The 57671-nt window shown below is 36.6% G+C and carries 46 protein-coding genes and 1 tRNA gene (2 of these 47 cut by a window edge); 26 read left to right on the top strand and 21 right to left on the bottom strand.

The features are described from left to right. From FW778_RS14020 to FW778_RS14005, 4 genes are all read left to right on the top strand, one after another. Positions 1 to 991, top strand: the 3' end of a protein-coding gene (locus tag FW778_RS14020) for an alpha/beta hydrolase family protein (protein WP_150415379.1). 1199 nt of this gene lie to the left of the window's left edge; only the last 991 of its 2190 coding nucleotides appear in the window; the start codon falls outside the window, past its left edge; its stop codon occupies positions 989 to 991. Then, positions 991 to 2487, top strand: coding sequence for a glycoside hydrolase family 28 protein (locus FW778_RS14015; RefSeq protein ID WP_235906259.1), 1497 nt, complete (start codon positions 991 to 993; stop codon positions 2485 to 2487). Before FW778_RS14020 ends, FW778_RS14015 begins: the two co-directional genes overlap by 1 nt. Positions 2488 to 2783: 296 nt before the next feature. Beyond that, the gene (locus FW778_RS14010; RefSeq protein WP_202552247.1) at positions 2784 to 4421 is read left to right on the top strand and encodes a sulfatase family protein; all 1638 of its coding nucleotides are present in this window, start codon (positions 2784 to 2786) and stop codon (positions 4419 to 4421) included. Between the two features lie 1165 nt (positions 4422 to 5586). Further along, positions 5587 to 5910 (top strand): helix-turn-helix domain-containing protein, encoded by a 324-nt coding sequence (locus tag FW778_RS14005; RefSeq protein WP_150415378.1) that lies wholly within the window; start codon positions 5587 to 5589, stop codon positions 5908 to 5910. Positions 5911 to 6075: 165 nt separating this feature from the next. Here FW778_RS14005 and FW778_RS14000 read toward each other — a convergent pair whose 3' ends face one another. Both FW778_RS14000 and FW778_RS13995 read right to left on the bottom strand, forming a co-directional pair. Continuing rightward, positions 6076 to 7431 carry a phage integrase SAM-like domain-containing protein gene (locus FW778_RS14000; protein WP_235906258.1) on the bottom strand — a complete coding sequence of 452 codons (1356 nt, stop codon included), beginning with the start codon at positions 7429 to 7431 and terminating at the stop codon, positions 6076 to 6078. A 168-nt stretch (positions 7432 to 7599) separates the two neighbouring features. Then, positions 7600 to 7670, bottom strand: a tRNA-Cys gene (locus FW778_RS13995). A gap of 109 nt (positions 7671 to 7779) precedes the next feature. Between FW778_RS13995 and FW778_RS13990 the strand changes: the two genes are divergently transcribed. From FW778_RS13990 to FW778_RS13980, 3 genes are read left to right on the top strand one after another with little or no spacing between them, the layout of a single operon-like run. Next, positions 7780 to 8658, top strand: coding sequence for a nucleoside phosphorylase (locus FW778_RS13990; RefSeq protein WP_150415377.1), 879 nt, complete (start codon positions 7780 to 7782; stop codon positions 8656 to 8658). 1 nt (position 8659) lies between these two features. After that, positions 8660 to 9448, top strand: coding sequence for a diaminopimelate epimerase (gene dapF / locus FW778_RS13985; RefSeq protein ID WP_150415376.1), 789 nt, complete (start codon positions 8660 to 8662; stop codon positions 9446 to 9448). Between the two features lies 1 nt (position 9449). Then, positions 9450 to 9929 carry an NUDIX hydrolase gene (locus FW778_RS13980; protein ID WP_150415375.1) on the top strand — a complete coding sequence of 160 codons (480 nt, stop codon included), beginning with the start codon at positions 9450 to 9452 and terminating at the stop codon, positions 9927 to 9929. 4 nt (positions 9930 to 9933) lie between these two features. Here FW778_RS13980 and FW778_RS13975 read toward each other — a convergent pair whose 3' ends face one another. Then, a complete protein-coding gene (locus FW778_RS13975) occupies positions 9934 to 10740 on the bottom strand; it encodes a queuosine precursor transporter (RefSeq protein WP_150415374.1) in 807 nt (268 codons plus the stop codon). A 9-nt stretch (positions 10741 to 10749) separates the two neighbouring features. Continuing rightward, complete coding sequence (locus tag FW778_RS13970; RefSeq protein ID WP_150415373.1) at positions 10750 to 11058, bottom strand: hypothetical protein; 309 nt, start codon at positions 11056 to 11058, stop codon at positions 10750 to 10752. A gap of 68 nt (positions 11059 to 11126) precedes the next feature. Between FW778_RS13970 and FW778_RS13965 the strand changes: the two genes are divergently transcribed. Continuing rightward, positions 11127 to 12245, top strand: coding sequence for a glycosyltransferase (locus tag FW778_RS13965; protein WP_150415372.1), 1119 nt, complete (start codon positions 11127 to 11129; stop codon positions 12243 to 12245). A gap of 78 nt (positions 12246 to 12323) precedes the next feature. Here the strand turns inward: FW778_RS13965 and FW778_RS13960 are convergent, their stop codons facing one another. Continuing rightward, complete coding sequence (locus tag FW778_RS13960) at positions 12324 to 12977, bottom strand: protein-L-isoaspartate(D-aspartate) O-methyltransferase (RefSeq protein WP_150415371.1); 654 nt, start codon at positions 12975 to 12977, stop codon at positions 12324 to 12326. A gap of 86 nt (positions 12978 to 13063) precedes the next feature. On the opposite strand from FW778_RS13960, the gene FW778_RS13955 reads away from it, so the two are divergent. Then, positions 13064 to 14689: a L,D-transpeptidase family protein gene (locus FW778_RS13955; protein WP_150415370.1), complete on the top strand. Its 1626-nt coding sequence runs from the start codon at positions 13064 to 13066 to the stop codon at positions 14687 to 14689. A gap of 40 nt (positions 14690 to 14729) precedes the next feature. Here the strand turns inward: FW778_RS13955 and FW778_RS13950 are convergent, their stop codons facing one another. From FW778_RS13950 to FW778_RS13940, 3 genes are read right to left on the bottom strand one after another with little or no spacing between them, the layout of a single operon-like run. Further along, entirely contained in the window at positions 14730 to 15398 is a 669-nt protein-coding gene (locus tag FW778_RS13950; protein ID WP_150415369.1) for a LysE family translocator, read from the bottom strand. Positions 15399 to 15405: 7 nt separating this feature from the next. Continuing rightward, positions 15406 to 15951, bottom strand: a complete 546-nt coding sequence (locus FW778_RS13945; protein ID WP_202552246.1) for a YceI family protein — start codon at positions 15949 to 15951, stop codon at positions 15406 to 15408. Positions 15952 to 16011: 60 nt separating this feature from the next. Continuing rightward, positions 16012 to 17058, bottom strand: a complete 1047-nt coding sequence (locus FW778_RS13940) for a hypothetical protein (protein WP_150415367.1) — start codon at positions 17056 to 17058, stop codon at positions 16012 to 16014. 99 nt (positions 17059 to 17157) lie between these two features. Here FW778_RS13940 and FW778_RS13935 point away from each other — a divergent pair, with 99 nt between their 5' ends. From FW778_RS13935 to FW778_RS13925, 3 genes are read left to right on the top strand one after another with little or no spacing between them, the layout of a single operon-like run. Next, positions 17158 to 17937, top strand: a complete 780-nt coding sequence (locus FW778_RS13935; protein ID WP_150415366.1) for a (Fe-S)-binding protein — start codon at positions 17158 to 17160, stop codon at positions 17935 to 17937. 30 nt (positions 17938 to 17967) lie between these two features. Next, positions 17968 to 19614 carry a glutamine--tRNA ligase/YqeY domain fusion protein gene (locus FW778_RS13930; RefSeq protein ID WP_150415365.1) on the top strand — a complete coding sequence of 549 codons (1647 nt, stop codon included), beginning with the start codon at positions 17968 to 17970 and terminating at the stop codon, positions 19612 to 19614. A 31-nt stretch (positions 19615 to 19645) separates the two neighbouring features. After that, a complete protein-coding gene (locus tag FW778_RS13925; RefSeq protein ID WP_150415364.1) occupies positions 19646 to 20464 on the top strand; it encodes a phytanoyl-CoA dioxygenase family protein in 819 nt (272 codons plus the stop codon). Between the two features lie 42 nt (positions 20465 to 20506). Here FW778_RS13925 and FW778_RS13920 read toward each other — a convergent pair whose 3' ends face one another. From FW778_RS13920 to FW778_RS13890, 8 genes are all read right to left on the bottom strand, one after another. Continuing rightward, entirely contained in the window at positions 20507 to 22042 is a 1536-nt protein-coding gene (locus FW778_RS13920; protein WP_150415363.1) for a glycosyltransferase family 39 protein, read from the bottom strand. Positions 22043 to 22406: 364 nt separating this feature from the next. Further along, on the bottom strand, positions 22407 to 22868 hold the full coding sequence (gene tnpA / locus FW778_RS13915) for an IS200/IS605 family transposase (RefSeq protein ID WP_150415362.1): 462 nt from the start codon (positions 22866 to 22868) through the stop codon (positions 22407 to 22409). Between the two features lie 267 nt (positions 22869 to 23135). Further along, a complete protein-coding gene (locus FW778_RS23160) occupies positions 23136 to 23291 on the bottom strand; it encodes a hypothetical protein (RefSeq protein WP_202552245.1) in 156 nt (51 codons plus the stop codon). 2438 nt (positions 23292 to 25729) lie between these two features. Continuing rightward, positions 25730 to 28774 (bottom strand): efflux RND transporter permease subunit, encoded by a 3045-nt coding sequence (locus FW778_RS13910; protein ID WP_150415361.1) that lies wholly within the window; start codon positions 28772 to 28774, stop codon positions 25730 to 25732. 138 nt (positions 28775 to 28912) lie between these two features. Next, entirely contained in the window at positions 28913 to 29845 is a 933-nt protein-coding gene (locus tag FW778_RS13905; protein ID WP_150415360.1) for an efflux RND transporter periplasmic adaptor subunit, read from the bottom strand. 27 nt (positions 29846 to 29872) lie between these two features. After that, positions 29873 to 31126: a TolC family protein gene (locus FW778_RS13900; RefSeq protein ID WP_150415359.1), complete on the bottom strand. Its 1254-nt coding sequence runs from the start codon at positions 31124 to 31126 to the stop codon at positions 29873 to 29875. A gap of 75 nt (positions 31127 to 31201) precedes the next feature. Beyond that, positions 31202 to 31639, bottom strand: coding sequence for a PepSY-like domain-containing protein (locus FW778_RS13895; RefSeq protein ID WP_150415358.1), 438 nt, complete (start codon positions 31637 to 31639; stop codon positions 31202 to 31204). A 118-nt stretch (positions 31640 to 31757) separates the two neighbouring features. After that, positions 31758 to 32405, bottom strand: a complete 648-nt coding sequence (locus FW778_RS13890) for a DUF6266 family protein (protein ID WP_150415357.1) — start codon at positions 32403 to 32405, stop codon at positions 31758 to 31760. Between the two features lie 1092 nt (positions 32406 to 33497). On the opposite strand from FW778_RS13890, the gene FW778_RS13885 reads away from it, so the two are divergent. The 10 genes from FW778_RS13885 (at position 33498) to FW778_RS13840 (ending at position 46563) form a co-directional block, all read left to right on the top strand. Continuing rightward, complete coding sequence (locus FW778_RS13885; RefSeq protein ID WP_150415356.1) at positions 33498 to 36257, top strand: type I restriction endonuclease subunit R; 2760 nt, start codon at positions 33498 to 33500, stop codon at positions 36255 to 36257. 17 nt (positions 36258 to 36274) lie between these two features. Further along, entirely contained in the window at positions 36275 to 37153 is an 879-nt protein-coding gene (tcmP, locus tag FW778_RS13880; RefSeq protein WP_202552244.1) for a three-Cys-motif partner protein TcmP, read from the top strand. A 2-nt stretch (positions 37154 to 37155) separates the two neighbouring features. Continuing rightward, on the top strand, positions 37156 to 37878 hold the full coding sequence (locus FW778_RS13875) for a DUF5131 family protein (protein WP_150415354.1): 723 nt from the start codon (positions 37156 to 37158) through the stop codon (positions 37876 to 37878). After that, entirely contained in the window at positions 37875 to 39158 is a 1284-nt protein-coding gene (locus FW778_RS13870) for a restriction endonuclease subunit S (RefSeq protein ID WP_150415353.1), read from the top strand. Before FW778_RS13875 ends, FW778_RS13870 begins: the two co-directional genes overlap by 4 nt. Before the next feature lie 2 nt (positions 39159 to 39160). After that, positions 39161 to 41101, top strand: a complete 1941-nt coding sequence (locus tag FW778_RS13865; protein WP_150415352.1) for an AAA family ATPase — start codon at positions 39161 to 39163, stop codon at positions 41099 to 41101. 1 nt (position 41102) lies between these two features. After that, entirely contained in the window at positions 41103 to 42080 is a 978-nt protein-coding gene (locus FW778_RS13860) for an HNH endonuclease family protein (RefSeq protein WP_150415351.1), read from the top strand. A gap of 16 nt (positions 42081 to 42096) precedes the next feature. Continuing rightward, positions 42097 to 42246: a hypothetical protein gene (locus tag FW778_RS23155; protein WP_202552243.1), complete on the top strand. Its 150-nt coding sequence runs from the start codon at positions 42097 to 42099 to the stop codon at positions 42244 to 42246. A gap of 478 nt (positions 42247 to 42724) precedes the next feature. Beyond that, a complete protein-coding gene (locus FW778_RS13855; protein WP_150415350.1) occupies positions 42725 to 44293 on the top strand; it encodes a reverse transcriptase domain-containing protein in 1569 nt (522 codons plus the stop codon). Positions 44294 to 44418: 125 nt separating this feature from the next. After that, positions 44419 to 44814, top strand: a complete 396-nt coding sequence (locus tag FW778_RS13845; protein WP_150415349.1) for a GxxExxY protein — start codon at positions 44419 to 44421, stop codon at positions 44812 to 44814. Positions 44815 to 45039: 225 nt separating this feature from the next. Next, positions 45040 to 46563: a type I restriction-modification system subunit M gene (locus FW778_RS13840; protein WP_150415348.1), complete on the top strand. Its 1524-nt coding sequence runs from the start codon at positions 45040 to 45042 to the stop codon at positions 46561 to 46563. Positions 46564 to 46929: 366 nt separating this feature from the next. On the opposite strand, the gene FW778_RS13835 is transcribed toward FW778_RS13840, so the two are convergent. The 3 genes from FW778_RS13835 to FW778_RS13825 form a co-directional block, all read right to left on the bottom strand. Further along, positions 46930 to 47892, bottom strand: a complete 963-nt coding sequence (locus FW778_RS13835) for a phosphatase PAP2 family protein (RefSeq protein ID WP_202552242.1) — start codon at positions 47890 to 47892, stop codon at positions 46930 to 46932. A 159-nt stretch (positions 47893 to 48051) separates the two neighbouring features. After that, entirely contained in the window at positions 48052 to 49308 is a 1257-nt protein-coding gene (locus FW778_RS13830) for a sensor histidine kinase (protein WP_150415346.1), read from the bottom strand. After that, on the bottom strand, positions 49309 to 49977 hold the full coding sequence (locus FW778_RS13825) for a response regulator transcription factor (RefSeq protein WP_150415345.1): 669 nt from the start codon (positions 49975 to 49977) through the stop codon (positions 49309 to 49311). A gap of 244 nt (positions 49978 to 50221) precedes the next feature. Here FW778_RS13825 and FW778_RS13820 point away from each other — a divergent pair, with 244 nt between their 5' ends. Together FW778_RS13820 and FW778_RS13815 are read left to right on the top strand one after the other, a co-directional pair. Further along, complete coding sequence (locus tag FW778_RS13820; protein ID WP_150415344.1) at positions 50222 to 51115, top strand: LysR family transcriptional regulator; 894 nt, start codon at positions 50222 to 50224, stop codon at positions 51113 to 51115. Between the two features lie 76 nt (positions 51116 to 51191). Beyond that, positions 51192 to 52178, top strand: a complete 987-nt coding sequence (locus FW778_RS13815) for a YeiH family protein (RefSeq protein ID WP_150415343.1) — start codon at positions 51192 to 51194, stop codon at positions 52176 to 52178. A gap of 53 nt (positions 52179 to 52231) precedes the next feature. On the opposite strand, the gene FW778_RS13810 is transcribed toward FW778_RS13815, so the two are convergent. Together FW778_RS13810 and FW778_RS13805 are read right to left on the bottom strand one after the other, a co-directional pair. Next, positions 52232 to 52639 (bottom strand): acyl-CoA thioesterase, encoded by a 408-nt coding sequence (locus FW778_RS13810; RefSeq protein WP_150415342.1) that lies wholly within the window; start codon positions 52637 to 52639, stop codon positions 52232 to 52234. A 65-nt stretch (positions 52640 to 52704) separates the two neighbouring features. After that, positions 52705 to 53112, bottom strand: coding sequence for a DoxX family protein (locus FW778_RS13805; RefSeq protein WP_150415341.1), 408 nt, complete (start codon positions 53110 to 53112; stop codon positions 52705 to 52707). A gap of 179 nt (positions 53113 to 53291) precedes the next feature. Between FW778_RS13805 and FW778_RS13800 the strand changes: the two genes are divergently transcribed. Beyond that, a complete protein-coding gene (locus FW778_RS13800) occupies positions 53292 to 56339 on the top strand; it encodes a tetratricopeptide repeat protein (RefSeq protein WP_150415340.1) in 3048 nt (1015 codons plus the stop codon). 32 nt (positions 56340 to 56371) lie between these two features. Beyond that, on the top strand, positions 56372 to 57671 hold the 5' portion of the coding sequence (locus tag FW778_RS13795; RefSeq protein ID WP_150415339.1) for a TonB-dependent receptor. The gene runs 344 nt beyond the window's last position; the window shows 1300 of its 1644 coding nt (coding positions 1-1300); it begins with the start codon at positions 56372 to 56374; its stop codon lies beyond the right edge, outside the window.

Here is a 57671-nt window from a genome sequence, read left to right as displayed (position 1 = left end):
TACAAAAACCGGCCAGGTTTGTACTGCTTTAAACAGCGAGACCGCTTTTAGTTTAAATTATAAAGACGCGGAAAGGGAAATGCACCAGTTAGACATTAACCGAAAAAGTATGCCCCAATATTTGAATGTGATTGTGCAATCTGCTAAAAAGCTTTCAGGGTTTACAGAACCGGCACCAATCGAGAATACAATCTTTGCCGGAAGAATTCAACGTGAGGGATATGTTATAGAAAAATATCTTGTAAAAGGCGAGGGGAATTATATGATCCCTTACTTGTTATTAAAGCCAAATGAAAGGGGAAATAAGGCGGTGATCTATCTTAATCCTGATGGTAAAGCAGCAGACATTGCAGTTGGCGGAGAAATGGAGTGGTTTGCCCAAAACGGAGTTACTGTACTGGCACCGGATATAATTGGCACAGGAGAGTTGGGCCCGGGAGTATTTCGGGGAGATTCATATATTGACAGCGTTTCTTATAATTTATGGTTTGCCGCCATGGACATTGGCAGAAGTATAGTAGGAATTCAAGCCGGAGACGTGATAAAGCTAACTAACATTGTAAAGAATGACCTGCATTTTAAAGAAATTTACGGAGTGGCCAAAAATCAAATGTCACCTCTTCTATTACATGCTGCTGCATTTGATAAAGACATCCAAAAGGTCGCCCTTATAAGTCCTTATTCCTCTTACCGGTCAATCGTTTTGAATGAACATTATGACCCTCACTTTATTCAAAGTACCGTTGCCGGTTCTATTGGAGTGTATGACCTTCCTGATTTAGCGGGAAGCCTTGCACCTAAAAAATTATTATTAACAGGTGTTACTGATGGCGATGGCAATACAGGTAACTCAAAGGATATAAACAGAGATTTATCTGTGATAAAAGCTGCGTATAAATTTAAAAGCGAAGAGAATAAGTTACAAATTCTGCCTGCTATCGCGGGTAAAGAACTTAATGACGCATTCAAAAACTGGTTAAAAAACAATTAATGAAGCTGAAATCGAATAGTGTGACAAAGGATATGGTGCAAAAAATATTCTTCTGTGTATTGATATGTCTCTCTGCAAAAGAAGGTGTTGCAAAAGACTTTCTTATCACGGATTTTGGGGCAAAACCGGGAGTTGATGAATTAAATACCATTCCCATTAACGATGCGATTGACGCATGCTACAAAAACGGTGGTGGCAGAGTAATTGTTCCAGCAGGTATTTTTAAAACGGGCACCTTGGTATTGAAAGACAATGTAGAACTTCATTTGGAGATTGGATCTGTCCTTTTTGCGAGCATAAATAGACAAGATTTTCCTTTGCAACCACAACCAATTTATCATTCTCTTAAAGATGCTGGTGGCTGGCGTGCCCTTATTTATGCACTTGGGGCTTCGCATATTGCAATAACGGGTTATGGAACTATTGATGGAAATGGCGCCAACCTATTGCCGGGTCCCGGGGCAAGGCCGAATGATTTAGACGGGCGGCCGCGTAATATCCTTTTTATTTCTTGTAAAAATATTGCGGTGGAAGGAGTTCATATGCGAAATTCCGGGATCTGGAACCAGCATTATCTTGATTGTGAGGATGTAGTGGTTGATAAGATCAATGTGTATAATCATGCGAATAGAAATAATGACGGGATTGACATTGATGGATGCAGAAGATTTATTTTATCCAATTCAGTTTTTGATACTGATGATGATGCGGTTTGTTTAAAAAGTACCGGACCTGCGCCTTGTGAAGATGTAGTAATTACTAATTGCATAGTTTCCAGTTTTTGTAATGCGATAAAAACCGGCACAGAATCTACCGGCGGTTTCAAAAATATTTCGATCTCGAATTGTGTAATTAAACCAAGCAGGGCTGCAAAGCGCCTCTTTGGAGATTCACTTGGCATTACCGGGATTTCACTGGAAATTGTCGACGGTGGAATAATGGATGGCATTAATGTAAGTAATATCGTTATTGAAGGAACGCAATGTCCAATCTATGTGAGACTTGGCAACAGGGCACGGAAATATAATAAAGAAGCTCCCACTCCGCCTCCTGGTCAAATGAGAAATATTCAAATTAATAATGTTACAGCCTATACTACCGGAAATTACTCATCTTCCATAACGGGTGTTAAGGGGGCAATCATTGAAAATATTTCTTTAGATAATATCCGCATTACGAATGCCGGAAATATAAAGCCAGGAGAATATCGTCCGGATTACAGCAAAGTGAAAGAAGATGAAAAAGGATATCCGCAGCCCACAGTTTGGGGTAATTTGCCAAGTTATGGATTCTTTATCAGACATGTAAAGGGCATTTCTTTGTCCAATGTTACGCTAAGCTCTGTAGCACCCGACCTGAGATTCCCAATTATTGCTGTTGATGTAGAGAACCTTTTAATAAACCATATTAGCTTAAATAAAAAAAACAGTAAAATTGATATTTTGCTGAACGATGTAAAGAACTATAAAATTGATAATAGAGCGATTAATTTATAAATATTGTGAAATTGAAAGTATAAAGGCAACCCCAATTGTAGTAAGGCGTGAATACGAAATCGACGAGCAATTATAAAAGATATTCATTAGCAAAACAAAGTAAGGAAGAATGAATTGCTTTTGAGCCAGGCCTCGGCTGTACCTCATTATTTCCTTAAAATGACAAACCTGGTGATAAGTGCTAAAGGTGTTACAAGGGATAATACTTCTCTCATAATGAAATAGTTGCTTAAGATAAAACGAGGTTTAAAAATGATCCATAGTACTGATAGTCCATAGTCATTAAAATTTACAATATGAATACTAAACAACGAATTCTTTCGGATAAAAAGCCAGCAAACAGGGTAATTGCTCTATTTATAACTATTATAGTTGCCTTTCTTTTTATACCAAAGGGTTGGACTCAAAAGCTTATTGTGTCGAACAGCAATATTGCCTTGGCGGGGAATCATATCAGTAATAAAAGAATGGGTAATAAAAAAAATGAGAGGCCAAATATCATCTGGATCACTACGGAAGGTCTTCCTATAAAGGTACTAAGTTGCTACGGGGGAACGCTCATGAAAACTCCGAATATAGACCGTATTGCCAATGAAGGAATGCTTTTTAATAATTCGTTTTGCACTAACGCTTTATGCGCACCAAGCAGGGCTACACTACTTACTGGAAAATATAGTCACCTTAATGGAATGCGATCTAACCCTGGAGAAACTACTGAAGGAATTACCAGAAGTACTTTTGATCCTACCCAGGAGACTTTTGCACAAATCCTTACGAATAACGGTTATAAAACCGGAATTGTTGGTAAATGGCATTTGGTAGATAAAGATGGAAAAATGGCCAATCCCGGATTAGCGGGTTTCGACTATTTTGTTTTCAAAAATGGTGCCGGGGGTCCCTATTATAATGAGAAAGGGTATTTTGAAAATCCCATCCTGGGAAGTAAAACAATAGAGGAAAAAGATTACCCGGGCTACGTTACCGATAATATAACCAGCCTGGCCATTAAAGGTATAAAAGAAATGAAAGATGGTCCTTTTATGATGGCGATTCAATTTTTTAGTGATCACCGTCCATTTGACCCACCTCATAAATATGAACATATTTTCGATAGTGCACATTTCCCTGAACCTGCAACGTTTTGGGATGATTATAAAACCCGTTCTGCTGCGGCGCTCGAAGCCCATCAGCGCATACAGGATATGATGGATTTTAATCCACCAAAGAATCTTACGCCAAGGCAACGTCGTGAGTGGAGTTACCAACAATTAATGAGGCACTTCCTTGCAACCCTAAAAGCTCAGGATGACAATATTGGAAGATTATTGGATTTCCTGGATCAATCCGGACTAGCAGAAAATACCATAGTAGTTTTCACGGGAGATCATGGTTTCTTTCTTGGGGAACACGGCTGGTTTGATAAACGGTTTATGTATGAGGAAGCTTTGAAAGTTCCTTGGATGATACGCTATCCTGGTGTAGTTAAGCCGCACAGCAAAAGTGACGCATGGGTGGTAAATATTGATAACGCTCCAACCATTTTGGATATGGCACGTATAAAGATACCGGTTGATATGCAGGGTAGAAGTCTGGTACCTCTCTTTAAAGGAAACATTCCTAAAGATTGGCGGACATCAATGTATTACCATTATTATGAGTTTGCTCCTCCCCATTGGGCAATGCCTGCTTATGGTATCCGGACAGAAAGATATAAATTGATTTATTATTATACAATAAACGAGTGGGAACTATTTGACCTGCAAAAGGATCCCGACGAAATGGATAATCTCTTTATAAAGCAGGGCATGGAGGTAAAGCCCGGGTACGAACGAGTGCTTCAAGACCTTTTGAGCGAGTTAGCAAAATTGAGGGGACAATATAAGGATACAACAGGGAACCCGGTTAAGTTCTGGCCAAAAAGTAGTTATAATTAACACCAGAAAATAATTATATGCATCGATTTATTCCGACCGCCTTCACTTTTATGTTTGTTATTTGCATAACAACAAATAAAACTACGGGCCAGCAAATATCGAGGGGATGGCATGATATATCGGTGCAGGTAAAAATAAACAAGATAGTAAGCCGCAAATAGAATGTATTATTTATCTTGTGTAACATCACAATTCAAAATTACTTTTTTCTTTCTCGTTCCAATGCCATCTTCATAAACGAAGATCAAATTACCGGCAAGAAACGCATACGTCTATTCATTCTGGCTTTTTGGGTTCGATAAACTTGCCCACCTTGCCGGCCCGTTTTGCGTACACTTCCAGCCCAATAATATTCCTTTATATCCAATAAGCGACCAATAAAATAGTTTAAAGAAGATAGCACATATATTAGTTTCCTTACCAGGTGGACAAAAAAAGAAATCCCTCAACGAAAGAAACGGAATTTGAGGATTTAAAAATATTAGCATGAGGAGAAGTGTATATGCTATCAATAAAGGCAGTTCACTTTCGATTCACTGTGTTTCACCCAAACGGCTTTTATGGCAAGGTAATTTGCTTCGCGATTTGAATTATGAAACGGGTTTGTAGATGAAAATATTTTTTGCAGAATACGGATCATAGTGTGAAATCAGGCTTTTAAAGGATATGAACTTTGTCTCTTGTTCTTTTTAAAAATGGGTGAGAAATTAAAATGTTAGTAATGAGCACGAACCAACGGGCAGGCGTAATCGAAAAGTATTGTTTCCTCTCCGAAGGAGATCGTATCATCATAAATGGTATTTCATTCAAAGAGGGAATCAGGATCGGACCCACATATATTAGCTTGTACATGGCACTTTTCCATTTGTGTAAACCAGTTTTGTAATCCCATAAGCACTTCAAGGACTTATGTAATGGATACGGCTAAAATAAGCGGACTGGCAGCGTGCCATAAATGTATTGAAGACCTGCATGAATTTGGATACATTCAGTATATACCGTCTTACAAACCCTCTGTACGAAGTTTGGTTTTCCTGGTTTTTAAAGAACCTTCGTTTTCTAAACATAAATTAATTTAAAATAATTCAATTGACTATCCTTGTTACAAAAATTTAAGCTTATTAAAAATAGAATTATAAACTTTTACTATAAAAGCAAATAAGTGATGAGTGAACTTAATCAAAATCACGAGATTCCCAATGCAGCGTTATTGCCTTATGAACAGGAAACCTTCTTGGAAAAAATCCGTTTAATTATTAGGGAAGAGTTGGCGAAAGAGAGGAATAATAAGGTAGGAGAGGGTAGTTATGAAACAAACGGTCTTACATACAAACCACTATATAAAATTGCGGAGGTGTGCTCCATCTTTAAGGTAAGCAAGCCAACCATTTATGAGTGGATAAAACATGGCAAATTGAAGCCTTATAAAGTACGTTCCAGGGTATATTTTCTTTGGAAAGACTTGCAAAATCTATTTGCAGCGGAATAATTCGACCAGTTGTCACTATGTGTACGGGAACTGGTCATATTCTCCAGCCAAACCAAATAACTTTTTGAATCTCTTTATTTATAATCGGCTTCATAACTGTTATGTGAATACCTGAAGCGTTACAGAATTTAATACCAGGCAGGGTGGTTTATTTCTTTGTTTATTTTAAATCAAAACATCCATCTGACCTCTTTGTAACCATAGTTCCTTAATCTTTTGCCCAGCCTCTTCAGGCGTAATCCTGATGTATTTATAAAAATCCTTTACACTTTTATGGCCACTAATTTTCATGACCAATTCTACAGGTGTTCCTGCTAAGAATTCATTGGTACAAAAAGAACGTCGACACGTGTGTGAAGTAATCCATTCATGTTTTGGCTTTACTTCAACTACATCTCTATTGCCCTTTTTATAAGAGTGTTTGACCGGTTTAGTAAGGCGTGCAAGTTTTGCAATCGTTTTAATATGTCTGTTAAATTCTGCGTTAGTGTGCGAAGGACTGTTTTTTTTAAACCGATTCATTAGAATATCTGCAGCAACAGACCTTAAAGGAATAACTACCCAATGATCTGATTTTTCCTGCTTTTTATATAACATATCTCCCCTCAAATCATACTCATCCAGTCTTGAAAAATCAGAAAAACGCAAGCCTGTAAGGCATCCTAAAACAAAATCATTCCTGTAGTCTTCTAAGTGAGAATATCGAGTCAGGTCCACATGTTGAATTAATCTTATTTCTTCCCAGGTCAGATAAACGGCATCAACTTCCTCTTCCAAAATCGACCATCCATCCATGTCGATAGGTGGAATAATTCTTTTGCGAATACGGTTGCGTAAAAAGGTCCTGAACTGTTTTATAGTTTTGCCAATAGTGTTAATCTTAAGCCCAACAATCTTTTGGTTTCTGCGTTTTTGTACGTATTCATAAGAAAGAAAATCAACGAGTTCCTCGTAGAAAGAAAGGTCCAAACAATCAAATGTGATAGCTTCTCCTCTGTACGACTGAAACTCCAGCAGGTGGTCTTTCATGTTCCGGTAAATCCGGGGCATGTCTTTGCATACCTTTTTTGTTTTTGATTGAATATAATCATCAATCTGGAAGAAAATATCGAGATTAGTTTTTGAATTCCCTTTTTCTTTTTGTTCTTTTAAATAGTATTCATTTTTTTGGACTATTTCACTTAGCGCATAAATATCTAAATCCGGTGAATAATATTTTTTTACGAATTTCCCCCGATCTGGAATATTTCTTTTTATTGCAAAGGAGATAACGTCTTCGGCTAAACGAAGTTGTATACTTAAAGTTTCGTTCAGTTCTTTAGAAGTACCGAATGAGGTTGGAAGGTTTTGCTTTATGCATAGATTTTCTTTATCCCAGCATTCAACAGGAATGGTAATTTTTGTATCTAGCATTGTCTTCTGCTCGTTACTATAGCAATACTGTAAATGGATGATACTTGTGCCGTCTTTTCGTGGACGAATACACACCGGTTTGATTGGTAAAAACATAGTCCTTGCCATTTTAGTCGAGTTTTAGTCGAGGAAATAGTCGAGGAAAACCATGTAATCCTTAGTAAAGGTAGAAATTGTATTTTGAATGCAAATGCTATAAAAAACTGAAAATCAACGAGCTAAAGTAAAGTCTTGTAAAAATAGAAAAGGACCGTATTGCTACGATCCTTGTATCGGAGGTCCCGAGCGGATTCGAACCGCTGTGGAAGCTTTTGCAGAGCTCTGCCTAGCCACTCGGCCACAGGACCTTTTTTGAAGGGCACAAAAGTAATTAAAATTTTTTTAGAAAAGTTCAATCTTAATATGCGAAATTCGGATTTATAAAAGTGCAGATTTTACATAAATAAGTAAATAGTAATGCAGCAAATTGAAGCATCGGAATTGATTATTAATAATCGTGGAGCCATTTACCACCTTGATGCAACACCGGATGAAATTGCCGAAAATATTATTACTGTTGGCGACCCCGCAAGAGTAGCTGAAGTAAGCAAATACTTCGACAGCATAGATATTGAAAGAAGCCACAGGGAGTTTGTAACCCACACCGGCTGGTTAGGGAAAAAAAGAATATCTGTTGTAAGCACCGGCATTGGTACCGATAATATTGATATTGTTTTGAACGAACTTGACGCATTGGTAAATATTGATTTTACCACGAGAACAATAAAAAATGAACTGAAACATTTGAATATAATACGTATTGGAACTTCGGGATCGTTGCAGGCAGATGTCCCCGTTGATAGCTTTGTCGCAAGCACTCACGGCCTCGGTATTGATAACCTGATGAACTTTTATATTCACGATAATAATGAAGAAGAAAAACAATTGCTTCATTCTTTTGTTACACAAACACAATTGCACAGCCAGTTTAGTTATCCATATATTGCAGGGGCAGCCATGTCGTTAATGAAACATTTTGTAGATGGTTATTACCAGGGAATTACTGTCACGTGTCCTGGCTTTTATGGGCCGCAAGGCCGTGTACTTCGTTTGGGAATTACCAATCCTCAATTAATTGACCGGTTAACTGATTTTAAATTTGGACATCATCGCATTACAAATTTTGAAATGGAAACTGCCGCTATATACGGATTGGGTAAAGCTTTGAAACATAACTGTGTCTCACTAAGCGCAATAGTTGCAAACCGCATTCACAAAAATTTTAGCGATGACGGTTCAGTAACAGTTGAAAAATTAATTGTAAAAACATTGGAAATAATTTCTGAAAAATTGTAATATGAAAATTGAATTTTATAAATACCAGGGCACCGGGAATGATTTCATCCTGCTGGATAATCGCGAAAATATGTATAGCAATATTACCCCGAGGCAGGTAAATTTTTTATGCCACCGGCGATTTGGCGTAGGCGCCGATGGCCTGATGATGTTGAGTGAAAAACCCGGTTTTGATTTCGAGATGACGTATTTTAACTCAGATGGTAACACCAGTTCTATGTGTGGAAACGGCGGTAGGTGTATTGTAAAATTTGCATCGATGCTTGGTATAAAAAAAACGAATTATAATTTTTACGCGGTAGATGGGGCCCATGAAGCTGAGATTGATCTGAATGGCGAAGTAAGATTAAAGATGAAGGATGTTGACGATGTTGAATTTTCTTATACATATTATGTTCTTAATACCGGCTCACCTCATTATGTAAAAAGTGTTCCTGATGTAAACCAACTCGATGTTGTTGCCGAGGGCCGTGAAATCCGCAACAGTAAAGAGTTTGCAAGGGAAGGTATTAATGTAAATTTTATTGAAACGATTGATGATGATACCATCTACGTGCGTACTTACGAACGTGGCGTTGAAGATGAAACTTACAGTTGCGGAACCGGCGTTACTGCTTCTGCACTTATTTCTGCCCATAACGATAATGGATTTAACCGGGTAGAAGTAAAAACAAGAGGCGGGAGATTAAGCGTCGAATTTGAAAAAATAAGCGATAAGAAATTTAAAAATATCTGGTTGTGCGGGCCTGCAGAAATGGTTTTTAAAGGTGAAACAAAAGTAAGTATTTAAGATGTTTAACATTAGAGTGTACGGAATTTTAATGAATGAAGCAAAGGAGGTGTTGGTAAGCGATGAATTCATAAGAGGGAATTATTATACAAAATTTCCCGGTGGCGGGCTTGAATTTGGAGAGGGAACGAGAGACTGTCTTAAAAGAGAGTTTAAAGAAGAAATGGATCTCGAAGTTCAGATTGAAGATCATATTTATACTACCGATTATTTTCAGATGAGTGCTTTTAACCCCGAGCACCAGATTATTTCAATTTACTATTTTGCTAAGGCGTTGGAATCTATTAAAGCTCCGCTTAGAGATAAAGAATTTGATTTTGATGAAGAGCAAATGAAAATTTATAAGGAAAAAAACGAAATAGAAACATTTCGTTTTATTGATTGGAATAATTTTTCAGCTGAGAGCGTTACGTTACCTATTGATAAAATAGTTGCCAATATTATTAAAGAAAAATATCAGGCAAATCAATTAAAATTGTAGTGATTTAACCGGCAGCAGGGATATTCTCAAATTCTTTACCAGCGCCCATTGCAGCCTTTTTCATTTTCATTGCTGTTTCATGCCCTACATATTTTTCTATTCTGCCTTCAACAAAATAAATGACGGGAGTTAAAATAATTGCCATACTTGCTTTGTAAATATAATTTACTACGCATATGGCAAAAACTAATTGCCAACTCCATCCCTGTCCTAATTTAAAAGCGATAAATAAGACGATGAAGCTATCTACCAGTTGTGATACCAATGTAGAACCCGTTGCCCTTAGCCATACTTTTTTTTCACCGGTTACTTTTTTTATTTTATGAAACACAGTAACGTCTACAATCTGGCTTACTAAAAATGCAGTAAGACTCCCAAGAATAATCCACATGCCCTGCCCGAAAATTCCATTAAAAGCCTTCGACATATCGGGTATTCCATTCTTTACACCAGTGCTATACCAGAAATCTGCAGGGGGCACACTCATTGCCAGGTAGAACATAAGAAATGCATAAGCGATTAATGCCACTGCAGTGTATGAAATACGGCGAACGGCTTTCGGGCCATAATATTCATTCACAATATCCGTCATTACAAATTCAAGCGGCCATAGTAATACTCCACAGGTAAGGCTTATAGATAAACCTTTTTCGCCAAACAGGCTAAAGTTTGATGGATGAAACCCAAATAATTTTTCAAGTGAAAATATTTTAGAGCCAATACATTCTGCAATTAATGCATTGGCCACAAAAAAAGCTGAAAAAATTACAAACAGTTTTGTTGGCCTGTCACTCAAAATTTTATTGATCATTGTAGTTGCTTATCGGTAAAAGAAATATAAAAATTGTAAGATTAAAAATAATGAATTGACAATTGCGAGCCATTTGGGAATCATGTTTTGTTTGCCAGTTATAACAAGAACAGAATACACGATGCACATGATAAGGTTTACTACTATTGCGGCTACGCCGAGCGTAATAATGATGTCTTTAAAGTAAGAAACTGCAACAACGGTATCCTTGCCCGTAGTTACTGGTTTTTTTGCTTCCATCTTTCCAAGAAAAATAAAAAGCAAGAAAGCGATGTTACAGATTACAGCAAACCTTGAGAAAAAAGAAACTACTTTCATAAAAAATAAAAGGGATTGAAAAACACTCACCAAAATAATATTAATTTGTTGAATTAAAGTTTTTATTCATGGCAAATGTGCTGAGTATTGTTTCTTATAAAATATTTCCTGCAAAATTCGGAGGACAAAAGGGTATAGCCAATTTTAATGAATATTTTTCCAGGCATCATTCATTGTATTGTGTAACCATTCAAGATAACGAACCTAACGCCGCGCCTTATACGATAATTAATAAACTTAGCAACAGCAAACTCCGCTACGTTAACGTGTTTTATTTTGGTTTGCTTAAGAAAATTATTCAACAATATAAAATATCTCACGTTATAGTTGAACATCCCTATTACGGCTGGTTGGGTCTTCTATTAAAAAGATTTTGTAAAATAAAACTTATAATTCATTCTCATAATATTGAAGCGGAGCGATTTAAAACAACCGGCCGGTGGTGGTGGAAAATTTTATGGCAATATGAAAAGTATGTTCACACACATGCCGACTTTACATTTTGTATTACCGAAAATGACCGGCAATATTTTATAAATAACTATAAAATTCCCCCGGGTAAAACCGCTGTAATAACTTTTGGCATTTCATTGGACTCACCACCACCCATATACGAGCAATTAGCGGCAAGGAATGAACTGCTTAAAAAATATGCATTGTCAAAAGAAACGGTTTTATATCTCTTTAATGGTGCTTTGGACTATCAACCTAATCTTAACGCTGTTAAAAACATACTTGATAAAATCAACCCCTTATTTATTCAAAACAGCATCCCCTATAAAATAATCATCTGTGGAAAAAATCTCCCTGCGGAAATGAATAATCTTCAGGACTATAATGATCAAAATATCATATACGCCGGATTTGTAGATGATATTAATATTTACTTTAAAGGAGTTAATGTTTTTATAAATCCCGTTAACGACGGGGGAGGAATAAAAACCAAACTTGTTGAAGCATTGGGTCACAACCTGAATGTTGTTTCAACTGAAAATGGCGCAATTGGCGTTGATGCAAATATCTGTAATGGTAAACTCAGGTTATGCGGTAATAATGACTGGCAAAGCTTTTCAGATAAGATGATGGAAGCAATAGATATCAATCAATCCATAGATACAGCGTTTTTTAATTATTTTTATTGGGATAATATTGCGAAGAAAGCGGCAGCAATAGTTGATCAGTTATGAGGCATCAATAACATCCAGCATCCAGCATCCAGCATCCAGCATCCAGTAACTAGTATCCAGTATCCATCATCCATCATCTTAATTCCTTCCCTTCAACATTGGCACAAATGAAAAATTTGAAAATGTTTCTTCCTCATAACTTCCATCGTGATTTTTCGTAATGCGCATCATTTTTTGTACGCCTTCGTTATCAAGAGGCAGAACCATTCTGCCATTTGGTTTTAATTGCTCGATCAACTTAGGAGGAATGAAAGGCGCTGCAGCAGTAATTAAAATCTTATCAAATGGCGCAAAGGTGGGCAAACCTTCAAAGCCATCTCCATAAAAAAATTTAATACCGGGATATTTTTTTCTGAATATAAATTCTTTATTCAGGTCAAATAATTTTTTTTGTCTTTCAATTGTAAAAACATTAGCGCCCACCTCTGCCAAAACCATTGCCTGGTAAGCACTTCCTGTTCCTATCTCCAATACTTTATCGTAAGGTTCAATTTCCAAAAGCTGCGTTTGATAAGCAACGGTATAAGGCTGGGAAATCGTTTGCCCCTCCTGTATGGGGAAAGCACGGTCTTCGTAAGCAATGTGATCAAGTGCAGTGTCTAAAAAAAAATGCCTGGGAATATTCATCATCGCCTCAAGCACCCTTTCATTGGTAATTCCTTTATCCCGGATAGAGTCAATTAGTTTTTTTCGTAGCCCTTTATGACGGTAAGTGTCCTCAAACTTGCGCATGCATGCAATTTAAAAATGTTGCCGTAACATTTCAAAACTAGTTTTCAAAGAAAAACCTTAGGCATGCCTTTTGTGTATGGCAGGCTATGAAGAAAATATATTTTGTAATCCTCATATCCCTGCTTTTTATTACAGCGTGCAATACCAATAATTCAGATAATAATTCAAACGCAGAAAAAAAATCAAAAGAAAAGAAAATCAGTAAGCGAGATTACAGCATAACGGATGAAAATGCATATAACAATTTATTTTTAGATAGTGCTAACCTGGAAAATTTTATTCAAAAGAAAAATGTGCCTGATTCTCTTGCACGTTATATGCGAAGCTTTTATAATACCCGAAATTATGAATTTGCCTGGTTTTCAACAAATGGCTTAACCGAACAGGCATATGGCTTTTGGAGTCTTAAAAATTATGAAGGAGATACTTCGAAATCTTTAAAGGCGTTGCAGGGCAGGATGGACGATTTGATGAGTAACGATAGCCTGGTGGTTAAAAGTTCTGATCCTTCGTTTATTAATACAGAATTAACACTTACTGAAAATTTCATCAGTTTTACCAGGAGTAATTATGAAAAGGGATATGTGAAAAGAAAAGAAATGGAAAGGTTTATACCTTTTAAAAAACAAGACCCGATTTATCTTTCCGATTCGTTGCTGAATAAAAAACACAAGGACGAAAAATATTTTTCTGATGTCAATCAATCATATAAAAATCTCTCGATACAATTAAAAAAATATACGGATATACAAAAAGCCGGCGGTTTGCCTGCCATACCTGCATCCATAACGAAAATAAAAAAGGGCCATTCATCCCCGGATGTTATTGCGTTAAAGAAATACCTCAACGCAACAGGCGATCTTGCGCAGGCAGACACGTCTGCTTCGTATGATGACACACTTGTAGATGCTGTTAAAAATTTTCAACTGAGGTTTGGTTTAACTCCTAATGGAATTATTTCATCTGCCGTTTTAAAAGAAATGAACGTACCGGCAATTGAAAGAGTTAAACAGATACTGATTAACATGAACCGCATGAGATGGATGCCCCAGGAGCCTGATGGAGAGTTGCTTATCGCGAATATACCAGAATTTATGTTGCACGTATATGACGGTAAAAATAATGTATTTAATATGAAGGTAGTCGTTGGTAAAGACGGTCATAATACGACCATATTTTCTGATAGACTTTCAACAATTGTTTTCAGCCCTTATTGGAATGTCCCGGAAAGTATTGTAAAAAAAGAAATTGTCCCTTCGATGAATGAAGACAAAGATTATCTCGAAAAAAATAATATGGAAATAACCGGCCAGCGGGATGGATTACCCGTTGTACGACAAAAGCCCGGTGATAAAAACTCCCTTGGAAAAGTAAAGTTCTTGTTCCCAAACAGCTTTAATATTTACTTTCATGATACCCCCGCTAAGAGCCTTTTTAATAGTAATGTGCGTGCTTTTAGCCATGGATGCATCCGCTTGAGTGAACCGGAAAAGCTCGCTGATTATCTTTTGCGGGACGATCCAAAATGGACTCCCGAAAAAATTAACGAGGCCATGAATAGTGGCGATGAGAAATTTGTTTCACTTAAAACACCCGCCCCTGTTTTTATAACCTACTATACAACATGGGTAGACGAAAATGGCCGGTTAAATTTCAGGAATGACATTTATGGTCATGATAAAGAGATCGCCGAAAAAATGTTTACAAATTAAGGGTACAAAGCAGCAGCAGGAGAAATCTGCATTTATCGATTCATCCTGTTCTTTCCTCCATAGTACTTATTTTTTGAACGGCATCTTTATGCATTAGAATTCTGATAAGCATAATGACGGCGGTAATTGCGAATATGCTGCCAATAGCCAGGTTTAGAATACTTTGATTGGCATTTAGTCTTTGCACAATGTATTTGCCCCCGAAAATAAACACGCAATTACCTAATAAAGTTCCCAGCCCTATTCCCAAAATGTAAAAATTATAGAATGAATTTTTTGGCTGAAGAATATTTTTTGAAAACAAAACAGTGCTCCATCCAAACCAGAAGGGAATCTGCATAGGGCTTATGGCGCTCAATAATAACCCAAGCACAAAGCGGTGCATGTTGTTATTGAGCATTACGTTTTTTGCATGATTCTCATGTGTTGCTGCAATAAAACTCCCTACGGCAAGAGCCAGCACAATGCCAAACGCAATCCATTCCATCCATTTAAAGAGAACTTTTTGTTTGCGGATCCAGTTTATGCCTACCAGGGAGATCCGCACGTAAATCATTTCCGTTAGCAATGAGCCAAGAGAAAAATACATTGCATTCCGTATGCTTTCCTGGACACTTATTTGCATGGCGGCAACATTTAGTGTCCCTAACGGAAGTGAGCCTAAGAAACTCACCAGCATACCCCAGAAAAAGACTTTTACAAGACGCATACAATGCTTAGCTCTTTTTTGCCAGTACGGATAAAGATACATTTACTGTATTACTTAAAACAGTACTGCTGCTTCCAACTCCAAAATCGAGCCGGTTAATTTGAAACTCGCCGGTAAATAAATACGCATCGTTTTCTTTTTCAACACGGAATGGAAATGAAATGGGTTTTGTAATCCCATGCAAAGAAAGGTTGCCGGTAAAATAATAAAAGCCTTCTTCGGTTTTATTGGTCTTGTCAATTCTTGTTGAGGTAATAGTTATTTCAGGAAATTTTTCAGCATCAAAATATTCACTTCCTTTTAGATGTCCGTCGCGACTGCCATTATCAGTGTCTACCGTTGACGCATCAACGCTTACATTAAAGTGACATGCAGTGACGTCGGTAGTGAAAAATAATATTTCACCTTTAAGGCCCGTTAGTTGTCCACCGGTTTTAATACCAAAATTTCTTATAATAAAATGCACTTTACTTCCTTCATCGGTTGGCGTATATTTTTGCGCAACTATTGATGAAGTTATAAACGCGAAAAAAAAAGGCAATAATCTTTTCATATTCATAGAGTCTTTAGAGATCGAAAGGTGAGTCATACCTGCCCACTCCCGCAGCCGGTTTCACGGTATTTTTTTATCCGCTGCTTTCATTATTTTATAATGTTTTTTTGTTTCTATCCTAAAACGAAATCCTTTTACTGCGGACCAGTAGCCGATTCCGGTTTTATAATTATACCTGCTTATCTGGTATAAAACCTTCCAATGCTTTAAGATTTCTTTCCACGCATTTTTCAACGTATAACCGGTATCATAAAAGTGGTTAGGCTCTGCTCCGCAACCGTTATACTCGAGTATAACAAAATTTTTGCCTTCTTTTAATTCTTCGATTGAGTTACACATGATGTCGTACCTGCCATAAAAAAAATCATTAACGGAGTGGCTTATCTCATCTAATATTTTCAAAAGTCTTTCATCGATTTCACTTCTAAGATCGATAAACTGGGCTCCACGGTTGTGGTTGGCCGCATAGCTTAACATATATTTATCACCTGCTTTTATTACTCTTTTAAAATTGGATTCATGTTGTAAACGAAGTTCTTCAATCCTTTTTCCCGACTTTGAATTCATCATAATCAATTCTTCCAAAGTATGGATTCCGTCGCCGGTTACCTGCATGGGAATCTTTTGCAGGAAACCGGTTATTACACCTTTATCCTCGTTGGGATACCGGTAATAAAAAAGGCTTACCTCTAATTCATACTTTATAAACTCCTGTACAAAATATTCCACGGGCACCTGCTCATGGTAATTTTTTAATTGCTCTTCATTATTTATTTTCCTGAACAAAATGCCCTGGCCGCCCACTTCCGGCTTTACTATTAACGGAAACGAAATATTTTTTTCTTTTACCTTTTTTAATATAACTGAAAAGTCTTCTGAAGGTTGTACATTAAAATATACAGGGCATAAATGCGGAGGTAAAAGATCATGCATTTCCTTTTTAGGCTCGCCTTCCATACCGCCAAAGGTGAGCTTCGGATTACTGGGAGTAAAGAACCAGATAGCCCGCGAGCGTATCATATACCAAACCCACACAGGAACAATTGGAGCGTATAATATTTTAAACGGCCACTGTTCCCAGTTTTTTATTTTCTTTATCAGATTCACTTAATTTTTAAACTGCGCAAAAATAAGTTTTAAACCTTTGAACATACATAATTCATCAAAATTGTTTGTTGTATTTTAGCTCATTAAAAATGTCTAGAAATGCATGTTCCTACGATGGCTGAAATGATGGCGGAAAATAAAGTGCCTGAAATTTTATTTTGGGTGGGCTGTGCGGGGAGTTTTGACCAGCGGGCGCAAAAAATTACAAAAGCTTTTGCAACTATATTAGATAAGGTTGGGGTAAGTTATGCTATATTGGGCAAAGAAGAAATGTGCACCGGTGACCCGGCACGCAGGGCAGGAAATGAATTTATGTTTCAAATGATGGCGTACCAGAATATACAGGTTCTTGAAGGTTATCAAATAAAGAAAATTGTAACGGCCTGCCCGCATTGCTTTAATATTTTGAAAAATGAATACCCGGTACTGGGAGGCAAATATGAAGTGGTACATCATTCAACTTTTTTGCAACAATTAATTGATGATGGTAAAATTAAAATGAAAGAGGAGGGAGCATTTAAAGGGAAAAAAATTACCTATCATGATAGTTGTTACCTGGGAAGAGCCAATGATATTTATGAAGCGCCGAGAAAAGTATTGGAAGCGTTAGATGCAGAATTAGTGGAAATGAAACGCTGCAAAAGCAATGGATTATGTTGCGGTGCAGGCGGTGCTCAAATGTTTAAAGAAGAAGAGAAAGGGACCATCCGGATTAATAATGAAAGAACAAGAGAGGCATTGGAAACAGGCGCTGGCATTATCGCTTCGGCCTGCCCGTTTTGTAATACCATGCTTACAGATGGCGTTAAGCTGAATGAAAAAGAAGAGACCGTTGCCGTATTGGACATTGCAGAAATTATTGCGGCATCCATGAATTAAGTGAGAAATTAAAAGTAATGTAATAAGAATATGACTGAAGAGAAAAGCTTAAACTTTATTGAAGAAATAGTTGAAGAAGATCTTGGTAAAGGGAAGTACGAAAGTATTTTAACAAGATTTCCTCCCGAGCCCAATGGCTATTTGCACATAGGCCATGCAAAAAGTATTTGCCTCAATTTTGGCCTTGCACAAAAATATAAAGGTGCTACTAATCTTCGTTTTGACGATACCAACCCGGTAACGGAAGATGTTGAATATGTTGACAGTATTAAGTTTGATGTGAAGTGGCTGGGATTTACCTGGGCAAATGAATTATATAGCAGCGATTATTTCGATGAATTATATAATCTCGCGGTAAAGCTTATACGAAAAGGGCTGGCGTATGTGGATGACAGCAGCCCGGATAAGATTGCGGCGGAAAAGGGAACCCCAACAGAACCCGGTATTGAAAATGAATTCCGCAACAGGAGTATTGAAGAAAACCTTTTGCTCTTTGAGCAAATGAAAAATGGCAAATTCAAGGACGGTGAAAAAGTATTGCGTGCTAAAATTGATATGAAGGCCATCAACATGCACATGCGTGACCCGATTATGTACCGCATCAAACATGCGCACCATCATCGCACCGGAGATAAATGGGTTATTTACCCCATGTATGATTTTGCGCATGGACAAAGCGACAGCATTGAGCATATTACCCATAGTATTTGCACCCTGGAATTTGTGCCGCATCGTGAATTGTACGACTGGTATATCGATAATCTTGAAATTTTCCCTTCACGCCAGTATGAATTTGCACGCCTTAACATGACCTATACGGTTATGAGTAAACGCAGGCTGCTGCAGTTGGTGAATGAAGGCTATGTTTCAGGTTGGGACGATCCGCGAATGCCAACCATTTCTGCGTTTAGGCGCAAAGGTTATACGCCATCCAGTATAAGAACTTTTTGCGACAAGATAGGTGTCGCCAGACGTGATAACCTTATTGACATCAGTTTGCTTGAATTTTGCATTCGTGAAGAACTGAATGCTATTGCTCCCCGTGTTATGGCCGTTCTTCACCCGGTGAAATTGATTATTGACAATTATGATGAGAACGAAACAGAAGAACTGGTTTCTGAAAACCTGCCCAACGATCCTGCTAATACGCGAACCGTTTCTTTTTCAAAAGAGCTTTGGATAGAAAAAGAAGATTTTATGGAAGTGCCCGTAAAAAAATGGTTCAGGCTTGCCCCGGGTGCTATGGTGCGGCTCAAGAGTGCTTACATTATCCGCTGTGATAGCTTTATAAAAGATAACGATGGCAATGTAACAGAAATACATGCTACCTATATTCCTGAAAGTAAAAGTCACCACGACACAAGCGGCATTAATGTAAAGGGAACCATACATTGGCTGAGTGTAAAACACGCAACGAAGGCTGAGATAAGATTGTATGAGCGATTGTTTACCGTTGAGAATCCTGCAATGGAAGAAGGAGATTTTAAAAATTTTATCAATCCTCATTCATTGGAAATAATTCCCGGAGCTTTTGTAGAGCCACAACTACAACATGCTGTTGAAGGCGAAAAATTTCAGTTTATCCGCCATGGATATTTTTGTGTAGACAGAGAGTCAAAGCCCGGCGAAATGGTATTTAACCGTACCGTTACATTAAAAGATAGTTTTAAGAAATGAGTGTACTTTAATTTTTTTAATAATGAATAACATGCCACATAATATTAATTTAGAACTTCAGGAACCGTTTACACTTGCACCAGGGCAGGTAAGTTTTTTTAAGCAAAATGGTTTTATCAAATTAAAAAATGTGTTTTCCCCGGAAACAATTGCTTATTTAAATGAAACTATTTCAAAAGAGGTACAGAGATTAAATACACAGCACCTTCCTTTGGCGGAAAGAGACACATATGGCAAAGCGTTTTTGCAAATCATGAATATCTGGACAAAATCGGAACCGGTAAAGGAAATCGTTTTTAGTAAGCGCCTTGCAAAAATAGCCGCCGATTTGCTAGGTGTTGATGGCGTAAGATTGTATCATGACCAGGCTTTGTATAAAGAACCAGGCGGAGGAATAACGCCGTGGCATGCAGACCAATATTACTGGCCGTTGGCAAGTGATTCCACCGTAACTGTATGGATTCCTTTGCAGGAAACACCTCTTGAAATGGGACCGCTTGAATTTAGTTCGGAGAGCTTTAAGTTAACCACCGGCAGGGATAAGGAAATAGGGGATGAGAGCCAGCAGATACTCAAGGAAACACTTGCCAGGGAAGGGTTTGAACATGTTGTTGAACCCTTTGATCTTGGCGAAGTAAGTTTCCACAAGGGTTGGTTGTTTCACAGGGCAGGCGCCAATAACACGGACAAAATGAGAAGCGTAATGACCATGATTTATATGGATAAGGATATGGTTTTGAAACAGCCGGAAAATAAAAACCAGTTGCTTGACTGGGAAACCTGGTGCCCCGGTGCCGAGGTAGGAAAGCAAATCGATACGCCTATTAATCCTGTGTTATATGAAAATTGAGTTATTGGCAAATGCAACTAAAGTATAGTATGGTAGCAAATGCTATTTGAATTTATTATAGTCATCTTCAATTTTTTCCCGGAACATTTTATTAAATGCGTCATTGGATCCTTTAAATAAAATGATAAGCGTTCCTCTTTCTCTTGCATAAATATTGGTTACACTATCGGTAACGACTGCCGATTTAAAATCTTTCACAAACGGGTGTTGCATTTCCTCCTGGTCATCTGTTATTAAGATCAAATTATCAATATGCTCATTTCGCGGCATCCAATATAAAAAGCTTCCGTTATCACCATATACCTCCGGAAGGTTGTATTTATACCGGTAATAATTTACTGCGCCGGCTTCGCCATAATTATCGCAAAATAAAAACGTGTGTGCTTTGTCGTTACTGTCTAAACTGTTATAGGCATTTGCCATTTTTTGAGTCATCTCTTCCCATCCAAGCATATCGGCAAAATCCTGTGGCAATGGGTGGTTTTTAAGATCTTCCCATTTTAAAAGGCCTGTTTTTGCAGTGTTCATTACCTCGTAATATTTTGCTAAACTTTCCGGTTTGGCAACAGGCAGCATAATCGGGATAAATAAAACTCCTAATATAAAGGGGATTATTACAAAAACATATCTCCATATTTTTAAGCGGCTTTCGGAAAACTTTTCAAGATGATATGCGCCAAAAGCTAACAGTACAGGATAAACGCCAAGTGCATAATAATTTTTTCCATGAAGAACCAGCAGTAACGTTATTACAAAAACATAAGCCCATGCAAATGCCCGGTATTTTTTTCCTTTATAAGAAAACCCGGTAAAGTACAAGCCTGCAAGCCAAATAAAAACGCAGGGGATATTCATTAATAACTGGTCTGCTAAAAAGCCTGCCGGGCCCACATACCGAAGTTGGGTGTCGTTAAGCTGCTTCATGTGAACAACTATTGGAAAATGATGGTTGTATTCCCACAATGAGGTTGGCAGAAAAATAAGCAATGCAATTATGCCCGCATAATACAAATGCCTGTTGGCAAATATTTTTCTTTGCGGTGTAAGTAACAGCCCGGCTAAAATGCTTACAGCAAAAACTGCAACGGAATATTTACTGATCATTCCCAGCCCGATGCTAATACCGAGGATATATAAGTATTTATTTTTTTCCATCTGAATATAACGGAGAACACTGTACGCAATTAGTGTCCAGAAAAAAATCTCCGGTGGGTTGGGTTGAAACAAAAAGAAGAGGCGAAGGTAGGCTCCGAAAATAAACGGAAGAAATGCCAGGAAGATAGCAAACAGTCCACCGCCCAGTTTTTGAACAATTTTAGCAGTCATAATAAATGTAAGCACACCGAATAAGTTGGGCCAGAATTTTATCCAAAACATTCCGCCACCAAACAAATGGGTAAGCCAGGCAAAAATGGAAAGTAACGGCGGTACTTCCATAAAGCCAAAGGCCAGGTGATGCCCTTCTGCCAGGTATAAAAATTCATCGCGGTGAGGCTCGTAATAATTATTTTGTAATAGATAGGGAACAATAAATTTGATAACAGCAAGCAGATAGATAAAATTCCTGGTTCTCTTCATCCTGGTTTTGTTTATAGAAAATTACAAAACGTTGGTTAATCAGAAATTATTTTTTACCAGGAGGCATTTCTGGTAATTTTAAATTGGTTGCCTCAAAACAAAAATGATATTAAACAAATATTATACAGATTTTGATTCGCATCCTTGTTGTAAATTTTTAATGCTGCGGTTAATCAACGTTACTAACAGGTAAGCATAAATATATGGCACTCTTTTTAAAGGCTAATTCATTTTTTGGGGTTCTATAATCTACACTTTTTAATTGACGACATTCCGGTTGTTTTGCTAATTTTTTTGTTCCGTAGGAATATTTTATGGGTAGTAAATGTAAGCATGGGTGTTCGTTCCGTAGGAACGTTTTGTACTAAATTAGTTCCTCAAAAATATATTGCTCGTCATATTCTACGTCAAATAATTTTAGCATTTTTCGATATTCATCCAAAAATGTCTCCTTACGATGATGAATTTCCTGGTTTTGGATATAACGTATTACATCAGGCACGTGGCTTGCTGAATAGGAAAATGCGCCATAACCTTCCTGCCAACCAAAAGAACCTTTACAGAATTTTTGGGCTTTTACCCATTTACTGCTTTCTGTTTTTACATTTTGAATTAACGCAGAAATGGATTGATGAGGCCGCATTCCAATAAAAACGTGAATATGATCGGGCATGCTATTTATTTGTAGCATCTTGTGATTATTCTGTTGAAAAATGCCCGTCATATATTTATGTAAATCTTCTTTCCATTCTTTATGTATGAGTGCGGCGCGATATTTTACGGCAAAGACAAACTGGATATGTAATTTAAAATAGGTATTTGGCATGTATCCTTTTGTAAATAATTAATTGTTTAAATTTAGGAGAAATTATACTAAACGTTCCTACGGAACGAACCTACTTTTCAATTTATTTACTACCAACAAAATGTTCCTATGGAACAATAGCACATCTTCTTTCCATTCTTTATTTATGAGTGCGGTCCGATATTTTACAGCAACGACAAACTGGATATGTAATTTAAAATAGGTATTTGGCGTGTATTCTTTTTTAAAATAATTGTTTACATGTAGGAGAAATTACACTAAACGTTCCTACGGAACGAACCCACTTTTCAACTTATTTACTACCAACAAAATGTACCTATGGAACAATAGCACATCTTCTTTCCATTCTTTATTTATGAGTGCGGTCCGATATTTTACAGCAACGACAAACTGGATATGTAATTTAAAATAAGTATTTGGCATGTATTCTTTTTTAAAATAATTGTTTACATGTAGGAGAAATTATACTAAACGTTCCTACGGAACGAACTTACTTTTCAATTTATTTACTACCAACAAAATGTTCCTATGGAACAATAGCACCTCAACAAATAATTATACTTTGATTAGGTATCATTACTTGCCCGTTAATATAATGTCTGCCTTTTCTTAAAACATTCAACCACTTATCTACTCAATCATATTTCTTTTTAGTTGATAGTCTATTATGAGAATAGCCCAGGCCCGGCAGAACCGTTTACTTTTTTTAATTGACGACCTCCGATCCTTTTGCAAAATATTTTTGTTCCGTAGGAACATTTTATGGGTAGTTGAATGTAAGTATGGTTGTTCGTTCCGTAGGAACGTTTTGTACTAAATTAGTTCCTTGAAAATATATCATACTAAATGACCATACTTTTCAACTTATTTACTACCAACAAGATGTTCCTACGGAACAATAGCACTTCAAAAAAAGAATTATGCTTTCATTATGCATCATTACATTCCAGTTAAAATCGTGTCTGCCTTTTCTTTAAACATTCAACAAATTATATACACAATCCTATTCCTTTTTAGCTAATAGTCTTTTATGAGAGTACACCCGGCCGCGGGCAGAACGTTTACTTTTTTTAATTGCCGACATCGCATTGCTTTTGCTAAATATTTTTGTTCCGTAGGAACATTTTATTGGTAGTTGAATGTAAGTATGGCTGTCCGTTCCATAGAACGTTTTGTACTAAATTAGTTCCTTAAAAATATATCCTTCAGACGAACATACTTTTCAACTTATTTACTACCAACAAAATGTACCTATGGAACAATAGCACATCTTCTTTCCTTTCTTTATTTATGACTGCGGTCCGATATTTTACAGCAAAGGCAAACTGAATATGTAATTTAAAATAGGTATTTGGCATGTTTCCTTTTTTAAATAATTAATTATTTAAATTTAGGAGAAATTACACTAAACGTTCCTACGGAACGAAGTTGCTTTTCGATTTGTTTGCTACCCATAAAATGTTCCTACGGAACAATAGTACTTCAAAAAAAGAATTATGCATTCATTATGCATCATTACATTCCCGTTAGAATCGTGTCTCCCTTTTCTTTAAACATTCAACCACTTAGATACACAATCATATTCCTTTTTAGTTGATAGTCTATTATGAGAATCCACCCGGTCCGGAAGCACGTTTACTTTTTTTAATTAACGACGTCCCGGTCCCTTTGCTAATTATTTGTTCCGTAGGAACATTTTTGGGTAGTTGAATGTAAGTATGGCTGTTCGTTCCGTAGGAACGTTTTGTACTAAATTAGTTCCTTAAAAATATATCCTTCTGGACGAACATACTTTTCAACTTATTTGCTACCAACAAGATGTTCCTACGGAACAATAGCACTTCAAAAAAAGAATTATACTTTCATTATGCATCATTACATTCCCGTTAAAATCGTGTCTGCCTTTTATTTAAACATTGAACCACTTAAATAGGCAATCATATTCCTTTTTAGTTGATAGTCTATTATGAGAATCCACCTGGCCCGGAAGCACGTTTACTTTTTTTAATTAACGACGTCCCGGTCCCTTTGCTAATTATTTGTTCCGTAGGAACATTTTATGGGTAGTTGAATTTAAGTATGGCTGTTCGTTCCGTAGGAACGTTTTGTACTAAATTACTTCCTTAAAAATATATCCTTCGGGACGAACATACTTTTCAACTTATTTACTACCAACAAAATGTACCTATGGAACAATAGCACATCTTCTTTCCTTTCTTTATTTATGACTGCGGTCCGATATTTTACAGCAAAGACAAACTGAATATGTAATTTAAAATAGGTATTTGGCATGTGTCCTTTTTTAAATAATTAATTATTTAAATTTAGGAGAAATTACACTAAACGTTCCTACGGAACGAAGTTGCTCTTCGATTTGTTTGCTACCCATAAAATGTTCCTACGGAACAATAGTACTTCAAAAAAAGAATTATGCATTCATTATGCATCATTACATTCCCGTTAGAATCGTGTCTCCCTTTTCTTTAAACATTCAACCACTTAGATACACAATCATATTCCTTTTTAGTTGATAGTCTATTATGAGAATCCACCCGGTCCGGAAGCACGGTTACTTTTTTTTAATTAACGACGTCCCGGTCCCTTTGGTAAATTATTTGTTCCGTAGGAACATTTTATGGGTAGTTGAATGTAAATATGGCTGTTCGTTCCGTAGGAACGTTTTGTACTAAATTAGTTCCGTGAAAGCATATCTTACTAAACGAACATACTTTTCAACTTAACTACCAATAAAATATTCTTATTGAGTAATATGACCTCTGAAAAATAATTAGAATTTGGATTAGGCATATTACATACCCGGTAATATATAACACACTTTTCAAAATTTCAGTATCGATAGGTTAAGTTTTATGTTGATAATTTTTATACAACAACCTTAGCATACTTGGCAAAACTATAAGCAGGAGAGGAAGCGCAATTAAAAACCCGCCTATAACGGCAATGGCTAAGGGCTGATGCAATTGTGCTCCGGCGCCTATTCCCAATGCCAGGGGCATTAAAGCAATGATGGCTCCCAATGCAGTCATTAGCTTTGGCCTTAAACGTGTAGAGATGGCATAAACAATAGAATCATCAACAGATTTTTCGGGTAACGTTTCTTTAAACTGCAGGTAGGTAAAGATGGAATTTTCGCCTATAATTCCAACGATCATAATAAGCCCCGTATAACTTCCTACGTTCAAAGGAGTGTGAGTAATGAATAACGCAATATAACTTCCTGCGATACCTAATACAGCAATAACTAAAATGGCAAGCGCTGTTTTTATACTTTTAAACAAAAAGAGAATAACACCAAACACAAGAATACTTGAGGAAATTAAAATCAATAATAATTCAGAAAACGATTTTTGCTGCTGTTCATATTCACCGCCATATTCAATGGTATAACCTTGCGGAAGATGTACCTGCTTATTTATATTAGCTTTAATATCTTTTATCGTGCTGCCAAGGTCGCGGTTCTCAAGCCTTGCCGTAACCACGCCCATTGATTGGAGGTTTTCTCTTTGTATCTCTGCATCGCCCTGGTTAACTTCTATTGTTGCAAGTTCGCTTATAGATTTTAACCCGCCACCCGGTAAGAATATCTGTAATTTTTTAAGGTCATCCACACTCATTTGCCTGCTGCCGGGATAAACTAACCGTACGGGGTAAACGCGGTCTTTATCATAAATACTACCGATTAAATTTCCTTCCAGCGATGCCTGCACCTGGTATTGAAGATTGGCAGGTGTGATACCGAACTGGCTAAGTTTTGTATAATCAGGATTAACACTTATAGAAGGTCCTGCAATAACAATTCCATCAAAAGCATCTGCGGTGCCTTTAGTATCTTTAACAACCTTGTTTACCTGCCTCGCAAGTTCATGCAGCTTCTGTTTGTCATTTCCGAAAATTTTTATTTCAATTGGCTGAACGGATGTCATCAGGTCACCGAGCATATCTGCTATAACTTGTCCAAAATCTACCCTGAGTGCGGGTTGAGAAGATTCAATCTGCTTTCTCAGTTCTTCAATAACCTGGTCAGTTGTTTTCTTCCGGTTCTTTTTTAATTGTATCAGGTAATCGCCTGTGTTAGGCTCGGTAATGAAAAATCCCATTTGGGTTCCGGTTCGCCTTGAATAAGCTTCCACTTCAGGGTCTGCAATAATTATTTTTTCTATTGTCCGTAATTCTTTATCAGTTTCTGTTAGTGAAGTTCCCGGGATAGACGCATAATCCATTACAATGCTTCCTTCATCCATCTCGGGTAAAAAACCTGTTTGCAGTTGGGGCAAAATCAAAACGATTGCAGCGATTAATCCGGCAACAAGAATAAAACTGATCCATGGCCGCATAATAAACCATGAAACCCATTGTTGTTTTTTAACTGTATGCTGCTCTTCTTCTTTTATCCTGAGCTTGTCGAAGGATTTCTTTTTGCGGCTAAACCATAAGTATACAACCGGCAACCCAATCCATGTTACAAAAAAGGAACAAACCAATGTGATGATCATCGTATTGGTAAGTACATTAAAATAAGCGCCGGCAACTCCACTCATTAACATGAATGGAATAAATATAACGATGGTACTTAGAGAAGAACCAACCATTGCCGGAAACAAATACTTAATGGCATTGTGAACAATATTTTTATATTCATCACCAGGGTTTTCTTCATGTGTGCGATGAATTTGTTCAACAACTACAATCGCATCATCGATGATTAAACCTATTGCAGCAGCAATAGCGCCGAGCGTCATTATATTCAGCGTGTAGCCCACTCCGTAAAGCGCTATTAAAGTAGTGCCAAGGGTAATAGGTATGGTTATTAAAATAGTAGCGCTTGCCTTAAATGAGCGAAGAAAAATCATGGCAACAATAATTGCCAATGCAAGGCCTATCCATAAACTATCTGTAACGCTTTTTACTGATTCATTTACAAAATCGGCCTGGATATAATATGGTTTTATGGTAACGTCTTTTGGCAGAATTTTCCTTAACTGCCTGATCTTATCTTCCATTTGCTTCGATACATCAACCAGGTTACTGTTGGGTTGTTTAATCACACCTAACAATAAACCTTCCTTTCCATTGGCATTTATTTTTATGTATTCAACAGCTTCGCTTATTTGTACATCAGCTATATCCTGCAGTTTTACAATGCGTTTTGAATTATTACTTACAACAACACTTTTTAATTCATCGAGAGATTGAACAGACGCATCTGTAACCGTTAGGTAGAGATAGTTGTAATCTGACAGATAACCATTTGATTTTATAAAATTCGTTTGTGCAAGCGCAGTGTTTATAGCATCAGGGGTTACGGAGAGGGTGCTCATCTTTTGAAGGTTGAGATTCACCCTGAACTCTTTTGATTTACCTCCTGTTATCCTGATTTCAGAAACTCCCGGAACCTGGCTCAGGTAGGGCTTTATCGTATATATTGCCAGTTCTTTTAGTTCAATAGGGGAGAGCTCATGACTTTCTACTGAATAACCCATTACTGGTAAAATAGATGGGTTCATTTTCTCAACAGTAATGTTTACTTCAGCTGGTAAACTGTTTCTTATTTCTGCAATCCTTGCTTCTATTTGTTGCTGGCTAAGATCAATATTTGCCTTCCAGGCCATATACGCAGATATTTCACAACTTCCCCGGCTGGTTGAACTTCGTATATCAACTAATTCAGGCACCTGCTTGATGGCATTTTCCAATGGGCGCGTAACGGTTACCATCATTTTATCAACCGGCTGTAAGCCGGCATCTGCAATAATTTTTATTTTGGGAAAAGTAATTTCAGGAAAGAGGGAAGTTTGCAATTTGGTATATGCAAATAACCCGCCTGCTATCAACATAAAGAGGAGAACAGTTAAAGGGCTTTTATGTGTGGTAAAATAATTTTTCATAACCGGCCTTACTCTAACCCTCTTCATCCTTCGGTAAACTCAAAGGAGGGAAAAGGATTTATAAGGAAATCTTAGTGTATTTTTTTAATAATTTAGTCATATAACAATAAGCAATTTCATATTGCACATCGACTGTTTCTATTTATTTACAATTACCAATGCAGTATCCTCAAGTCCATAGTTACCACTTAATAATATTTTATCTGTAGGCGAAAATTGCGGTGAAATAATTTCGACCCTGTCACCACTTTCTATTCCTTTTTTTACAGGAACCTTAACGGCCGTAGTGTCATTGATCATTTTCATAACCCAAAACTCCGACTGTGTTTCATTGGACAAGACTGAGTTTTTAGGCAGAGTCGCAGCGGTTGTTTTAGATACTTTCACAATTCTTATTACAGCTACCAAATTCTGAGGAATAGTATGTGAAACATTGGCCTTTACTGCAAAGGTTTGAGTTTGCGATACAGAATCCATCGTCGGCATTGGCGAACTAACTATTCCTGTTAACCGCTCTTTATCCGGCAATAAGATTTCAACAGTTTTACCAACAGATACATAAGGCATATCTTCATAAGGCACGTTCATGATAAATGCAAAACTTTTCGAATCACTTATTACTGCCAGTTGTTCGCCATCCTGCACATAATCACCTTCCTGGTGATTAAGTTCTGCAATAAAGCCATTGGTGTTTGCAGGAATAGAATTTACTCCTGAAAATTTAAAATCAGGATTCAGCTTGTTTACAGAATTGCCGATGGCTTCTGCTTCTTTGGTTTTTAAAACAAATAAAGTTTGCCCCTTATTTACGTAGTCGCCAATTTTTACATTTACTTTTTTTACATAACCAACCAGGTTTGATTTTATATAACTTTTTTGAAGGAAGGATGAAGTTGCATTTAGTTCAATGTATTCCTTTAATGGATCATAGCTCATTGAAGTAACGGTTACGGGTGTTCGTGGCTGTACCGTTGCTTCATCATTATCGGATGTGTTCTTTTGCCCACAGCCAATTGTGAGTATTGCTAAATAAAAGAAAAGTAAAATACCTGTTTCAGAAATTTTTTTCATGAGTTACATTTTATAATTCTTCGTCTTTCATTTAGTATTAGTGTTAGTATTCCAGTAATTCAATTGATTAATGATCTGGAATTTTGCTATCCTATTCTGCACTACAAGATTTCTTGAAGTAATATAATTATTTAACGCCAGCACATAATCTGTAATTTTTATATCTCCTGTTTCCAGTAATTTTCCATTCACGCTGATTAATGTTTCCAGGTAATTAATTTGCTTATTTATAGGACCGTTAAGGCTTTCAAGTGATGTTAGCTGCTGCTGCAATTGCTGCACCTGCTGTTGTAGCTGGTTGGTGAAGAATTCCTTCTGCCTTTGCCGGGTTCGTTCTGCAATATTTATTTTCGTGTATTGCAATTGTTTCTGATGCCCGTCATAAATAGGGATGCTGAGGTTGATGCCAATGTTGGTTCCGAAGTTTTTATAAGGAGCAATCGTTAATGTTGACTGGTAACCGGCATCTGCAAACAGACTTACTTTAGGGCGATAGGCTATATTAACCAGGGATCTTTGATTTAAAAGACGAAGACTGTCAATTTGGTATTTAAGTAAAAAGGCAGAGCTATCATAAACGAGGTTTGTAACAGCTGTTATTGCAGGTTCTGCCAGCCTCATGGTGGCGGTGTCCACAATCCCGGCCAGGTAATTTAAAAGAGCATAATCATTTTTATATTGTACGGCAAGCTGGCTGCGGGTTAGCTGTTGCTGCTGAAGCGTTACCAGGAAAGATAAATAATCCGCCTGCTTATATACGTTCTTTTGTGTAAGTTTCTCTAAAACGGAATCTTCTTTAGCGAGCAAAGCAATTACTTCATCATTAAAATCGAGCTGAAGCTGATCCCCATAAGCGGTTATGTATTGGGAGATGACCGATCTTCGTATATCCTGTGTAGTTATAGCAGATGATACATGCAACGAATCTCTTTGCAGCCGAAGGTTTTCAAACTGCAAGCTTAAATTTCGTTTATTATAAATTTGCTTGTTCACCGCTACTAAGGCCTCCAGCTGCTGCCCGTTAGTAATCGCTACGTCATATCCATAGCCGTTGATAATGGGGGCATAGTACGAATTGCTGTTTCCCGTAACCTGGAACCTATTGCCCGCAACTATTAGCTCACTGTCTATGCGGTTAGACGCAATAAGGTTATTGTATTCGTATAACTGCGGACTGTTAGAAAGAGAATTGTTTATATAATAGGAGAGGTCTTTCGCCTGGCTGAATAAGAATACAGGTATAATAAATAAGAAAAAAAAGAAAGATAATTTTTTAGACATTTAAAACAACAATATGATAATAAAAAGCTGCCTCAATTGTTGAGGCAGTTACTATTTGATGGCTATCAAAAACATTCATTCCGCTTTTACGAATTTGCCGTCTTTGTCAAATATAACATCCCTTCCTTTAACCTCGGCTTCATAAAATAAATTTCCCTGCGCATCGGTTACTTTTCCGGCTTCCGTAATTTTTGGTTCTTTGTAATGTTTGTTTATATATACAATTACAAGTTCAGGTAATTGATTTACGGGAATTTCTTTTACTATTTCAATGAAAGTTCCGTCCGGCTTAAATTGTACAGAATTGGCTTCGCCGCTTTTACCGCCCCAGTTAGCTTCATAGTTGCCATTTTCTTTTTCCCAGGTTACTCTCTTTGCTGCAGGATATTTTTTGTATAAAGATGTTTTCACCATTCGGGGAACAACGATATGTTTATGCCCTTCGTGTTGTTGTGAAAAAACAAACGCGGTACTCGCCAACAAAATTGCCACGGCGCTAATAATCTTCTTCATAGTTGCTTTTTTATATTTTATCGTGAGGACGAAATTAAAAAGTGAATTTGAGGAAAATTTGAAGGATAACGCAAATATATTAAGGTATGGATTTAAGTTCTTTTGGATTTCTACCAGGCTAAATTTTACTTAAAACCAGCTCCCCGGTATAAACGCTGTTAGCCGCATGGGTTTCATCGGCGCTTAGAAACCCGAGCCAGGTTTGCACGGCTCCTTTTATTGAACCGGTTCCCAGTATTGCCATTTCATCTTTTCTTTCGGCATCGCTGAAGGCGAACACGGCCTGTTTGGTTTCAGGGGAATAGGCAACCATAATAGCCCGGTCATTTTTCTTTGCCGTACCATCGCCGGAATTGTCAGTCCAGTTGAAATAGATGTTTCCTTCCGCATCATTCGTTGCGGTTGCATCCTGTGCCGGAGGCAATTGCCCTTTTGATACCAGCACCTGCGCGTAGCTGAGCGCAGTATCCGGGTAGGCTCCCGTTATGGCCAGGTTCAGCAAAGCACTGGTAGCCCTGTTGTAGCCCGAGCCCGTATGGCCATACGCCGGGAATGTAATATTAAAAAATCCCGTGCCTGTGAACGCTCTTGTAAATTCACCGCACACCTTTATCTTTTGCTGTTGGGCCAGCCTCGCAGGGCTTGCCGGCTTCCTGCTTTTGCGGGGCCTGCTGCGCAGAAAGTTTTTTCCGTTGCGCATATAGCCGCTGACATTGCCTGCCTTTCCTATAAAATGCCCGAGTATTCCCGAAGGGATGGTTGCCATTGTAATAAATTTAAGTGTTATAGATGCCAGGCAGCTACCTCAAGGCTACCTGCGTTTGGTTAAAAACGGGAACACATGGAATTTATTGCGAATGTTATTCGATCATTAGAAACGAACTATAATCGAACAATCATCGAACGGATAGCGAAAGGCAAGCGAATTCCACAGGGCACAGGCATAGGGAAGGTGGGGCGGAGGTATAGAGAAGAAGGATAGGTAGCTCATTAAACCTATAAGGTTTCAAAAACCTTACTCAAATGCTGGGTGAAACCGCCCGGTATATTCAATCAGAAAAACACTACTACCATCATGTGAACGAGTACTACAAAAATCTAAATCGCCTGGGTATGATCTATGAGAAATTGGATTATGCAAACGCAGACAAGTTTTTACAAATGCTTCCAAACGCAATAAATTACAAAGGATAATCAATGACCAATGCTTGTGGCAAAATAAAAACAACTCGTAAGGATATGCGTGAAGATCGTGGCAAAGCTGGAGCGGACTACGCATAGAACATTGATAGCGCATCTGCCATACCTGAACTGCTGGTATATATCCAACAAAGGCTTCAATTGGAGAAATTTGGCCGCCGGTGATGAAGGCATTACAGGAGATGAACTGTTGAATTTTGTTGACCAACAAATTACCCGGCACTGAAAGCCTTACCATAGGGGAGGAAGCAATATATAACTGTATGCGGTTTATTTTTGGCTATACTGTTTTTCATTAACTGATATTTAATATATTTGAATCTCTAATTAAATAAACTAACAGGAAAGTTTAAAAACCACCCTCATTTTAAACTGAAGATTTTTAAAATAGCAATATAACGTATAAGGCTAAACGAGATGTATTGATGTATAGTAATTAATACAAATCTTGTATCAACAAAAATTATAATGTGTTGAGGATTGTGCATTTACGTGATTAAATAATTCTTTCTTCCTTATATTTGGTACATACTATTGCTTATTGAGAATTCTTCTTTTTTGGAACCTAAATGCAATGCTTATCTTAATTAAATAACAAACCTTTTAACCTGACTTGAACCAAAACCCTGAACAGATTGCCCGTGATAAAATTGATAGAATGCTTTTTGCATCGGGGTGGATTGTGCAGCCAAAAGACAAAATCAATTTGAATGCAGGCTTAGGAATTGCCGTTACAGAATATCAAACGGATGTAGGGCCAGCCGATTATGTGTTGTTTGTTGATAAAAAGCCTGTGGGTATTATTGAAGCAAAGAGAATAGAAGAGGCAGTTCATTTTAGTGAACATGAAACGCAGTCCGAAGGATATGCTTCCGCTAAACTTAAATTATTAAATAATGAAAAGCTTCCGTTTGTTTACGAAAGTACAGGTGAAGTAACAAGGTTTACCAATTTCCGGGATCCGAAGCCAAGAGCAAGAGGAGTATTTTCTTTTCATCGTCCCGACACCTTTTTAGAATGGAGTAAACAGGATGCTTCATTAAGGAAAAGATTTCATAATATTCCTGTATTGCCCGAAACAGGATTAAGAGATTGCCAGGTAGGTGCTATTCATAATTTAGAAAAGTCTTTTAAAGATTACCGGCCAAAAGCATTGATACAAATGGCTACAGGTTCCGGTAAAACTTATACGGCTATTACATTTATTTATCGCTTATTAAAATATGCCAAAGCAAAACGTATTTTGTTTTTGGTGGACACAAAGAATTTAGGCGAACAGGCGGAACAGGAATTCATGGCTTATGTTCCTAATGATGATAACAGGAAGTTTACAGAACTGTATGGAGTAACCAGATTGAAAAGCAGTTACATTCCGGATGATAACCAGGTGTACATCTCCACCATACAACGCATGTATTCTATTTTACAGGATAAGGAAATGGATGAAAGCGCAGAAGAAATGAATCCCAATGAATATAAGGAACGGGAGCCTGCGCCGGTAATCTATAATGAAAAAGTACCGATAGAGTTTTTTGATTTTATTGTAATTGATGAGTGCCACCGCAGCATTTATAATTTATGGAAACAGGTGCTGGATTATTTTGATGTATTCCAGATAGGACTAACGGCCACGCCAGACAACAGGACTTTCGGCTACTTCAATAAAAATATTGTTAGTGATTATGGTTATGAAAAAGCGGTGATTGACGGCGTGCTGGTTCCTTACAATGTATTTACGATTGATACAAAGATCACTAAGGACGGTGGCAAGATTCAAATGGGCGAGAAAGTTGATAAACGCCAAAGACAAACCAGGATAAAATTTTGGGAGAGCGTAGACGAAGACATTGAATATAGTGGTAAGCAATTAGACAGGGATATTGTAAACCTGAGTACCATTCGTACAATAGTTCGTGGTATAAAAGAAAACATCCCATCCATGTTCCCTGACAGGATTGATAAAGATGGAAAATTTGAGATACCTAAGACACTCATCTTCGCCAAGACTGATTCTCATGCAGAAGATATTATTGAAATTGTTAGGGAAGAATTTGCAGAAGAAAATAAATTTTGTAAAAAGATAACGTACAAAAGTGACGAAGATCCCAAGACAGTACTCAGCCAGTTTCGTAATGATTATTATCCGCGTATAGCCGTAACCGTTGATATGATAGCTACCGGTACCGATATCCGCCCGCTGGAAGTATTGGTTTTTATGCGGGATGTAAAAAGCCGCAGCTATTACGAGCAGATGAAAGGCCGCGGCACCCGTACCTGTTCACTGGAAGATTTAAAAGCCAAAGGCACCCCCTCGGCAAAGTTTACCAAAGATCACTTTGTAATTATTGATGCGATTGGTGTAGAGAGTTCGCAGAAAACAGACAGCCGCCCTTTAGAGAAGAAGCCGGGCATGAGTTTGAAAGATCTCTTACAAAATGTTGCCATGGGCAATACACAGGAAGATATTCTCAGTTCCTTAGCCAATCGCTTATTGCGGCTCGATAAACAGGTTAATGAAAAAGAAAAAACAACTTTTGAGGAACACTCCAATGGACAATCTATTAATCATGTAGTAAAACAATTATTGAATGCCTATGACCCGGATACACTCGATATTTTAAAAGTGAAAATTGAAAGTGAAAAGTTGGGAGCATCTCCAGCCGAAATTGGTGCAGCCATTAATAATGAACATGCCAAATTAATAGAAGATGCGGTTGCGGTTTTTAATAATCCTGAGTTGCGGAATTATATTATAGATGTAAGAAAGAAATATGACCAGGTAATGGATCATATTAATGTTGATGAAATAACCAATATTGGCTGGGTGAAAGATCAGCATGCTGCTGCATCATTAACCATCAGCAATTTTACTGCATGGATTGAAGCTCATAAAGATGAAATAACAGCCCTGCAGATTTTTTATGGACAACCGTACCAACGAAGGGAACTTACTTACAAAATGATTAAAGACCTGTATGAAAAAATAAAAACTGAACAACCTTTATTGGCTCCTATGTATGTATGGAATGCTTATCAAACTGTCACCCAGAGCCTGTCGAAGGGTGTCACCCTGAGCCTGTCGAAGGGCTCGCCAAAAAATGAATTGATTGCACTGGTAAGTTTGATACGCAAAGTAAGTGGCATAGATAACACATTAGTTGGGTATGATAAAACAGTTGATAAAAATTTCCAGGATTGGGTATTTAAAAAACAGGCCGGAACCTTAAAATTTACCGAAGAACAAATGCAATGGCTGCGAATGATAAAAGATTATGTTGCCAACAGTTTTCATGTAGAGAAAGAAGATTTTGAACTGGACCCTTTTAATAAGAATGGAGGATTGGGGAAAATGTGGCAGTTGTTTGGTGAGAAGACAGATGAAATTATTAATGAATTAAATGAAGTACTTGCAGCATGACATGGAACACAAATTTATTGAGTGAACCGACAGGTGATTGGGGAGGTCCATGGACAGAAAAGAAACTAGATGCTTTTGCAAAGTATGTGAAAGCTTACCTCACAATCATGAGAAGATTTCCTCAATGGAAAACAATATATTTTGACGGTTTTGCCGGTAGCGGATCAAAAGAAAAGGCAAAACAAATTACAGATTTATACGAGCAATTAAAAATAACAGAGGAGGAAGAGAGGGTTTACAAAGGTGCGGCAGAAAGAGTATTAACTTTAGAAAATGATTTAGCGTTTGATTATTATTATTTCATTGATAAAAAAGAAGAATCTTTAGAAAAGCTGAAGAATAAGCTTGGCAAAAAAGTTGATCTTTCAAAAAGAAATATTGCTTTTAGATCAGGCGATGCCAACAAGTGGATCATCGAATTAGCTGCTGCTTTAAAATCTGATAAATATGCCGCTTTAGTATTTCTCGATCCATTTGGGATGCAGATAGATTGGAGTTCAATTAAAGCTTTAAAAGATACTCGTTCGGATGTTTGGATTTTGGTTCCGACAGGTATTATAGTTAATAGGTTATTGGATAAAGCAGGTGAATTGAAATACACAGAAAAACTTCAATCTTTTTTTGGTTTATCAGAAGAAGAAATAAAGGGAGTGTTTTATAAACAGGAATTAAAAACAACACTGTTTGGAGAAGAGGAGTCAATAAGTAAGATTTCAAAGCCTATAGAAATGATTGCAAAAATTTATGTTGAAAGGATGAAAGGTGTTTGGAAATATGTTACAGAAGAACCACTAAGATTGGATAACCGAAATGGTGTTCCACTCTTTCATTTTGTTTTTGCGTCGAATGTTCAAACCGGAATAAAGATCGCTAATCAAATAATTAAAAAAATATAACCATGGCACAATCATCTATTGAATGGACAGAAATGACGTGGAATCCAACGACCGGTTGTACTAAAATCTCTGCCGGTTGTAAATTTTGTTATGCAGAAGTTATGTCCCGGCGCTTAAAAGCAATGGGTGTTGAAAAATATAAAGATGGATTCAAGGTAAGAACGCATGAGGATGCACTCAACATTCCTTATACATGGAAAAAGCAAAAGGTGGTTTTTGTTAATTCAATGAGTGATTTATTTCATAAAGATATACCGCTGGAATTTATACAAAAAGTATTTAAAGTAATGAATGAAAACGGGCAACACACTTTCCAGGTATTAACAAAGAGGGCAGACAGGTTGCTTGAAATACATAATGAGTTGAACTGGACTCATAATATATGGATGGGTGTATCTGTAGAAGATTCAAGAGTGATGAGCCGTATTGATCTGCTACGGCAAACAAATGCAAGAACTAAATTTCTTTCCTGTGAGCCTTTGATAGGGCATCTGCATAATATGAATCTGCAAAATATTGATTGGGTAATAGTTGGCGGAGAAAGCGGGAGAAAGGCAAGGCCAATGGATGCAGATTGGGTGTTGGATATTATGGATCAATGCACCGCCGCCAATGTCGCTTTTTTCTTTAAACAATGGGGAGGAACTAATAAAAAGAAAACAGGAAGGATGCTAAACGGCCAAACTTATGATGAAATGCCGGAACTTAATGTGGAAGAATTATGAGTAAAGAATTACCAAAAGACTGGAAGTGCGTGAAGTTGAGAGAAGTATGCAAAGAACTTGAAAGTGGTAAAAGACCGAAAGGCGGTGTGCAAGGAATTATCTCTGGAATTCCGAGTATCGGTGCAGAACATCTTGACTTTAATGGTGGATTCAAATTTTCGAAAATAAAGTTTGTGCCTAAAGATTTTGCTGAGCAAATGAAAAAGGGAGTTATTCAAAAAGATGATATAATTGTTGTAAAAGATGGAGCTACCACAGGCAAAGCTTCTTTTGTAAATAATAATTTTCCTTTTGATTTTGCAGTTATAAATGAACATGTATTTATTGTAAGAGTTTCAGATGATGTTTTGCCTCGATTTGCCTTTTATAAAATATGGTCATCAAAAGGAAACAAAGAAATACTAGAAGATTTTAGAGGTGCTGCACAAGGTGGAATTAGTTCAGGTTTTATCGACAAAGTAACAATTCCTCTTCCTCCCAAACCTACCCAACAAGCCATTGTTTCCAAAATAGAAGAACTATTTAGTGAATTAGACAAGGGCATAGAACAATTAAAAGCCGTACAGCAGCAATTAAAAAGTTACCGGCAATCTGTATTAAAATGGGCATTTGAGGGAAAGCTAACAAATGAAAATGTAAAAGAAGGTGAATTGCCGAAAGGTTGGAAATTGATTAGACTGGGAGAATTGGCAGATAAAGTATTTGATGGTCCGTTCGGATCTAATCTTAAAAGTGTTGATTATGTAGAAGATGGTATTAGAATAATACGCCTTGAAAATATTGGAGTATTGACCTTTAAAGATGAATACAAAACATTTGTCTCTGATGAAAAATATTTATCAATTCAAAAGCATACAGTTAGTTCCGGGGATATTATTTTTTCTTCATTTATTATCGGAGAAATTCGAGTAACTATTTTACCAAAGTTTATAATCAAGGCTATCAACAAAGCAGATTGCTTTTGTATAAGGGTTTCGCCAAAGACGATTGATAATAGATACTTGGCTTATTTTCTATCAACTAAAAATGTTTACAATCAACTCGTAGAAGAAGTTCACGGGGCTACAAGACCAAGAATTAATACGACTCAATTAAAATCTTGCTTAATTCCCTATTGTTCCATTGAAGAACAAAACAAAATCGTTCAAGAAATCGAAAACCGTCTCAGCGTAGCCGATAAAATGGAAGAAAGCATAACCCAAAGCCTGCAACAGGCAGAGACATTAAGACAAAGTATTTTAAAGAAGGCGTTTACGGGAGATAGGTTTAAAATTATTTAGATATGGAAATATTATACCTCTTTTTTTTATCTGCTCCTGAAATAAGAGTTAGTAATCAGGATATTAATTTTGGTGGGAAATACCGGTTTTCATACAAAACTGAATCTAAAGAATTGATTGTTCGTGAAAATCCTTATTACATCGAAAATTTTTTTAGACTTCAAAATGATGTCGAAGATGTTGCTAAAATTTTAAATGTGACTTCAATAATCGGAGAAAATGGAACTGGCAAGTCGTCTTTACTTAAGCTTATCAAAAACAATTTTGTTGATGGTGCAGGAGGAATAAGGAACCCATTAATAATTGCCCTAAAAAATAATGAAAACGTTATTGTCTATCATTTTGACCAGCTTGATATAAAAAAGCATAATCTCAATGATTTCAAAATTAAGATTGAAAAGCTAGTTAATAAAACAGAAACGAAGACTTATGAGGGTAAGGTTATTGAAGTAAAATCTAGCATCCCTACAATTAATGAATTTGCAAGTACGGATTTTATAAGTTTTTCTAACATTTTTGATGGTGAATTAGAGAGTGAACTTAAGGGCGGTTATGAGGTATCGACAAATTTTTTGATAAGGAATGATTATTTAAAAAATGTAGAGAACAGACTCATCAATAATGAAACAAATCAACGGGAAATTGATATACATCTTTTTGAAGAGATTGAAAGACAAATATCCTTTGTTAATAGATATATCCATGCAAAGTTTATACCCTTTGAGTTGCCAGAATATATTTTTTTAACTTCCAAAAAAGAGGTTGATTATGACCTTGGCTTTTCCGCATTGGAAAAACAAATATTGGAAGAGTACGGTATTTTGAATGATTTTTTGGAGTTGCTTGAGGTATTTAAAAAATACATTAAAACAAAAAATAGCAAAACCAGAGTAGCTAACTATTTCATTGCAAGTTGCCTCTTAAATTTCTTGCTGGAATTAGCTACACACTATCGGGCAATTGCGGAAAAAATTAAATTTAGTGTTAAATATAAATCATCAAAAGAAAGACAATCTCTAACTGAAGTTGCTTTAAGAATATTAGATGATATAAAAGACCAATCTAATGGTTTAAGTTTTTCTTTCGATAAAAATCATTTCCAATGGATTGAAGGGATAAAGAATTTTATAAAACTTCTTCCTGAGTTAGTCGCAAAAGATGATTTACTTGTTGGTGATTTGAATATCTTGGCAGTAAAGGTGACGGGAACATCAAAAGAAGATTTTAAAACATTCTACAACAACTATCGAAATTCATATCGGTTGAAGCCTTTCATTAATTTTAAATGGCGAAGCTTAAGTAGTGGAGAAAAAGCTTTGTTTAATATATATTCAAGATTTTATTCTTTATCGAATGGGGAAGTAATAACCGAATTGAATAGGAATTTAATTGTTTTGATAGATGAAGGAGATATCTATCTCCATCCAGCATGGCAAAAAAAGTTTATTTATCTTTTATTAGATTATTTGCCACGAGTCTACTCAAAGATGGTAAATGGAGTTAAGAGAAGTATTCAAATTATTCTTACAACAAATTCTCCAATCCCCGCTTCTGATCTTCCAAATGACTGTACAATTTTTTTAGAAAAAACTTCTTCATATTCTGAAGAAAAACAAACTATAATAACAAAAACCATTGTAAAAGATAGTTTGAACGATCAGAAAGAAACATTTGCCTCAAATATTTATACGTTGTTATCAGACTCTTTCTTTATTAAAAATGGATTAATAGGGGATTTTGCGTCTGAGAAGATAGATGATGTCATCAAAGAACTGTCCTCAGGATACGAAATACCCATGGAAAAAAGAGAGATGATTAGAAAAATTATTCAGCAAATAGGGGAGCCAATTTTAAGACATAAGCTTTTTCAAATGTATAATGATCGTTTTAATTTGAACCTTCATGAAAGATTGGATAAAATAGAAAAGCATTTAAAACTTTAGCATGGTTAAAATTCAATTAAACAATGAACAAGAAATTTTGAAGTTTCATTATAATAACCTAACAAAAAAAGTTGGCAAAGAATGGAACATTGAAATTAGGTTAAGAAAGCGTATTAGTCAACACGCAGGGAATCCAGGCATTGTGGCAATGTTTCAAGACCTGTTAGATAGCCTTCTTAAAGATTCGTCAGGCTTTTCTATTATAACTGCACCTCCGAAGGAATTAAGTGCATTTGCACAATTATTTGATTCCACTCATGGACACATATTAAATGATGCATTGAAAGCGGAGATATTAAATGCTTTCTATTATGAAGATTATGATAAATGGAGAGCGTATGAATTAGCAAAAAAAATAGGCATTACAGTTTGCCCGTATTGCAATCGGACCTACACTTTCCTTTTAGGGAATGATTCTATAAAAGGAACTAGATTCGAATATGATCATTTCTTTTCAAAATCTGCATATCCCTATTTGGCTTTAAGTTTTTATAATCTTGTACCAAGTTGTCATGTTTGTAATTCTAATTTTAAGGGGTTCAAAGAATTTAGTCTTAAAAAAAACATCCACCCATACCTTGAAGGATTTGGACAAAATATTGTTTTTTCAATTAAGCCTAAAAACATTGGATTTATTAATGGAAAGTCCGAAGCATACCGAATACGATTTAGGAAAGGGAATTTATCAACCTGGAATGGAGAAAAGGTTAAAGCAGCATTTGAAAACATTACCACATTTCAATTGACCAAACTTTATAATATGCATAAAGACTATGTGGATGAACTGATACAGAAATCTATTGTATATAATGAAGAATATATAAATGAACTTTATGCTCGTTTTTCTGGAAGCCTGTTTAAAAATAAAGAAGAAGTAAAGAAGTTAATTGTGAGTAATTATATAGATGAAGAAGACTACCATAAGCGAGTATTATCTAAGTTAACAACCGATATTTCTAAAGAACTAGGATTAATCTAAATTATGAGGAATAGTAATGCAACAAACATATAGCAAGCTGCCGTATAACTGTGTAATGCCTATACCTGCAGCGTATTTGTGGCCGGCACTTACCAATAAAAGTAGTGATGAACTGGAATTAGATTGTAATAACCCATACTCGGCAACAGGCCGTGGAATTAAGTAAAGTATTTTAGAGAAGACGTTTGAGTGGCCTGTGTGTGAGTTGAAGTAAAAAAATTATACATTGTATTTTGAAATTGCAACATTTTAAGTTAATATAAAATAGTGTGAGTAGTTGAAGAGCCGAAGTATGCGTTTTATGGTATAGACGAAAGTCTTGTTAAGCTCAACATGCTCGAAAGAAAAACTGTTGAGGAAAAGGTATTTCAGAAATCCAAGGGAGGATTGAATTAATTTCAATTCCAACTACGGCTATAAGATGCCCCAGAAGTGTAATAACTGACGGGAATACCTTTACGATTGAATATTTATATAGGTTCATTATTGAATTTATTAATAAATGTACAATTAATATTTCGCTACCCAGCTTGAGTCGGAGCGACATTTCTGTGTCGTAAAAGCATGCATATTTCAGGAATTGGGCAACCAATTCTAAAAGCAAATAGCTTCGCATTGGGTCTTCACTACTCACTTTTTTTTGAATGAAAGAAAAGGAACAAAAGGATTGGTTTAGACTAAAGAGGTACCCACATATCGGATTACCTTTAAATTATAGTGACCGTTACAAATGGATTGAAAAATATGTTACAGACCCTGAGAAGGTTGCAAAACATTCTTTTTTACCCTTTATCCATAAAACCTCAAAAGTCAAGAAGTTTCGAAAAGTTTATTCAAGTAACGACGGGAAAGTTCATGATCATTATAGAAACCAAAACAAGCCTTTGAGGAAGGCTGATGTAAAAAAAAGAGAATTGTTTTATGCCAGCCATCTTGATTCATTAATCTTCAGCTATTACACAAAATTCCTTTCAGATTGCTATGAGAATAAAATAAAAGATCCCGAATACAATCTAAATGAAGTTGTAAATGCGTACCGCACAATTCCAATAGATTCAAAAAAACCAGATTATGCTAATAAGTGTAATATTGAATTCGCGAACGATGTTTTTAAACACATAGTAAATTATAAGGAAAATGATTTTGCGGTAATTGCCTTTGATATATCCTGCTTTTTTGACAATCTTAACCACACAAAGCTTAGAAAAACCTGGGCCGAAGTTATCAGGAAGGAGGGCGAAAATGAAAAGCTACCGCCAGATCATTTTAATGTATTTAAAAACATAACGCGATTTAGTTACGTTGATATTGTGGACATCTTTGAGGAATTCAAGGATAAAATTTATACAAGAAAAATTAATAGGCTTGGTCAACCTTTAGAAATTAAACAAAAAAAGGTTGATAGAATAAGTTATTTGAGAAACCAAAATGCTATCGCCTTTTGCAGTAAAGATGAATTTCTAAACTTAAAGGGTAAACTATTGCAACCATCAAAAACAAAAAGACTTAAAAATGGAACTGTTGTTCGTCGAAATTTTGGTATTCCTCAGGGATCACCAATTAGTTCAGTTTTAGCCAACATATATCTTCTACACTTTGATAAAATAATAAATAAATTCACTTCATTACACAAAGGAATTTATAGGCGATATTCCGATGATATAGTAATAGTTTGCCCACTGAAAGTAAAAGATGATTTAAAAGAAATAATTTATAGAGAAATTGCAAACTATGACTTAGAAATTCAAAAGAATAAGACACAAATTTTTCACTTTAAACGTGAAAATGACAAACTTCTTTGCGGTCAAGAATTTGAAGGAGTAATTAATTGGAATAAGAACTTAATTTATTTGGGCTTTGAATTTAATGGTTCTCACGTATTTCTAAAATCTGCCAGTTTATCTGGATATTATAGAAAAATGAAACGTACTATTCGAAGAGCAAAACATTACGCAAACAGAAGATTTTGTGTTAACAGTGGAGTGATTTTTAAAAGAAGAATATTCAAAAGGTTTTCTTATAAGGGAGCAAAAAGAACGAGGAAATATACCTGGAATGAAGAGGAGAAAAAATTTATCAAATCTGATTCATATAACTGGGGAAATTTTTTGTCTTACGCTTATAAAGCTTCCAATATTATGATTAATAATAAAATTAAGCAACAAACCAAAAGGCATTGGAACATTTTAAATAAATTAATTAGGAAATCATAATAATGTCAAATAATCAAATCGTCTCCAAAGTATGGGCCTTTTGCAACACCCTTCGCGATGGTGGTGTAGGCTATGGCAGTTGTCTGAACTATGATTTTTATTTGATTAAATGAATACTAGGATTTATGATTAATGAAAAATATCCTGAAAGTGAGCTAACGGGAAGAATTATTGGTTGTTGTATGGAAGTACACTGCATTCTTGGTAACGGTTTCCAGGAAGTAATTTACCAGCGGGCATTGGCTGTAGAAATGAATCAGCAAAAAATTTCGTATAGCAGGGAACATGAAATGGAAATATTTTATAAAGGGGAAAATATTGGAACACGCAGGGTAGATTTTTTTGTTGAAGGAAAGATCATGGTTGAGTTGAAAGCAATCATTCAATTAGATGATGTGCAATTGGCACAGGCGATCAATTACCTCGAAGCGTATAAGATGGATATAGGATTACTAATAAATTTTGGCGCCAGAAGCCTCGAATTTAAAAGAATGATGAAACCTAAAAAATCTGGACTATGATTAAAATGATTGAATGAATACTATGATTATCTAAAAAAAGAATCATAGTTCATCAAAAAATCAATAAAATCGTCTGAACTATGATTAAAAATGATAGAATGAATACTATGATTTTATAAAAATTCAAAATCAAAGTCTATCAAAAAGATTCCTATAATAGTTGAATATAAAAAATCATAGTTAATCAAAAAATCAATAAAATCATAGTTCAAAACAATTAACGCAATGAGCAACAATACAACAAGCACTTCTAGCATTGTCTCTAAAGTATGGGCCTTCTGCAACACCCTTCGTGATGATGGGGTAGGCTATGGTGATTATTTAGAGCAGCTTACTTATTTGCTTTTTTTAAAAATGGCAGATGAATATAATAAGCCCCCATATAACCGTACGATGCCCATTCCCGCAGCTTATTCATGGGAAACACTTACCAATAAAAGTGGTGATGCACTGGAAGTGCATTATAATAACCTGCTTCGGGAACTCGCAAAAGAAAAAGGCATACTCGGACAAATATTTACCAAGAGCCAGAATAAAATAACAGACCCGGCAAAATTATATAAACTCATTGCGCTCATTAATGCGGAGCAATGGGTGCTGATGGGCGTAAAAGACAAAGGCGATATTTATGAAGGCCTGCTGGAGAAAAATGCAGAAGATACCAAGAGCGGCGCCGGCCAATACTTTACCCCGAGAGCGTTGATAAAATGCATGGTGGAATGTTTGCGCCCCGAGCCCATGAAAACGATAGCTGACCCTGCATGTGGCACCGGAGGTTTCTTTTTAGCATCTTATGATTTTATTACCGATGAAAATAATTATACCCTCGACCAGGAACAAAAGAAATTTTTGAAGTACGATACGTTTTTCGGAAATGAAATTGTAGCAGGTACGAGAAGGCTTGCCTTAATGAATTTGTTCCTGCATAATATTGGTGATATAGACAGTGATCATGTAATGATATCTCCCAACGATTCATTAATTGCAGCATCTGAAACAAGATATGATTATGTACTGGCCAATCCCCCCTTTGGTAAAAAAAGCAGCATGACTTTTACTAACGAAGAAGGCGAACAGGAGAAAGAAGAACTCACTTATAACCGCCAGGATTTTTGGGTGACTACCAGCAACAAGCAACTCAACTTTGTACAGCATATAAAGTCAATGCTTAAAACAACTGGCCTGGCTGCAGTTGTATTGCCAGATAATGTTTTGTTTGAAGGTGGGGCAGGAGAAACCGTTAGGAAGAAATTACTCGAAACGACCGACCTACATACAATACTGCGTTTACCCACGGGAATATTTTACGCCAATGGAGTAAAAGCAAATGTTTTATTCTGGGATGGCAAGCCATCCAGCAAAGACCCATGGACAAAAGAAGTCTGGATATATGATTACCGAACCAACATTCACCATACTTTAAAAAAGAATCCACTAAAGCTGGATGACTTAAAAGATTTTATAGAATGTTATAACCCAACGAACAGGCATAAACGAAAAGAAACATTCAGTGAAGATCCTTCGACAGGCTCAGGACCCGAAGGCCGCTGGAGAAAATTTACTTATGATGAAATCATTGCAAGAGATAAAACATCTTTAGACATCACCTGGCTGAAAGACAAATCATTGGCTGATTTAGATAATCTTCCCGATCCTGATGTATTGGCTTTGGATATTGTAGAGAATTTAGAGGCGGGGTTGGAAAGTTTTAAAGCGATAATTGCGGCGTTGAATGTAAAAGATAATTAAAATATAATTATTAATTCAAATGAGAAACGTCTTCACTTTGCTAATACCGATATTGCGCAATCAATGCTTTACATGCAGAGTAATCCGATTTTAAGACCAATAATTTTTCAATAAATGAGATCGACTCGTGAAACGCCGGCCAGGCATCCGGGCGCAACTTTTGGATAGAAGATGCAATAAAACCACACCAGGCGTTCCGAAGGAACGCTTCGTGCTCTCCTGGAATTTCCTACCCACCAAAAGTCACTAAGGAACTTACTACAATTTAATAAATCTGTTGCTGCATGATTTACGAACAAACCACTTAATCCTATTTATATACAGGCAATTCGTGAATATTGCTCAAAAATGCTAACCCGGATTTTACTATCTAAACTTATAAACCAATCCCGGCTCAAAATGGCCGGCAGCGTAATTGAGGTTAAACGATACTGTATTCTTTTTTTGACCCGGCGCTTTTAACTTCGAGTAGCGGTGGTAGTTATTAACTACTTCTTTACCGGTTAAAAAACCTAAAGCTGCCCCTACCAGCACATCCGTGCTCCAGTGTTTATTTTCTGTAATCCGGCTCAGGCCAATCATGGTTGCTGCACTATAGGCCACAATCGGGATGAGTGGTTTGTCTTTATACTCTAAGGCAAACACGGTTGCAGCAGCAAATGCCACGGTGGTATGTCCCGATGGAAAAGAGCTGTATACTTTTTTGCCACTCGCACTGGTCGCGGTTTTTGAAAAGGGTCCCAGGAATCTAGGCTCCGCTTCCGTGCCGGGTGGATAGTAAGAAGGACGCGTTCGCCCGGATAAGAATTTAGTAACACTCTCTACGGCGGCGGCGGCTATATAGGCCTGGGTGGCAAGTAAAGTGGTTGTTTGCATTTTTACTTTTTTAAATATAAAACCGTAAGCTCCTATTGCCGCTAACGTGTACGCCTCGTAAATGCCGCCAAAGTTGGTAATGTATTTACTGGTGGTGGCAATTCCGGAATGATTGGTTCGAAGTTTCACTGCTCCCTGTTGAATAGGCTCATCGGCAAAAGAAAGTGCCCCAGCCACCAATGCAAATTTCCCCAAATTTCCCCAGTCGCGCTTCTTCATGTGGAAAGGCTTGGTAAAAGATTGCTTTAAATCGCTGCCTAATAGAGTAAAATAACTATTAAAAGTTATGCGTGTTTCGTCATTATACGCTTTGGGTGAAATATTATTGATCTGGCCACCGGCACTGTCTGTCTTCCTGCTTAAGCTATCCAGCTTGTTTATCAGGGTATCTGTTTTTTGGGAAAATCCTGCCACAGGTATTGTTAAAAGCAAGAACAAAGACCATCTCGTCATCAATTTCATTATTTAAAAGTGTTTTATAGGTATTAAAAAAGTATGTTTCATCGATATTGCAATATGTGTACCTGTTTTATTTTAACTCAAAAATTTATAGGAAAAACATCAGCCAATTCCTAAGATGCATAAATTCGATGAACCAGCCAACTTTATTTGTTAAAAATTTACAGTAACCGTGTGCATCATATTCTGATGGGTATAGCTAATCGTAAAATGGTAGGTGTCACAAATTTTTTTTACTATCGACAAGCCAAGACCCATAGAGTCATTAGAAGCAGATTCTTTTTTAAACCGCTCGAAATAAATGGCGGGATTTTCGTTTAGCGCTTTACCAGTGTTGGAAATGGATAAAGCATGTTCGTTTAAAGTAATGGTTATAGAACCCTTTTCAACATTGTGCTTTATCGCGTTAGTAAGCAGGTTTACAATTAAGGTTTCCGCCAGCGTTTCATTCATTGTTACAAAAACGGGCTCAGCAATGTTTTTTGTGGTAACAATCCCTTTTGCATTCAATAATTCTTCATAGTTATTTAAATGTCGGTGCAGCAAAACGCTCAGGTTTACATCTTCTGTTTCTTTAAATTGACGGTTATCTATTTTGGTGAGTAAAATGAGCGATTGATTTAATTTAGAAAGCCGGCTGGTAGTTTCTGATATCGATTGTATGGCATTCATTTGTTCTTCTTTCAGGTTTTCTGACTGGCTCAGCAGTTCGAGCTTCGATCTTATAATTGCCAAAGGTGTTTGAATTTCATGTGAGGCATTTTCTGTAAAGCTTTTAATTTCATTATAATCGCCAATAGCTTTTTTTGTCATAACATTTACCGCAGCATTGAGCTCCGTAAACTCATTAATATTTGATGGTTCAAAATGGATGTTATCTTTCCCGGATACATTGAATTGCTTTATCTGCTCTAATGTTGAGTTAAAAGGTTTCCAGAGTTTGCTTAGCACAAACCTGTTAATAATAAAAAGGATAGCAAGCAATAGTAAAACAATGGTGAGCGTAATTTTTAGAATCAGTTGCACAACATCTTCCGTTTCTTCCTGCGATTTTCTTACATCGGCTTTATAAAATTTTCCGTTGACTGTTACCGGAAATTCCAATTGGCGGTAATCAATATTTTCATCATGATCTTTATTATACAATTCAACACTACTGAATGAACGCTTCACATTTTTGTCGGTTACACTTGTATAAACTTCCTGCTCATCTTTAGAATAAGAGGGCTCCGGCAAAGCATTATTCTCGATTATATAATCTTTTATTTCTTTTTCTTCAACTACCAGGTTCTTATCTAACTGGTAGACCAGAGTTTTTTCTATAAAAAAATAATAAATGACCGCGCTGAGTAATAATACGATGATGGTGGCCACCACGTTAACCCGGTTATATTTAGCAAGCAATTTCATTTACACTGAAAATTTATATCCCATTCCATAAACAGATTTAATATAATCCGCATCACCGGCCTCCATTAATTTTTTTCTTAAATTTTTAATATGGGTATAAATAAAATCATTATTGCCCTGCATATCATCGCCCCACAGGTGTTCGGCAATTGCATTTTTAGAAATTACTTTCTTTTTATTGCTGATAAAATATAACAACAGTTCATATTCTTTCTTAGTAAGTTCCAATGGCTTGTCATTTACCAATACTGTCTTGGCCCGTGTATCAATGCTTATGTTTTGAAAATTCAGTATATCACTTCCGTCAAAGTTTTTCCTGCGTATAATGGCGGCCACTCTTGCACTCAATTCAGAAAGATGAAACGGCTTTGCCAGGTAATCATCAGCGCCCAGTGTAAGGCCGGTTACTTTATCATCCAGAGAATTTTTTGCTGAAATGATTAACACGCCATCCAGTTTATTATTGGCCTTTAATTCCTTTAATATTTCCAGGCCGCTGCCACCTGGTAGCGTTATGTCAAGCAGGATGCAGTCATAATCATACAATTCTGTTTTTTCAATGGCTTTATTAAAATCGGCAGCTATTTCGCAAATATAATTCTGGCCCTTAAGGTAAGCAGCGATGCTTTCGCTTAATTCTTTTTCATCTTCAATAATGAGAATTTTCAAACTATAAATTTTGGGAAAAATTACAAAATGAATCTGAGGTTATTTTGAAGAACTTTCTAATGGTTACAATTAACCTGTAAATACCTTAAAATTTGACAAGGCTTTCTTTGGCGGGAATGCATTTCCTTATTCATTCTTTCTTCAGCATGTGATGTGTCGTATAGTTTTATAATGAATTCTGTTATTTAAGTTCAACCTTACTTTACGTACATTTAATCATTTTTAAATATTTTCAACGCCTTACATGTTTGACTTTCGATTACAGGTTTTTAATACGGTTGCCAGACGCCTCAACTTTACGAAAGCTGCGGAGGAATTATTTATTACGCAACCGGCGGTAACCAAACACATACAGGAAATAGAAAATTATTTTAAACTGAAATTGTTTGAGCGCAATGGAACTAAAATAAAATTGACGCCGGCAGGAGAAACACTCCTGCACCATACCGATCAGCTTTTTACTGTGTACCGCAACCTGGAGTTTGAACTGAATACTTTTACCCGACAGCAAAAAGGTAAGCTAAGAATTGGAGCAAGTACCACCGTAGCTCAATATGTATTGCCACCTGTACTGGCCGCTTTTCATAAAAAGTTTAAGGACATAAAAATTACTTTAACTACCAACAATACAGAAAAAATTGAAGAGGCTTTACAAAATAAAAACATTGACCTCGGGATTATTGAAGGACAATCAAAAAATAATTTATTTAAATACACCGAATTTGTAAAAGACGAGTTGGTGCTCGTGGCCAATATCAATCACCCGCTCGCTAAGAAGGATATGATTAAGCCGGAAGAGCTTTTAAAGATTCCGCTGTTGCTGCGGGAGCCTGGTTCCGGAACTTTGGAAGTTATTGCACATGCTTTAAAACCATTAGGGATAAAAATATCGCAATTGCAAAATGAAATGCAGTTAGGAAGTACAGAAAGTATGAAACTGTATTTATTAAATTCTGATGCAATGGCTTTTCTTTCCATTCATTCCATATTAAAAGAATTGCAGCACAAAGAATGTTGTATAATAGATGTAAAAGGCCTCAACATCGAACGGCATTTTTATTTCATTCAGCAACATGGCCAATCGGAGGCACTTCCCGACCTGTTCATGAAATTTGCCAGCCACTATAACTTCAGGTAATGAGGTATTACCAATAGCGATTTCTTTTCCCCTTTCACTGTGATGAACTTTGTATTATCAAAAGCAAAGTTAGCAGATGGAAGAAACAACAGTATTAACGGCCACGCCAAAAAAAGTAAAACCGTTATTAGACCGGAGCATCACCACAAGAGAAGTAATATTTTTACTGGCAGTAGTCTTTTGTTTAACACCGCTGATTACTCCACCCATTGCTTTGGTAATGGGGTTGGTGGTTGCTCAATTTATCGGGCATCCTTACCTCCACCTTAATAATAAAGCCACTCATATTTTATTACAGGTTTCAGTGGTTGGTTTAGGTTTTGGAATGAATGTAACCAGTGCATTGAAGGCCGGAAGAGAAGGAATTTTATTTACCATTGTATCTATTACCGGTACATTGGTAACCGGTTTTTTATTAGGTAAGTTTTTAAAGATTGAAAAGAAAACATCTTACCTTATCTGTGCAGGCACTGCCATTTGCGGTGGCAGCGCTATCGCTGCAATATCTCCTGTAATTAAAGCCGAAGAAAAACAAATATCAGTAGCACTGGGTACGATATTTATTCTAAATTCAATTGCGCTTTTTTTATTCCCTGCTATTGGACATGCACTTAATTTATCAGAAACTCAATTTGGCTTATGGTGCGCCATTGCCATACACGATACCAGTTCGGTGGTGGGTGCCGCGGGCCGGTATGGAGCACATGCTTTGGAAGTAGCCACTACCGTAAAACTGGCGCGGGCGTTATGGATTATCCCGGTAGCTTTTTTATCAACTCTAATTTTTAAAAATAAAGGAGGTAAAATAAAAATTCCCTATTTCATTGGGTTGTTTGTTGCAGCGATAGTAGTTAACACCTATGTTCCTTTTGTACATAAATTCAGTCACTATTTAACTGGTTTTGCTACCGCGGGTTTAACATTAACGCTGTTTCTTATCGGGTGTGGATTGTCACGCAAAGTATTACAATCCGTAGGTTTTAAGCCATTGGTGCAGGGAATTATTTTATGGGCAATTATTTCTGTTGCTGCACTATGGGCGGTAACGTCTTTGGCGCAATAATATAGCTGGCAGTATGGTGCAATTTTGACTTTGGGCTATAATAAGAATTTATTTTAAAAGAATTCTTTTATTTTTTCTTTTATCATATCCGGCATATCGCAACGCTTCATTGTTTTGGCATTCATAAAGTACAATGTTACTGTTCCGGTATTCAGCAATTCATTGTTTTCGTTATAAATTTCTCCGTGAAAAACTATTTTATGATGCAAAGGCATTTCCGTAACTTTTGTTACAACCGTTATAAGGTCATCGTATTTTGCAGGGCGTAAAAATTTTGTATGAATTTCAACAACCGGCATTATAACGCCTAACTCCTCAACACTTTTATAAGTAATGCCAAGGCTTCGCAATGCTTCTGTTCTTCCGATCTCATAAAACTGCGCATAGTGCCCATGATACACGAAACCCATTTGATCGGTAAGTGCGTAATGAATTCTTATGGGTGTTTTGTGTGTAAACAATGGTTTTTAAATTAAGAATTAAGAATTAAAAATTGAGAATGAAGAATGAATAGTTGGCGATGGCCTTACTTACCGATCATTCCATCTACACTAATTTTTCCAGGCCCGCAAAAAAGTATGGCTATTGAACAAGCGAGATAGATCGCGGCTCTTTCGCCTGCACCAAATATATCTCCATGATGCACTTTAATTAAAGCAACAGACATCGCAATCATAATGGGAATTACTGCAAGCCTTGTAAACAAACCAAGTATTAAGAATATAGAACAAAAAAATTCTGCAAAAATATCCAGCGAGAGTGAGAGGGTAGAACCGAGGCCGAGGAAATTTATAAAACTCCCTTTCATTCCGTGGAAATGAACGAGTTTGCCATAACCATGACTAAGCATTAAAACGCCCAGGCCTAAACGCAATATCAGCATCGAAAAATTGAAAGCACCTGCAGAGTATTTCGTCGAAAGAATTCTTTTCATATTTTTTTTACAATTGTGTTAACAAAGATTGATGCAATTTAAAGTGTTTTATTTTCATCAATATATTTATCGTTGAAGAAATAACTGGAATGGTGTTTGTACTTTTGCGCCAAAATTTAGGTTTTCTTTTTTTTATGTTATGCGCATAACATTATAAAAAAATTAAAATAATATAATTCATGAATCGTCTCCTTTTTCCTGTTGTCTTATTGCTTTTTACTCTTTCCTGTTTTTCCCAGGCAAATTATAATATAACTGATCCTGAAAAAGATTATAAAGAAGCGAAAGATTTTTTTATTAAGGATGAGTACAGCCTGGCATATCCTTTATTGAAAGGCTTACGGGACAAGTATCCTGAGAATACCGAAAGCAGTCATGCCTATTTAAACCAGGATCTTGAATATTATTATATTGTTTGCGGGCTTAAGCTTAACCAGGAAGTGGCGGAAGATCAGGCACACCGTTTTATTGATGCTGCCAACAACGAGCCAAGACAACAGATGATGAGTTATCATCTTGCGAAATATTATTTTACAAAAAATGATTTTGCCCGCGCAGTTGTTTTTTATGAAAGAGCCGGGTATGATAATTTAAGCAATGAAGAAATTGCGGATGCGAAATTTGAATTGGCTTATTCTTATTTTAGCCTGAAACAATTTGATAAAGCGAAACCTTTGTTTAATGAGATCCACCAGTTGCCCGATAATAAATATTATTATGATGCTAATTATTATTACGGTTACATAAGTTATCGCGATCGCGATTATGCTGAAGCATTAAGTTCATTTAAAAAAGTGGAAAACAGGGATAAGTACAAAGGGCTCGTTCCTTATTACATTGCACAGATCTACTATTTTGAAGGGAATAAAGATGAAGCTTTGCGCTACGGGCAGGATGCACTTTCACGCAATGATATTTATTATAGAAACGATCTCAATCTTTTAATAGGGCAATTGTATTTTGAAAAAAAGCAATTTGCCAAAGCGCTTCCTTTATTAAAAGAATATGTAGATAACAGCGATAAAGTTTCCAAGGAGATAATGTATGAGCTTAGTTATTGCTATTATGATGGAAACCAGGTGGAAAAGGCGATTGAAGGATTTAAGCAGCTAAGCAATGAGAAGGATTCTATGGGGCAAAACTCCATGTACCTGTTAGGAGATTTATATTTAAGAACCAATCAAAAGGAAAATGCAAGAAGCGCATTTCAATACAGCGCTAACAACAACAGTAACCGGAAACAGCAGGAAATTTCCCGCTTCAATTATGCAAAGCTTTCTTACGAATTAGGTTACCAGGATATTGCATTAAGTGAGATGAATAAATTCCTGGATTTATATCCCACTTCAGCATATGCAAATGAAGCCAAAGAAATTTTAATTAACCTTCTTGCCAATACCAATAATTATAATGATGCACTTGCCTTGTATGCATCGTTTGGAAAGCCAACGGCCACTATGCTAAGAGTATACCCGAAACTTTTGTTTGGCAGGGCAACGGAATATATTAATGACGGCAAAATAAATGAAGCCGATGACCTGCTGACAAAAATTATCAATGATCCAAATGCCGGCGAAGTTCTTCCTTTTGCCAATTTCTGGAGAGGCGAGGTTGCGTACAGGCTAAGCCGTTATGATGATGTAATTAAATACATGAATGCTTATTTATCATCCGGCGGCATACAAGGCGAAGCAAATCCTGATGCCGCAAAGTATACGCTTGGTTATGCTTACCTGGCAAAAGAAAATTATGCGTTGGCACTTGCTGATTTTAAACAAGTTGCTCCTGCAATCAGTTCTCAATCATCGGCCTTAAAACAAGATGCGTATGCGAGATCTGCAGATTGTTATTTTATGCAAAAGAACTACAGCATTGCAAAAACCATGTATCAAAATGTAATTAATAATGGCCTTCCACAAAGTGATTATTCCCTCTACCAAATTGCGTTAATAAGTGGTATTAATAACCCGGGCGAAAAAATCAAAACCTTTAATGCGTTGGTTCAGCAATATCCTAAAAGCGATCTTGTTGCCGAATCTTATATGCAAATTGCCAACGCATACATGGTGCAGGAAAAATTTAAAGATGCCATTCCTTACCTGAACAAGATTCTTGATGTTAAAGATGCGAGCGGCCAGTTTCCTAATGTCTACCTGAAGCTCGGGCTTGCCAATTATAATTTAAATAACAACGAAGAAGCATTAAAATATTACCAGAAGCTGGTTACGTTATATCCCCAATCACCACAGGCAGACGAGGCGTTGGATAATATGAAAAATATTTATGTAGAAGTTGGCCGCCCGAATGACTACGTAGATTTTGTTCAAAAGGCCGGAAAGGTTATCAGCATTTCAGAAGCAGATTCGTTAACTTATGCATCAGCCGAATTGAAGTATACTAACGGTGATTGCGCAGGTGCAATAACGGCGTTCTCAAATTATCTTTCGAAATATCCGCAAGGTGCTTATGCTTTGCTGGCTAATTTTTATAAGAGCGAATGTTATTATAAAAATAAAGACTGGCAAAATGCTTTACAAGGTTACCAGGCAGTTGTGAACCAGGGCAGCAGCAAGTATGCAGAAAAATCAGCTTATGCCGCAGCGCATATTTATTATTTTGAATTGCAGGATTACGCAAATTCAAAAATTTATTTTGCTAAACTTAAAGAGTTGGCAACCACACCAGAGAACCAATTGGAAGCTTTGCGTGGTTTGGTAAGGAGTTATTATCAAACAAAAGATTATACCCAGGCTAATGATGCCGCAAAAGAATTACTTACAAAAAAAGGACTAAGTACTGATGACAAGGCCGTTGCTAACCTGGTACTTGGAAAATCTTTACAGGCTAATAATCAATGCGAGCAGGCAATTGCAGCATTTAAAGAAGTTGCGGCAGTTAATAAGTCAGCGTGGGGCGCCGAGGCTCGCTACGAAATTGCCAATTGTTACCTGACACTCAACCAGCTTTCTGCAGCAGAAAAAGCGGGGCTTGAAGTAATTAAAGTAACGGGCTCTTACGATTATTGGGTTGCAAAAGCATACATTTTGTTAGGCGATGTTTACCTGCAGGAAAAAGATTATTTCAACGCGAAAGCGACTTACCAGAGTGTGGCTGATAATGCTACTATTCCTGAATTGAAAAAGGAAGCACAGGATAAACTAAATATTGCCATCAGCCAGGAACAACAAAATTCAAAAGTGGAAGCTTCGCCTTCAACAAAAAAATAACGCAAACTTTTTAAACAAATGCATTTATGTTTATGAAACTTTTTCAAAAATATCATTCGAAGTTTTTTGTTATTGCAATCTTTTTTTGTTGTAGCGTTAGCATTGCTAATGCCCAAAACGATACTTCAAGAAGGCAAACTATTGAAATTACTTCTTCTTATAAACCGGCATTACGAAATTCTGTTAAGATAAATTTATATGCATCGCCTATTACTGCCGATACAGCCAGGCCGAGGCTTGCATACAATATTCCACCGCAGAATTTATTCTTTGCTTACCAGCCCGTGTCATTAAAGCCATTGGCTCTTGACGCAGATACCACTTTGCAACTGGGCGACAGGAATCAATTGAAAGTTGGCTTTGGAAGTTTCGCAACACCTTATGTTTCCGGCGCATTTAGTTTTGGCGATGGCAAGAAAAACCTATTGAATGTTTATGGAAATTATATTTCATCAAGAGGAAATATTAAAAACCAGGATTTCAGTGAAATGAATGTGAGAGGAGATGGAAGCATTTTTACGCCAAAGAGCGAAATATACGCCCATGCTGCTTTTGCGCAACATGAGTATTATCAATATGGCTATAATCACGCCCTGGATAGTTTTGCTAAAGCTGATATCAGGAGAAGTTATCATGATCTTTCGGCAGGTATTGGATTTAGAAATATTGCCGTTAACGACTTGAATTTTATTTATGATCCGCACATGGAACTGCATGCATTTTCAAGAGGGGGTAAGGCAACAGAAACTACGTTACTGCTTAACCTGCCTGTTGAGAAAAAATTCAGCGATGCAGTTTCATTGAAAGTAACAGCCAAAGGCAACTTTGATAAATATCAAATTAAAAATTCAACGCAACAGGTTACTAATAATTTAGTGGAACTAACACCTGAGTTTGTGTATTATGGCGACAGGTTTACTTTTCATGGCGGTATTACGCCGGCGTGGAATAATAACGATGTAAATATTTTACCTAACATATACGCAGAAGCGCAGTTACAGAAAAACGTGCTGGTAGTTCAAGCAGGCTGGATAGGAAATTATATTGCCAACAGTTTCCGTACCCTAAGCGCCGAAAACCCATACATGCAGGATCCTGCAGACTTTAATAACACAAAACAAACGCAATATTATGGTGGGGTAAAAGCAACGGTGGGCAATCATTTCAGCTTTAATGCGCGGGCTGCTTTTATAACTTATAATAACATGCCATTGTTTATAAATGATAGCCTTGATGGAAAAAGTTTTTATATAAAAGATGAAAGGAGGATTGATAACCTGCAGATTCATGGCGATATGAATTTTATTAACCAGGATAAATTTACCCTTACCG

It is taken from the genome of Ginsengibacter hankyongi (assembly GCF_008710285.1).
GTDB lineage: Bacteria > Bacteroidota > Bacteroidia > Chitinophagales > Chitinophagaceae > Ginsengibacter > Ginsengibacter hankyongi.
This window is presented reverse-complemented; position numbering and strand designations above follow the sequence as displayed.

Excerpts from the sequence above, each read along its gene's own strand:
- FW778_RS14015 (WP_235906259.1), top strand. The coding sequence starts at position 991 with ATGAAGCTGAAATCGAATAGTGTGACAAAGGATATGGTGCAAAAAATA.
- FW778_RS14010 (WP_202552247.1), top strand. The coding sequence starts at position 2,784 with ATGAATACTAAACAACGAATTCTTTCGGATAAAAAGCCAGCAAACAGG.
- FW778_RS14005 (WP_150415378.1), top strand. The coding sequence starts at position 5,587 with ATGAGTGAACTTAATCAAAATCACGAGATTCCCAATGCAGCGTTATTG.
- FW778_RS14000 (WP_235906258.1), bottom strand. The coding sequence starts at position 7,431 with ATGGCAAGGACTATGTTTTTACCAATCAAACCGGTGTGTATTCGTCCA.
- FW778_RS13990 (WP_150415377.1), top strand. The coding sequence starts at position 7,780 with ATGCAGCAAATTGAAGCATCGGAATTGATTATTAATAATCGTGGAGCC.
- dapF (WP_150415376.1), top strand. The coding sequence starts at position 8,660 with ATGAAAATTGAATTTTATAAATACCAGGGCACCGGGAATGATTTCATC.
- FW778_RS13980 (WP_150415375.1), top strand. The coding sequence starts at position 9,450 with ATGTTTAACATTAGAGTGTACGGAATTTTAATGAATGAAGCAAAGGAG.
- FW778_RS13975 (WP_150415374.1), bottom strand. The coding sequence starts at position 10,740 with ATGATCAATAAAATTTTGAGTGACAGGCCAACAAAACTGTTTGTAATT.
- FW778_RS13970 (WP_150415373.1), bottom strand. The coding sequence starts at position 11,058 with ATGAAAGTAGTTTCTTTTTTCTCAAGGTTTGCTGTAATCTGTAACATC.
- FW778_RS13965 (WP_150415372.1), top strand. The coding sequence starts at position 11,127 with ATGGCAAATGTGCTGAGTATTGTTTCTTATAAAATATTTCCTGCAAAA.
- FW778_RS13960 (WP_150415371.1), bottom strand. The coding sequence starts at position 12,977 with ATGCGCAAGTTTGAGGACACTTACCGTCATAAAGGGCTACGAAAAAAA.
- FW778_RS13955 (WP_150415370.1), top strand. The coding sequence starts at position 13,064 with ATGAAGAAAATATATTTTGTAATCCTCATATCCCTGCTTTTTATTACA.
- FW778_RS13950 (WP_150415369.1), bottom strand. The coding sequence starts at position 15,398 with ATGCGTCTTGTAAAAGTCTTTTTCTGGGGTATGCTGGTGAGTTTCTTA.
- FW778_RS13945 (WP_202552246.1), bottom strand. The coding sequence starts at position 15,951 with ATGAAAAGATTATTGCCTTTTTTTTTCGCGTTTATAACTTCATCAATA.
- FW778_RS13935 (WP_150415366.1), top strand. The coding sequence starts at position 17,158 with ATGCATGTTCCTACGATGGCTGAAATGATGGCGGAAAATAAAGTGCCT.
- FW778_RS13930 (WP_150415365.1), top strand. The coding sequence starts at position 17,968 with ATGACTGAAGAGAAAAGCTTAAACTTTATTGAAGAAATAGTTGAAGAA.
- FW778_RS13925 (WP_150415364.1), top strand. The coding sequence starts at position 19,646 with ATGCCACATAATATTAATTTAGAACTTCAGGAACCGTTTACACTTGCA.
- FW778_RS13920 (WP_150415363.1), bottom strand. The coding sequence starts at position 22,042 with ATGAAGAGAACCAGGAATTTTATCTATCTGCTTGCTGTTATCAAATTT.
- tnpA (WP_150415362.1), bottom strand. The coding sequence starts at position 22,868 with ATGCCAAATACCTATTTTAAATTACATATCCAGTTTGTCTTTGCCGTA.
- FW778_RS23160 (WP_202552245.1), bottom strand. The coding sequence starts at position 23,291 with ATGCCAAATACTTATTTTAAATTACATATCCAGTTTGTCGTTGCTGTA.
- FW778_RS13910 (WP_150415361.1), bottom strand. The coding sequence starts at position 28,774 with ATGAAAAATTATTTTACCACACATAAAAGCCCTTTAACTGTTCTCCTC.
- FW778_RS13905 (WP_150415360.1), bottom strand. The coding sequence starts at position 29,845 with ATGAAAAAAATTTCTGAAACAGGTATTTTACTTTTCTTTTATTTAGCA.
- FW778_RS13900 (WP_150415359.1), bottom strand. The coding sequence starts at position 31,126 with ATGTCTAAAAAATTATCTTTCTTTTTTTTCTTATTTATTATACCTGTA.
- FW778_RS13895 (WP_150415358.1), bottom strand. The coding sequence starts at position 31,639 with ATGAAGAAGATTATTAGCGCCGTGGCAATTTTGTTGGCGAGTACCGCG.
- FW778_RS13890 (WP_150415357.1), bottom strand. The coding sequence starts at position 32,405 with ATGGCAACCATCCCTTCGGGAATACTCGGGCATTTTATAGGAAAGGCA.
- FW778_RS13885 (WP_150415356.1), top strand. The coding sequence starts at position 33,498 with ATGCTTTTTGCATCGGGGTGGATTGTGCAGCCAAAAGACAAAATCAAT.
- FW778_RS13875 (WP_150415354.1), top strand. The coding sequence starts at position 37,156 with ATGGCACAATCATCTATTGAATGGACAGAAATGACGTGGAATCCAACG.
- FW778_RS13870 (WP_150415353.1), top strand. The coding sequence starts at position 37,875 with ATGAGTAAAGAATTACCAAAAGACTGGAAGTGCGTGAAGTTGAGAGAA.
- FW778_RS13865 (WP_150415352.1), top strand. The coding sequence starts at position 39,161 with ATGGAAATATTATACCTCTTTTTTTTATCTGCTCCTGAAATAAGAGTT.
- FW778_RS13860 (WP_150415351.1), top strand. The coding sequence starts at position 41,103 with ATGGTTAAAATTCAATTAAACAATGAACAAGAAATTTTGAAGTTTCAT.
- FW778_RS23155 (WP_202552243.1), top strand. The coding sequence starts at position 42,097 with ATGCAACAAACATATAGCAAGCTGCCGTATAACTGTGTAATGCCTATA.
- FW778_RS13855 (WP_150415350.1), top strand. The coding sequence starts at position 42,725 with ATGAAAGAAAAGGAACAAAAGGATTGGTTTAGACTAAAGAGGTACCCA.
- FW778_RS13845 (WP_150415349.1), top strand. The coding sequence starts at position 44,419 with ATGATTAATGAAAAATATCCTGAAAGTGAGCTAACGGGAAGAATTATT.
- FW778_RS13840 (WP_150415348.1), top strand. The coding sequence starts at position 45,040 with ATGAGCAACAATACAACAAGCACTTCTAGCATTGTCTCTAAAGTATGG.
- FW778_RS13835 (WP_202552242.1), bottom strand. The coding sequence starts at position 47,892 with ATGACGAGATGGTCTTTGTTCTTGCTTTTAACAATACCTGTGGCAGGA.
- FW778_RS13830 (WP_150415346.1), bottom strand. The coding sequence starts at position 49,308 with ATGAAATTGCTTGCTAAATATAACCGGGTTAACGTGGTGGCCACCATC.
- FW778_RS13820 (WP_150415344.1), top strand. The coding sequence starts at position 50,222 with ATGTTTGACTTTCGATTACAGGTTTTTAATACGGTTGCCAGACGCCTC.
- FW778_RS13815 (WP_150415343.1), top strand. The coding sequence starts at position 51,192 with ATGGAAGAAACAACAGTATTAACGGCCACGCCAAAAAAAGTAAAACCG.
- FW778_RS13805 (WP_150415341.1), bottom strand. The coding sequence starts at position 53,112 with ATGAAAAGAATTCTTTCGACGAAATACTCTGCAGGTGCTTTCAATTTT.
- FW778_RS13800 (WP_150415340.1), top strand. The coding sequence starts at position 53,292 with ATGAATCGTCTCCTTTTTCCTGTTGTCTTATTGCTTTTTACTCTTTCC.